Source organism: Streptomyces sp. NPDC002787 (assembly GCF_053592095.1).
Genome location: NZ_JBSFVC010000030.1, coordinates 1 through 43,045 on the forward strand (window position 1 = coordinate 1; position 43,045 = coordinate 43,045).

General features: G+C 72.0%; 39 protein-coding genes and 1 pseudogene. 26 read left to right on the forward strand and 14 right to left on the reverse strand.

The features are described 5' to 3' along the window. Positions 1-146 precede the first annotated feature (146 nt). Positions 147-1,070 (forward strand): DUF2510 domain-containing protein, encoded by a 924-nt coding sequence (locus tag ACWD26_RS34150; protein ID WP_451275887.1) that lies wholly within the window; start codon positions 147-149, stop codon positions 1,068-1,070. 69 nt (positions 1,071-1,139) lie between these two features. Here the strand turns inward: ACWD26_RS34150 and ACWD26_RS34155 are convergent, their stop codons facing one another. Next, positions 1,140-2,342: an amino acid deaminase/aldolase gene (locus ACWD26_RS34155; protein ID WP_451275889.1), complete on the reverse strand. Its 1,203-nt coding sequence runs from the start codon at positions 2,340-2,342 to the stop codon at positions 1,140-1,142. A 969-nt stretch (positions 2,343-3,311) separates the two neighbouring features. Between ACWD26_RS34155 and ACWD26_RS34160 the strand changes: the two genes are divergently transcribed. After that, positions 3,312-4,946, forward strand: a complete 1,635-nt coding sequence (locus ACWD26_RS34160) for a hypothetical protein (RefSeq protein WP_451275891.1) — start codon at positions 3,312-3,314, stop codon at positions 4,944-4,946. Continuing rightward, the gene (gene mycP, locus ACWD26_RS34165) at positions 4,943-6,220 is read left to right on the forward strand and encodes a type VII secretion-associated serine protease mycosin (RefSeq protein WP_451275893.1); all 1,278 of its coding nucleotides are present in this window, start codon (positions 4,943-4,945) and stop codon (positions 6,218-6,220) included. Before ACWD26_RS34160 ends, mycP begins: the two co-directional genes overlap by 4 nt. A 14-nt stretch (positions 6,221-6,234) precedes the next feature. Here mycP and ACWD26_RS34170 read toward each other — a convergent pair whose 3' ends face one another. After that, the gene (locus ACWD26_RS34170) at positions 6,235-7,287 is read right to left on the reverse strand and encodes a serine hydrolase (RefSeq protein ID WP_451275895.1); all 1,053 of its coding nucleotides are present in this window, start codon (positions 7,285-7,287) and stop codon (positions 6,235-6,237) included. Positions 7,288-7,436: 149 nt separating this feature from the next. Here ACWD26_RS34170 and ACWD26_RS34175 point away from each other — a divergent pair, with 149 nt between their 5' ends. Next, positions 7,437-8,168, forward strand: coding sequence for an SseB family protein (locus ACWD26_RS34175; RefSeq protein ID WP_451275897.1), 732 nt, complete (start codon positions 7,437-7,439; stop codon positions 8,166-8,168). A 25-nt stretch (positions 8,169-8,193) separates the two neighbouring features. On the opposite strand, the gene ACWD26_RS34180 is transcribed toward ACWD26_RS34175, so the two are convergent. Beyond that, complete coding sequence (locus ACWD26_RS34180; RefSeq protein WP_020114430.1) at positions 8,194-8,550, reverse strand: DUF1844 domain-containing protein; 357 nt, start codon at positions 8,548-8,550, stop codon at positions 8,194-8,196. Between the two features lie 331 nt (positions 8,551-8,881). Between ACWD26_RS34180 and infC the strand changes: the two genes are divergently transcribed. The 10 genes from infC to ACWD26_RS34230 all read left to right on the forward strand — a co-directional run bounded on the left by infC (position 8,882) and on the right by ACWD26_RS34230 (position 19,828). Continuing rightward, positions 8,882-9,604 (forward strand): translation initiation factor IF-3, encoded by a 723-nt coding sequence (infC, locus tag ACWD26_RS34185; protein ID WP_451275899.1) that lies wholly within the window; start codon positions 8,882-8,884, stop codon positions 9,602-9,604. Between the two features lie 130 nt (positions 9,605-9,734). After that, positions 9,735-9,929, forward strand: coding sequence for a 50S ribosomal protein L35 (rpmI, locus tag ACWD26_RS34190; protein ID WP_003977225.1), 195 nt, complete (start codon positions 9,735-9,737; stop codon positions 9,927-9,929). Between the two features lie 115 nt (positions 9,930-10,044). Next, positions 10,045-10,428, forward strand: a complete 384-nt coding sequence (gene rplT, locus ACWD26_RS34195; protein ID WP_033531708.1) for a 50S ribosomal protein L20 — start codon at positions 10,045-10,047, stop codon at positions 10,426-10,428. A gap of 277 nt (positions 10,429-10,705) precedes the next feature. Further along, positions 10,706-11,560, forward strand: a complete 855-nt coding sequence (locus tag ACWD26_RS34200) for a TrmH family RNA methyltransferase (protein WP_451275901.1) — start codon at positions 10,706-10,708, stop codon at positions 11,558-11,560. Positions 11,561-11,613: 53 nt separating this feature from the next. Beyond that, positions 11,614-12,750, forward strand: coding sequence for an ATP-binding protein (locus ACWD26_RS34205; protein WP_451275903.1), 1,137 nt, complete (start codon positions 11,614-11,616; stop codon positions 12,748-12,750). 128 nt (positions 12,751-12,878) lie between these two features. Next, positions 12,879-14,000 carry a phenylalanine--tRNA ligase subunit alpha gene (gene pheS, locus ACWD26_RS34210; RefSeq protein ID WP_451275905.1) on the forward strand — a complete coding sequence of 374 codons (1,122 nt, stop codon included), beginning with the start codon at positions 12,879-12,881 and terminating at the stop codon, positions 13,998-14,000. Next, positions 14,000-16,513: a phenylalanine--tRNA ligase subunit beta gene (gene pheT, locus ACWD26_RS34215; RefSeq protein WP_451275907.1), complete on the forward strand. Its 2,514-nt coding sequence runs from the start codon at positions 14,000-14,002 to the stop codon at positions 16,511-16,513. The genes pheS and pheT overlap by 1 nt, the downstream gene beginning before the upstream one ends. A gap of 349 nt (positions 16,514-16,862) precedes the next feature. Next, positions 16,863-17,780, forward strand: a complete 918-nt coding sequence (locus ACWD26_RS34220; protein WP_451275909.1) for a PP2C family protein-serine/threonine phosphatase — start codon at positions 16,863-16,865, stop codon at positions 17,778-17,780. A 64-nt stretch (positions 17,781-17,844) separates the two neighbouring features. Beyond that, entirely contained in the window at positions 17,845-19,185 is a 1,341-nt protein-coding gene (locus tag ACWD26_RS34225; protein WP_451275911.1) for a transcriptional regulator, read from the forward strand. A 97-nt stretch (positions 19,186-19,282) separates the two neighbouring features. Then, the gene (locus ACWD26_RS34230; RefSeq protein WP_451275912.1) at positions 19,283-19,828 is read left to right on the forward strand and encodes an NUDIX domain-containing protein; all 546 of its coding nucleotides are present in this window, start codon (positions 19,283-19,285) and stop codon (positions 19,826-19,828) included. Between the two features lie 26 nt (positions 19,829-19,854). Here ACWD26_RS34230 and ACWD26_RS34235 read toward each other — a convergent pair whose 3' ends face one another. Together ACWD26_RS34235 and ACWD26_RS34240 are read right to left on the reverse strand one after the other, a co-directional pair. Beyond that, positions 19,855-20,112, reverse strand: a complete 258-nt coding sequence (locus ACWD26_RS34235; RefSeq protein ID WP_451275914.1) for a hypothetical protein — start codon at positions 20,110-20,112, stop codon at positions 19,855-19,857. 190 nt (positions 20,113-20,302) lie between these two features. Continuing rightward, positions 20,303-21,178: a 3-hydroxybutyryl-CoA dehydrogenase gene (locus tag ACWD26_RS34240; protein WP_451275916.1), complete on the reverse strand. Its 876-nt coding sequence runs from the start codon at positions 21,176-21,178 to the stop codon at positions 20,303-20,305. A gap of 176 nt (positions 21,179-21,354) precedes the next feature. On the opposite strand from ACWD26_RS34240, the gene ACWD26_RS34245 reads away from it, so the two are divergent. Then, entirely contained in the window at positions 21,355-22,614 is a 1,260-nt protein-coding gene (locus tag ACWD26_RS34245) for a glycoside hydrolase family 10 protein (protein ID WP_451275917.1), read from the forward strand. A 28-nt stretch (positions 22,615-22,642) separates the two neighbouring features. Here the strand turns inward: ACWD26_RS34245 and ACWD26_RS34250 are convergent, their stop codons facing one another. Together ACWD26_RS34250 and ACWD26_RS34255 are read right to left on the reverse strand one after the other, a co-directional pair. Further along, entirely contained in the window at positions 22,643-22,840 is a 198-nt protein-coding gene (locus ACWD26_RS34250) for a DUF1918 domain-containing protein (RefSeq protein ID WP_391001928.1), read from the reverse strand. A 92-nt stretch (positions 22,841-22,932) separates the two neighbouring features. Next, positions 22,933-24,009, reverse strand: a complete 1,077-nt coding sequence (locus ACWD26_RS34255; RefSeq protein WP_451275920.1) for a DMT family transporter — start codon at positions 24,007-24,009, stop codon at positions 22,933-22,935. Here ACWD26_RS34255 and ACWD26_RS34260 point away from each other — a divergent pair. The 3 genes from ACWD26_RS34260 to ACWD26_RS34270 all read left to right on the forward strand — a co-directional run bounded on the left by ACWD26_RS34260 (position 24,008) and on the right by ACWD26_RS34270 (position 26,614). Beyond that, positions 24,008-25,504 (forward strand): aminotransferase-like domain-containing protein, encoded by a 1,497-nt coding sequence (locus ACWD26_RS34260; protein ID WP_451275922.1) that lies wholly within the window; start codon positions 24,008-24,010, stop codon positions 25,502-25,504. The genes ACWD26_RS34255 and ACWD26_RS34260 overlap by 2 nt on opposite strands. Then, the gene (locus ACWD26_RS34265) at positions 25,501-25,965 is read left to right on the forward strand and encodes a GNAT family N-acetyltransferase (protein WP_451275923.1); all 465 of its coding nucleotides are present in this window, start codon (positions 25,501-25,503) and stop codon (positions 25,963-25,965) included. The genes ACWD26_RS34260 and ACWD26_RS34265 overlap by 4 nt, the downstream gene beginning before the upstream one ends. A gap of 73 nt (positions 25,966-26,038) precedes the next feature. Further along, entirely contained in the window at positions 26,039-26,614 is a 576-nt protein-coding gene (locus tag ACWD26_RS34270; RefSeq protein WP_451275925.1) for a histidine phosphatase family protein, read from the forward strand. 15 nt (positions 26,615-26,629) lie between these two features. On the opposite strand, the gene ACWD26_RS34275 is transcribed toward ACWD26_RS34270, so the two are convergent. Beyond that, entirely contained in the window at positions 26,630-27,079 is a 450-nt protein-coding gene (locus tag ACWD26_RS34275) for a DUF6314 family protein (RefSeq protein ID WP_451275927.1), read from the reverse strand. Positions 27,080-27,223: 144 nt separating this feature from the next. Between ACWD26_RS34275 and ACWD26_RS34280 the strand changes: the two genes are divergently transcribed. Beyond that, positions 27,224-29,707: an alpha-L-arabinofuranosidase C-terminal domain-containing protein gene (locus tag ACWD26_RS34280; protein ID WP_451275929.1), complete on the forward strand. Its 2,484-nt coding sequence runs from the start codon at positions 27,224-27,226 to the stop codon at positions 29,705-29,707. 107 nt (positions 29,708-29,814) lie between these two features. Here the strand turns inward: ACWD26_RS34280 and ACWD26_RS34285 are convergent, their stop codons facing one another. After that, on the reverse strand, positions 29,815-30,558 hold the full coding sequence (locus tag ACWD26_RS34285; RefSeq protein ID WP_451275931.1) for a LysR family transcriptional regulator substrate-binding protein: 744 nt from the start codon (positions 30,556-30,558) through the stop codon (positions 29,815-29,817). 127 nt (positions 30,559-30,685) lie between these two features. On the opposite strand from ACWD26_RS34285, the gene ACWD26_RS34290 reads away from it, so the two are divergent. Then, positions 30,686-31,090 carry a DUF5997 family protein gene (locus ACWD26_RS34290; protein ID WP_451275933.1) on the forward strand — a complete coding sequence of 135 codons (405 nt, stop codon included), beginning with the start codon at positions 30,686-30,688 and terminating at the stop codon, positions 31,088-31,090. A gap of 92 nt (positions 31,091-31,182) precedes the next feature. Then, positions 31,183-32,751 (forward strand): hypothetical protein, encoded by a 1,569-nt coding sequence (locus tag ACWD26_RS34295; RefSeq protein WP_451275934.1) that lies wholly within the window; start codon positions 31,183-31,185, stop codon positions 32,749-32,751. A 288-nt stretch (positions 32,752-33,039) separates the two neighbouring features. Here the strand turns inward: ACWD26_RS34295 and ACWD26_RS34300 are convergent. Continuing rightward, positions 33,040-33,258: pseudogene (locus tag ACWD26_RS34300) on the reverse strand (sigma factor); the annotation flags it as partial. 223 nt (positions 33,259-33,481) lie between these two features. Between ACWD26_RS34300 and argC the strand changes: the two are divergent. Genes argC through ACWD26_RS34325 form a run of 5 tightly spaced genes read left to right on the forward strand, consistent with a single transcriptional unit; the run spans position 33,482 to position 38,342 of the window. Beyond that, complete coding sequence (argC, locus tag ACWD26_RS34305) at positions 33,482-34,510, forward strand: N-acetyl-gamma-glutamyl-phosphate reductase (RefSeq protein WP_451275936.1); 1,029 nt, start codon at positions 33,482-33,484, stop codon at positions 34,508-34,510. Continuing rightward, positions 34,507-35,661: a bifunctional glutamate N-acetyltransferase/amino-acid acetyltransferase ArgJ gene (argJ, locus tag ACWD26_RS34310; RefSeq protein WP_451275937.1), complete on the forward strand. Its 1,155-nt coding sequence runs from the start codon at positions 34,507-34,509 to the stop codon at positions 35,659-35,661. Before argC ends, argJ begins: the two co-directional genes overlap by 4 nt. Then, on the forward strand, positions 35,658-36,569 hold the full coding sequence (gene argB, locus ACWD26_RS34315; protein ID WP_451275939.1) for an acetylglutamate kinase: 912 nt from the start codon (positions 35,658-35,660) through the stop codon (positions 36,567-36,569). The genes argJ and argB overlap by 4 nt, the downstream gene beginning before the upstream one ends. After that, the gene (locus ACWD26_RS34320) at positions 36,566-37,792 is read left to right on the forward strand and encodes an acetylornithine transaminase (protein WP_451275940.1); all 1,227 of its coding nucleotides are present in this window, start codon (positions 36,566-36,568) and stop codon (positions 37,790-37,792) included. Before argB ends, ACWD26_RS34320 begins: the two co-directional genes overlap by 4 nt. 7 nt (positions 37,793-37,799) lie before the next feature. Further along, positions 37,800-38,342: an arginine repressor gene (locus tag ACWD26_RS34325; protein WP_184896243.1), complete on the forward strand. Its 543-nt coding sequence runs from the start codon at positions 37,800-37,802 to the stop codon at positions 38,340-38,342. A 310-nt stretch (positions 38,343-38,652) separates the two neighbouring features. On the opposite strand, the gene ACWD26_RS34330 is transcribed toward ACWD26_RS34325, so the two are convergent. From ACWD26_RS34330 to ACWD26_RS34345, 4 genes are all read right to left on the reverse strand, one after another. Further along, the gene (locus ACWD26_RS34330; protein WP_451275942.1) at positions 38,653-39,447 is read right to left on the reverse strand and encodes an FAD:protein FMN transferase; all 795 of its coding nucleotides are present in this window, start codon (positions 39,445-39,447) and stop codon (positions 38,653-38,655) included. 4 nt (positions 39,448-39,451) lie between these two features. Next, positions 39,452-40,531 carry an FMN-binding protein gene (locus ACWD26_RS34335; protein ID WP_451275944.1) on the reverse strand — a complete coding sequence of 360 codons (1,080 nt, stop codon included), beginning with the start codon at positions 40,529-40,531 and terminating at the stop codon, positions 39,452-39,454. Positions 40,532-40,654: 123 nt separating this feature from the next. Next, the gene (locus ACWD26_RS34340) at positions 40,655-41,992 is read right to left on the reverse strand and encodes a ferredoxin reductase family protein (RefSeq protein WP_451276056.1); all 1,338 of its coding nucleotides are present in this window, start codon (positions 41,990-41,992) and stop codon (positions 40,655-40,657) included. A 169-nt stretch (positions 41,993-42,161) separates the two neighbouring features. Then, positions 42,162-42,749, reverse strand: a complete 588-nt coding sequence (locus tag ACWD26_RS34345) for a pyridoxamine 5'-phosphate oxidase family protein (protein WP_451275946.1) — start codon at positions 42,747-42,749, stop codon at positions 42,162-42,164. Between the last annotated feature and the right edge of the window lie 296 nt (positions 42,750-43,045).

Here is a 43,045-nt window from a genome sequence, read left to right on the forward strand (position 1 = left end):
CCTGGCTCGACTTCTACAACACTGGCCGCCGACACACTGCGCTCGGCGGCCAGCCACCGATCAGTCGACTGTCACCAACGTCATGACCGAGTACACATCTAGGACAACCCGAACACCCACCCGGTCGGTGTGATTAAAGTGCCGGGATGAGCAGTTCGCCGCCGCCCGGCTGGTACCGCGACCCGTCCTTCCCGCTCACCGAACGCTGGTGGGACGGGACCGCGTGGACCGATCACCGGCGCCAGCCGGAGCAGCCCGTGCCGCCGGTGCTCCAGCCCCAGCCGCCCACCGGCAAGGGCCCCGGGCGCACCAAGGTCATAGCCCTGGCCGCCGTCGGCGCCGTCCTGGTCGCCGGGGCCGTCACGGGCGGCGTCGTCGTGCTCGCCAAGGACGGCGACGGTGGGCGGGCGACGCGGACCGCCACGACGTCCCCGACCTCGGACGCGGATGGGAAGGGCAGTCCGTCGCCCACGCGGCCCGCCACCGCGTCCCCCACCGGCGACCCGACCGTCGTCCTGGACGACCTCAACGGCATCACCTTCCCGGTCATCGACGGCTGGGAGGACGGCGACGGATCCTACGAGGAGGACGCCGTCCTGGTCACGGACGGCACGTACGACTGCCCCGGCGACGGAGGCGTGTGCCGCGGCGGCACCGTCCTCTCGCGGACCGTCACGGGCAGCGAGGAGACCTCCCCGAAGATCCTCGCCGAGAACGACATCGAGGACGCGGCGAACGACGCGTACGACCGCGACGTGCTGGACCGGCAGCCGTACAACGGCATCACCGGCCACGAGGTCGTCGGCTCCGGTTCGGTCGCCGTCGCGGGCCGCGCCGGGTACTACGTGCGCTGGCGGGTGACGACCGGCGCCGGACCCGGCGGTTACGTCCAGTCCCTGGTCTTCCCCTCCAGCCGAGGCTCCGAGGCGCCGGTCCTCGTCCGCTTCGCCGTCGACGCGGGCGACGAAGGCCCGCCGCTCGGCGACATCGACAAGATCGTCAAGGGCATCCGGTCGGTGGGCGACGCCGACACCGGTGGCGGAGTGGGCAGCAGCCTCGGCCCGTCCTGAGCCCGGACCCGCTCCGGGACCACAGGAACGTACGGCCCTCGCGCCTACAGGAACGTACGGCCCTCACGTCTACAAGAACGTATGGCCCTCGCCGCGGTACGTCGGCACGGTCGCCGTCACCTCGTCGCCCTCCACCAGGTGCAGCACGTCGAACCGCTCGCACAGCTCGCCCGCCTTGGCGTGCCGGAACCACACCTTGTCGCCGAGCAGCAGATCGTCCGCGGGCGCGCCGAGCAGCGGGGTCTGCACCTCGCCGGGGCCCTCCTGCGGGTCGTACCTCAACCCCTCGGGCAGATACGGCACGGGCAGCCGGTCGCGGCCGGGCGCGCCGGAGGCCGGGTAGCCGCCGCCCAGGACGGTGACGACCCCGACACCGGGGCGCCGTACGACGGGCATGGCGAACAGCGCGGCCGGACGCCCGCTGAACGACGTGTAGTTGTCGAAGAGCCGAGGCACGTACAGGCCGGACCCGGCGCCGATCTCCGTGACCGCGTCCTCCGCCGCCGTGTGCTGCACACTGCCCGTGCCGCCGCCGTTGACGAACTCCAGGTCCGGCGCCACCCGCCGGACGGCGCGCACGACCTCGGCCCGCCGCGCGGCCAGTTCCTTCTTCGCGGTGGCCTGCATCAGCCGCACGGCACGCGAACGGAAGGGCCTCCCGGCCACCGAGTCGCCGACACCGGCGATATGCCCCTCGTACGCCATGATCCCGACCAGCTTGAACCCGGGACGCTCGGCGACGGCGCGGGCCATCTCGGCGACCTGCGCGGGGGAGTGCAGGGGGGAGCGCAGGGCTCCGACGCGCACCCGGCCGCCCAGCAGCTTCAGCGAGGTGTCCAACTCCAGGCAGACACGCACCACTTCGGTGCCGCCCCGCCGGGAGTTGTCGATCAGCTGGAGCTGGGCGGGGTCGTCGACCATGACGGTCACGGCCGCGGCGAGCTTGGGGTCGCCCGCGAGCTCGGCGAAGGCCTCGCGGTCGGCCGACGGGTAGGCGAGGAGGATGTCCTCGAACCCGGAACGGGCCAGCCACAGGGACTCGGCGAGGGTGAACGACATGATGCCCTGGAAGCCCTCACGGGCCAGGACCCTCTCCAGCAGCGCCCGGCAGCGAACGGACTTGCTCGCGACGCGGATCGGCTTGCCGCCGGCCCTGCGGTGGAGGTCGTCGGCGTTCGCGTCGAAGGCGTCGAGGTCGACGATCGCCACAGGTGCGTCGAGATGAGCTGTGGCCCGGTCGTACCGGGCCCGGTCGGCGGCGCGCGCAGTCATGAACGAAGCCTGCCAGACATGATTACCGCAGGGTAGGGGGACGTTCCGGGCTAAAGCCACGGTCCCGCGGACTGATTCCCGTACGACGGGGGCCAACCCGTAGAGTTGCGCGCACGCAGGGACGACCTCGACGGGGATGCCGATCCACTGCCACGGGTATGGCTTGCCCGTGGTGGGGCGGGCCGTCGGCGGGCGACTCCCACCGCATGCGTGACGGCCGCTCCCCACGGGCGGTCGTACGCCCGGACGACCTCCGGGCCTGCACGGGTACGAGGAAACGGGGGGTGCATGAGCACCGAAGCGCGTCGCGCCTCCATCCCCCCACGCCCACCGTCCCCACCCCGCCCGCCGATACCCCCGGGCCAGGGCCCCTCTCCCACGACACGGGACGCCATGACATCGGGCGACCCCACGCAGCCGCCGCCTGACCCCGCGCCGGATCGGTCGGCGTGGGGCGCGCCGGGCCCGCTTCCCCCGCACGGCTCCGCGTCGGCGGGCGGCACCTCGGCTGTCCCGCCGCCCCGCCCGGACCGCGCGCCGTCGCCCGGCGGGCCTACCCCCGGGCCTACCCCCGGGGAGGGGACGGCCGTCGGGGGCGGGCCGACCGTGCCACGCCCTCCACAACGACCGCCGGTGACAGGTGTGCCGGCACGCCCGAGCACTCCGCCTCGTCCGTCCACGGCGCCCTCGTCGACGCCTGGCCCGCACCGGGACGTACGACACCCGGGTCCGGCGGACGCGCCCAACACCGCGGCCGGCGGGCGGAGTTCCGGCGGCGAGGGTGAATCCCTGCCCTCCCGTCCGCACGGTTCCGGCCCGGCGGCCGGTCAGAGCGGCGTCCCCCGCGGCTCCCGACAGCCGGCCGGACAGAGCCCCGCACACGGCTCCGGTCAGACGACCGGCCGTCACCCCGCCCGTGCGGCGGGTCAGGCGGCGGAGCGGAGCGCGGCGGGTGGCTCCGGCCAGACGATGAACGGCCGCACTCCCGCCCGTGGTTCGGGACAGCCGGGCGAGCAGAGCACCGCGCGCGGCTCCGCCGCGAGCGGTGGGTCCGCGCGCCGCGCCGAGCATCCGCGCTTCTCCGACTTCCGGCGGACCGCGAGCCAGAACGGCGGCGCCGCCACCCCGCCACCCCCTGCGGCCTCCGCCCGTTTCCCGGACGCCCCGCCGGCGGCTTCGGCACGCGTCCCGGACGCCCCGCCGGCCTCCCGCCTCCCGGACGAGGCCCCGCCCCCGGCCTCGGCACGCTTCCCCGACACCCCGCCCTCCGTGCCTGCGGCCGGGCGGCGGCCGGGTACCGCACAGACCTCGGGCGCCCGGGCCGACGACGAGCCGACCCCGCCCCTCGGCGACCGGTCGTCCCGCCCTTCGGGCCGTTCCGCCGACGGCATGTCGCCTGGCTCGCCCGGCCGTTCCGCCGACGGCGTGTCACCTCGTTCCTTCGGGTCCGCCGTCGACGGCACGGCACCTCGCTCCTCGGGCCCCTCCTCCTCAGGCGACCGCTCGCACCGGCCCTCCGACTCCGCCTCCCCCCGCTCGGCCGGCCGGCCCCCGACGTCGGCGCCCCGTGACGGCGTACCGGCTCGCGGTGCCGCCGTGCCACCCCCGGCGTCGCCCCTGCGCAGGCCCCTGCCCGAAGAGGTGGGCCCGCTGTCGACCCCCCGGCCGCGGCCCCTCACGCCCGAGCGCCCCGGCGGCTGGCAGCCGCCGTCGGGTTCTTCCCGGCGGTCCGCCGAAGCGCTCGACGCCGCGATCGGCGCGTCCGTCGGACGGCCCTTCGTGACGTTCGCCGATCCGGACACCTCGCCGTGGACGCCGCCCGAGTCGTACGACGGGCGGCGCAAGCCACGGCCCTCCAAGGCCCGCGCGGCCGCCGTTGCCGCGTGCGTGGTGCTCGGCGTCGGGCTCATCGGCGGCGCGGCGGCCGGCAGTTGGCTCAGCGGGGACTCCGGGACGGACGGCACCCGCGACACCTTCGCGGCGGCCGGGGAGCTGTGGCACGGCGTACCCGTGGACCAGCTGTTCCCGCCCACCCTCCAGGGCGACGGTGCGGGCCCCGGCGGCACCGACCGCACCTGGACCCGCATCGCCGTCGCACCCGACAGCGGCTGCGCGGACGCCTTCGACCCGCTGCTGCGCAAGGCCCTCGCTCCCGTCGGCTGTCTGCGGCTGCTGCGCGCCACCTACACCGACGCGACCCGCAGCAACGTCACCACCGTCGGCCTGCTGTTCACCAAGGCAGACGCCGCCGCGATGACCACCCTCAGGACCCGCTTCACGAAGGACGGCCTCGACCGCCGTACCGATCTGATGCCCCGCCCGTACGCCGCCGAGGACACCGTCGCCGCCGGCTTCGGCGACGCCCAGCGGGCCTCCTGGACGATCTCCGTCCTCACCGACGTCCCCGTCGTCGTCTACGCCGTCTCCGGCTTCGCCGACGGCCGCACCGTCACCGAACCGCAGTCCGCCGCGGACGCCATGAAGTCCGGCGCCACCACTCCCCCCGCCCAGTCCGGCCTCGGCCACGAGGCGAAGGGCCTCGCCGACCGCATCGAACGCGGCCTGCGCAGAACCGCCGCGTCCGCCACGGAGCAGCCTTCATGAAAGCCGAGAAACCCAGGACCGGGGCGCAAGCCACGACCGCCGGCCATGCCGGGACCGCGGCCGTCGCGAAAGGCGGCCGGCGGGGCACTCGCTGCCGCCGCCCGCTGCGCCTCGGCCTCCTCAGCGTCCCCCTCGCCGCCTCCCTGGCGTTGCTGCCGTCCACCGCCGCGCATGCCGACGGCATCCGGGACCAGCAGTGGGCGTTGGGCGCGATGCGCACGCAGGAGGCGTGGCGTACGACGAAGGGGGCCGGGATCACCGTCGCGGTGCTGGACACCGGCGTCGACGACGAGCACCCGGACCTGGCGGGGAACGTCCTGCCGACGAAGGACATGGTCGGCTTCGGGGCATCGCGCGGGGACCGGTCCTGGGCCCGGCACGGCACCGCCATGGCCGGCATCATCGCCGGGCACGGCCACGGCGTGAACAACTCCGAGGGCGTCCTCGGCATCGCCCCCGAGGCGAAGATCCTCCCCGTCCGCGTCATCCTCGAGGACGGCGACTCCGCCCGCTCCAAGGCCCGCAGCACCCGCGGCAACGCCCTCGCCGAAGGCATCCGCTGGGCCGCCGACCAGGGCGTCGACGTCATCAACCTCTCCCTCGGCGACGACTCCAAGTCCGCCCACCCGGAACCCTCCGAGGACGCCGCCGTGCAGTACGCCCTGAAGAAGGGCTCGATCGTCGTCGCCTCGGCCGGCAACGGCGGCGCGAAGGGCGACCACATCTCGTACCCGGCGGCCTACCCGGGCGTGATCGCGGTGACCGCCGTCGACGAGGACGGCAACCGCGCCCCCTTCTCGACCCGCCGCTGGTACGCCACCGTCAGCGCCCCCGGCGTCGACGTCGTCATCGCCGACCCGGACCGCAAGTACTACGAGGGCTGGGGCACCAGCGCCGCCGCGGCCTTCGTCTCCGGTGCCGCCGCCCTCATCAGGGCCGCCCACCCGGGTCTGACCCCCGCCCAGGTCAAACGCCTCCTGGAGGACACCGCCAGCGACGTCCCCGTCGGCGGCCGCGACGACGCCCGGGGCTTCGGCTTCGTCGACCCGGCCGCCGCCATCGAGGCGGGCGGCAAGCTCGTGCCCGACGACCTGGAGTCGGCGTCGTACGGCCGCGAGTACTTCGGCTCCGGCCCCGACCCGGTGGTGGAGGAGGACCCGGCCTCCGGCTGGACAGCCCCGGCCGCAAGCGGCCTCGGCGCGATCCTGTTGGTCACGGCCGTGGCGATCTGGCGCGGACGGGGCCGCGGCCGACCGGACGAGTACGTCATCTGAACCCGACGGTCGCCCTACGACGCCGTGTCCGCGCTCGCCGTGACCGAGGGCTCCACCACGTCGGCGGAGCCCTCGGTGCCCCCGAACACCGCGACCGCCGCCTTCGCCGCCGCCTCGACCAGCGCAATCCCCTTCGCCTTCGTCGTGTTGCCGTGGGACACCACCGCGACCAGGTACTCCCGCCCGTCCACCGTGACCCGGCCGACGCTGTTGATGTCCCACAGCCCGGTGGCGGTACGCGGCAGCCACCCGTTCTTCAGGGCGAAACCCGATGCCGAGGAGCCCGAGGCAGCCGCCGAGACACCCCAGTCCTGGCCCTCCGCGATCCGCCCCATCAACTCCTGGACGTAGGCCCGCGAGGCCTCGCTCAGCTCGGACGAGTCGTCGTCCCCGAACACCTGCTGGAGCAGCGCGAGCTGATCGGCCGCCGTGGTCTGCGTCAGGCCCCAGTAGAGGCCGTCGCCGCCCTCGGTGTCCGTCAGCCCGAACCGCTCGTTCGCCGCGTCGAGACCCTCCGCATGCCCGATGGCCTTCCACAGAGCCGTCGCGGAGGCGTTGTCACTCTCGCGGATCATCGCGGAGGCGTACGTCCGCTCCTGCGCGGTGAGCCGCCGGTCCGCGTCCTGCGCCTGGAGCAGCAGCGCCGCCAGGATGTCCGTCTTCACGATGCTCGCGGTGTCGAACCGCGCGTCCCCGTAGCCGGCCGAGTTCCCGGACGCCATGTCCAGCACGGCCACGGACACGGCGGCCCCGTCCTCCACGGTCACGTCCGCCAGAGCCGCCGCGAGCAGCCCGTCGTGGTCCACCTCGGGCGCCGCCACAGGTTCCACGGAAGCCTCCTCAGCGACCACGTCCGCGCCCGGCGCGGTGGAAGCGGCGGCCGAGGGCGATACCGACGAATGCGCCGACGACGATACGGCGGCACTCCCGCCGTCCTGCGCCCGGGCCCTCATGTACACCGTCCCGGCGGCCGTGCCACCCACCAGGACCAGGGCGGCCAGCGCGACGTGGAAGAGCGCACGGCGCCCGGACGGCCGGGCGCGGCGACGGGCTCTGCGTGAGGACATGCGGCGATGGTTCTGTGCCGCGCTGTGCGCTGGGTTAGGCGATTGTTAGATGCTTGTCAGGGCCGGCTGAGAAAACCGTGAGTGATATGACCATCACGTTTCCGGCCCGGCAAAGGCCCAGGAGACTTCCCCCGATAGGGTCGACGACCGTGGCGAACAAGAACATTCCCGACCCCGGCTTCTCCGACGACGACGGCTCCGCCGACCCCCGGCTGAGCGCCGCGCTCGCCGCCTGGGCCGAGGACCGGACCGCCGTGGGCCCCGTCCTCGAAGCACTCAGGGGCGCCCGGCTGCTCGTCCCCGTCGTGGCCGTCCTCGGCGAGGTCGAGGTGGACGAGAACGGGCTGCGCCGCGAGAAGACCAGCGACATGGCCGTCCCCACCCTCAAGGCCGGTGGCCGCACCGCCCTGCCGGCCTTCACCTCCACCGACTCACTCGCCCGCTGGGACCCCGCCGCCCGCCCCGTCGCCGTACCCCTGCACCAGGCCCTGCAGGCCGCCGCGCACGAGAAGGCCGACACGATCGTCCTCGACCTCGCCGGTCCCGTCCCCTACGAGCTGACCGGCCGCGCCCTGCTCGCGCTCGCCGAGGGGCGCGCCACCACCGACCCGCTCGCCGACCCCGCCGTCGTCGACGCCGTACGCTCCGCCGTCGCCGCCGAGCCGGCCGTGCTCCGCGCCCATCTCGGCCCCGGCCAGGCCGACGGCACCCTCGCCCTCGTCCTCGACCCGGCCGCCGTGCCGGCCGAGGCCGCGCAGTCGGTCGCCACCCGCCTCGCCGCCGACGAGACACTGAGGGCCCGCCTGGTACGCGGCCTCGACCTGGCACTGCTGCCGGCCGGGGCGACGCCACCGGGCGAGCCCTTGTACGTACGCCGATGAAAGCGGGATCCGCGGAGTCGGCGGCCTAGCCGTAGACCGGGCCCGTGTACTTCTCGCCCGGGCCCTGGCCCGGCTCGTCGGGGACGACCGACGCCTCGCGGAACGCCAGCTGCAGCGACTTCAGACCGTCGCGCAGCGGCGCCGCGTGGAAGGAGCTGATCTCGGTCGCGGACGCGTCCAGCAGACCGGCGAGGGCGGTGACCAGCTTGCGGGCCTCGTCCAGGTCCTTGTACTTGTCGCCCTCCTCGGTCAGACCGAGCTTCACCGCGGCGGCGCTCATCAGGTTGACGGCGACCGTCACGATCACCTCGACCGCGGGGACCTCGGCGATGTCACGGGTCATCGAGTCGAAGTCGGGGTTCTCAGGAGGGGTCTCACTCATGCCCCACACGATAGGCCCCGGCGCGAACGCCCCGACCTGCGGGAGCCCGCACGCCCCGATTGGCACCCCAGGTTTGAACCCGCTATGGTTAGGTCTACGACCGGCTGGACACCTGTGTGCCCGGCCCGCAAGTGGAGGCTCCGAACTCCCACCTGACCGTCCCCCGGGATGGCAGGTCATCCGGTCAGACGGCCCCCACCGTTCCGTACGGACGGTGGAGTCGTCCGATATTGCGCCCCGCGGCACACCCGCGGCGGTGCTCCGGCAGTACATGGAGCCCCGCCTGTGTCCCGTCCGGGGCATTTTTCATGGCTCCCGATGGTTGGTCCTGATGTCAACCAGACATAACGCGGCGGTCCGCCAGACCGTCGTGTGGTGCTACCGAGGAGGATCCATCAGCGCCGAGCCCCGCATCAACGACCGGATTCGCGTTCCCGAGGTGCGACTTGTCGGTCCCAGCGGCGAGCAGGTCGGGATTGTTCCGCTTGCCAAGGCCCTGGAGCTTGCGCAGGAGTACGACCTCGACCTGGTCGAGGTGGCCGCGAACGCACGTCCGCCGGTCTGCAAGCTCATGGACTACGGGAAGTTCAAGTACGAGTCGGCCATGAAGGCCCGTGAGGCGCGCAAGAACCAGGCGCACACGGTCATCAAGGAGATGAAGCTCCGGCCGAAGATCGACCCGCACGACTATGACACCAAGAAGGGTCACGTCGTCCGGTTCCTCAAGCAGGGCGACAAGGTCAAGATCACGATCATGTTCCGTGGTCGCGAGCAGTCCCGGCCCGAGCTGGGCTACCGACTGCTGCAGCGTCTCGCGGAGGACGTCCAGGAGCTCGGGTTCGTCGAGTCGAACCCGAAGCAGGACGGCCGAAACATGATCATGGTTCTCGGTCCGCACAAGAAGAAGACCGAGGCGATGGCCGAGGCCCGTCAGGCGCAGGAAGCCCGGAAGGCGGAAGCGAAGGCCAACCCCGGCAAGTCGCAGAACGCCGCCGACGCCGACGCCGACCACGTCGACGCCGAGGCGCCGGCCGGGGAGCCTGCCGAGGCGTAAGTCCCCGGACGCGAGTCCGGGGGAAGCCCTGGACGCGAGTCCTGGGTGTCAACCGATAGAAATGACGTTCCGTCGTGCCCGGTTTCGCGACCGGGCACCGGAGCGCCACTGACGAGGAGAGAACGGCGCTATGCCGAAGAACAAGTCGCACAGCGGTGCCAGCAAGCGCTTCAAGATCACCGGCTCCGGCAAGGTGCTCCGTGAGCGCGCCGGCAAGCGCCACCTGCTCGAGCACAAGTCGTCCCGCGTGACGCGTCGCCTCACCGGCAACGCCGAGATGGCCCCGGGCGACGCCGCGAAGATCAAGAAGCTTCTCGGCAAGTGACGCGACGGCGCCTGATCATTCGTTGATCTCCTCGCGCGCCGTACGTCTGGACCGGGACCCAATCGATTTCGGGCCGTGTGGCGACAACCACGGCCCCGCTACAAGGAGTTAAAAAGTGGCACGCGTCAAGCGGGCAGTCAACGCCCACAAGAAGCGCCGGGCGATCCTCGAGCAGGCCTCCGGCTACCGCGGTCAGCGTTCGCGCCTGTACCGCAAGGCCAAGGAGCAGGTCACCCACTCGCTGGTCTACAACTACAACGACCGCAAGAAGCGCAAGGGTGACTTCCGTCAGCTGTGGATCCAGCGCATCAACGCCGCTGCCCGCGCCAACGGCATCACGTACAACCGCTTCATCCAGGGTCTGAAGGCCGCGAACATCGAGGTCGACCGCAAGATCCTCGCCGAGCTGGCCGTCAACGACGCCACCGCGTTCGCCGCGCTGGTCGAGGTCGCCCAGAAGGCGCTGCCGGCGGACGTCAACGCGCCGAAGGCTGCGTGACGCTCGCGCTGGCCTGAGCCGTGTGATGTGACCCGGGTCCGCAGGTGTACGCCGCCTGCGGGGCCGGGTTTTTTTGGGTGCGTTGTCGGGTGCGGGTGTGTGGGGGACTGGTCGCGCAGTTCCCCGCGCCCCTGAAAAAGCAGGGGCTGCGACCCGTGCTTTTTCCGCCCGAAAGGGCCGTAGGCCCTTAAGGGCCGCGGGGAACTGCGCGAGAAGCCCCACCCACCCGCACTCGCCTACGCACCGAACCCCCGAGCTCTCCGATCAAAGGTGACCCATGCCCACCCCTGAGTTGATCTCCCCCCGCTCCGCCCGCGTCTCCGCGGCCCGGCGGCTGGGGAAGCGGAACTTCCGGGGGAAGGACCGCCTCTTCCTGGCGGAGGGGCCGCAGGCCGTGCGGGAGGCGGCCGGGCATCAGGTGGACGGCACACCCACCCTCGTCGAACTGTTCGCCACGGTCGACGCCGCGGAGCGGTACGCCGACATCGTGGGAGAGGCCCGCGCCGCAGGAGCACGCGTGCACCTCGCCGACGAGACCGTCATCGCCGACATCTCCACGACCGTCACCCCGCAGGGACTCGTCGGGATCTGCCGGTTCCTGGACACCCCGTTCGAGGCGATCCTCGCCGCGCGGCCCAGGCTCGTCGCCGTCCTCGCCCACGTCCGCGATCCCGGCAACGCTGGCACCGTGCTGCGGTGCGCCGACGCCGCCGGCGCCGAGGCCGTCGTACTCACCGACGCGTCTGTGGACCTCTACAACCCCAAGGCCGTGCGTGCCTCGGTCGGGTCGCTGTTCCATCTGCCGGTGGCCGTCGGGGTGCCCGTCGAGGAGGCCGTCGCGGGGCTCAAGGGCACCGGCGTACGCGTCCTCGCCGCCGACGGGGCGGGGGCGGACGACCTCGACGCCGAGCTGGACAAGGGGACGATGGGCGGGCCCACGGCCTGGGTGTTCGGGAACGAGGCGTGGGGGCTGCCCGAGGAGACGCGAGGGCTGGCCGACGCCGTGGTCCGGGTGCCCATCCACGGAAAGGCGGAAAGCCTGAACCTGGCGACCGCCGCCGCCGTATGTCTCTACGCGTCCGCCCGTGCACAGCGCGCCTTCGGAGGGTGCCGCACCGTCACTCCCAGCTAGTAGGGTGACGGGCTCGGGGGCCCACTGCACAACGCGAGAGGTGGGGTACGGGGATGAGGGTCGGCACGAGCAGCGCAGTGGGGGCACGGGACGTGCGTGCCACACCCGCGGCCCGGCACGGTGATCTCGCCGAGCTCGGCATCGACCCCGACGACCTCCCCGACGGACTGGTCGTGGCCGACGAGAACGGCCGCGTGGTCTGCTTCAACGCCGCAGCCGCCCGGATCACCGCCACCCCCGCCGCCGAGGCCCTCGGCCGCCCCCTCGAATGGGCCCTGCCATTAGAAGACCTGGAAGGCCGCCGCTGGTGGCAGCTGACCGACCCGTACGGGGGGCTCGCCATCCGGGTCGGACAGCCCGAGCGGAACCTGCTCCTGCCCGGAGCACGCGAGATCCTCGTGTCGGCGCGCTACATCCGTACGGAGCCCACGGGGCCCGTCCGCCGCGTCGTCGTCTCGCTCCGGGACACCGAGGCCCGGCGCCGCACCGAGCGCAGCCACGCCGAACTGATCGCCACGGTCGCCCATGAACTGCGCTCGCCGCTGACCTCGGTCAAGGGGTTCACCGCGACACTGCTGGCCAAGTGGGAGCGGTTCACGGACGACCAGAAGAAGCTGATGCTGGAAACCGTGGACGCCGACGCCAACCGCGTCACCCGGCTCATCGCCGAACTGCTGGACATCTCACGGATCGACTCCGGGCGGCTCGAAGTGCGACGCCAGCCCGTCGACATAGGCGCGGCCGTCGGACGGCACATCCAGGCGTACGTCGCCGCGGGACAGCCCGCCGACCGGTTCCTGCTGCGGATCGAGCAGCCGCTGCCCGACCTGTGGGCCGACCCGGACAAGATCGACCAGGTGCTGAGCAACCTGCTGGAAAATGCGGTGCGGCACGGCGAGGGAACCGTCACGATTGACGTCACGCCCACGGCGTCCCCCCGGGAAGGGGAGGACACCGGTACGTCGGTCACGGTGAGCGACGAGGGCAGTGGCATCCCGGAGGAGTCCATGAACCGCGTCTTCACCCGCTTCTGGCGGGGCAGCAAGCGCGGCGGCACCGGCCTCGGGCTGTACATCGTCAAGGGCATCGTCGAAGCCCACGGCGGCACCATCACGGTCGGACGCGCCCCCGGCGGCGGCGCCGAGTTCCGATTTACGTTGCCCGTGGCGGCGCCGGCGTATCTGGCCTGAGCACCACGGGCGCGTTCGTACAACCTCCACCCCGTTAGACTCGGCCTTTGGCACCTTTGTGTCCTGCATACGGCTCTGAGCGCCGGTCACGGGGACCTTCAGCCAGCCAATCGGAAGCACGGGAAGAGATGTCGGCACCGAATAAGTCGTACGACCCTGTAGAGGTCGAGGCCTTGAAACCGGAAGAGATCGAGCGCATGCGGGACGAGGCGCTCGCCGCCTTCGCCGCCGCGGACTCCCTCGACGCGCTCCAGGAGGCCAAGGTCGCCCACACCGGGGGCACCTCCCCGCTGGCCCTCGCCAACCGCGAGATCGGCGCCCTGCCCCCGCACGCCAAGGCCGCCGCCGGCAAGCTCGTCGGCCAGGCCCGGGGCGCGGTGAACAAGGGCCTCGCCGCCCGCCAGAGCGAACTGGAGGCCGAGCGCGACGCCCGGGTGCTGGTCGAGGAGGCCGTGGACGTCACGCTGCCCTACGACCGCGTACCCGCCGGCGCCCGCCACCCGCTCACCACCCTGTCCGAGCGCATCGAGGACATCTTCGTGGCCATGGGCTACGAGGTCGCCGAGGGCCCGCAGGTCGAGGCCGAGTGGTTCAACTTCGACGCCCTCAACATCGGCCCGGACCACCCGGCCCGGGGCGAGGCCGACACCTTCTTCGTACAGGGCCCCGAGGGCGGCATCGAGTCCGGCGTCGTGCTGCGCACCCACACCTCGCCCGTGCAGATCCGCTCCCTGCTCGACCGTGAGCTGCCGGTGTACGTGATCTGCCCCGGTGTCGTGTACCGCACCGACGAGCTGGACGCCACACACACCCCGGTCTTCCGCCAGGTCGAGCTGCTGGCCGTCGACGAGGGCCTCACCATGGCCGACCTCAAGGGGACCATGGACCACATGGTCCAGGCGCTGTTCGGCGAGGGCGTGAAGACCCGGCTGCGGCCGAACTTCTTCCCGTTCACCGAGCCGTCCGCCGAGATGGACATGGTCTGCTACGTCTGCCGGGGCGAGTCCGTCGGCAACCCCGACCGCCCCTGCCGCACCTGCTCCAGCGAGGGCTGGATCGAGCTCGGCGGCTGCGGCATGGTCAACCCCAAGGTCCTCACCGCCTGCGGTGTCGACCCCGAGAAGTACAGCGGATTCGCCTTCGGGTTCGGCATCGAGCGGATGCTGATGTTCCGCCACAACGTCGAAGACATGCGAGACATGGTCGAGGGTGACGTCCGGTTCACCCGGCCGTTCGGGATGGAGATCTGATGCGGGTCCCGCTTTCTTGGCTGCGGGAGTACGTCGACCTGCCGGCCACCGAGACCGGCCGTGACGTCCAGGCCAAGCTCATTTCGGCCGGCCTGGAGGTCGAGACGGTCGAGCAGCTCGGCGACGGCCTCAAGGGCCCCCTCGTCGTCGGCCAGGTGCTGACCATCGAGGAGCTGACGGAGTTCAAGAAGCCGATCCGCTTCTGCACCGTCGACGTCGGCACCGCCAACGGCACGGGCGAGCCCCAGGAGATCGTCTGCGGCGCCCGTAACTTCGCGGTCGGCGACAAGGTCGTGGTCGTCCTCCCCGGCGCCGAACTGCCCGGCGGCTTCGCCATCTCCGCCCGCAAGACGTACGGCAAGACCTCCCACGGCATGATCTGCTCCAGCGACGAGCTGGGCATGGGCGACGACGGCACCAAGGGCATCATCGTGCTGCCGCCGGAGACCGAGGTCGGCAAGGACGCGATCGAGCTGCTCGAACTGGTCGACGAGGTCCTCGACATCGCCGTCACCGCCAACCGCGGCGACTGCCTGTCGATCCGCGGCGTCGCCCGCGAGACCGCCATCGCCTACGGCCTGCCGCTGCGCGACCCCGCCCTCCTCGACGTGCCCGGCCCGAACGCCTTCGGCCACCCCGTCCAGGTCTCGGACCCCCTCGGCTGCGACCGCTTCACCGCCCGCACCGTCACCGGGCTCGACCCCGAGGCGCGCTCCCCGATCTGGCTCAAGCGCCGGCTGCAGAAGGTCGGCATGCGCCCGATCTCGCTCGCCGTCGACATCACCAACTACGTGATGATGGAGCTGGGCCAGCCGCTGCACGCCTACGACCGTTCCCTCGTCCAGGGCACCATCGGCGTACGCCGGGCCGAGGAGGGCGAGAAGATCGTCACCCTCGACGGCACCACGCGCACCCTGCACGCCGAGGACCTGGTGATCACCGACGAGCGCGGCCCCATCGGCCTCGCCGGTGTCATGGGCGGCGCCAACACCGAGATCGCCGATCACGACGATGTGGAGAACGCCTCCGTCGACGTCGTCATCGAGGCGGCCCACTTCGACCAGGTCGCCATCGCGCGCACGGCCCGCCGGCACAAGCTGTCGTCGGAGGCGTCCCGTCGCTTCGAGCGCGGCGTCGACCCGATGGCCGCGGCGGCCGCCGCCCAGCGCACCGTCGACCTGCTCGTGCTCCTCGCGGGCGGCACCGCCGACGCGGGCGTCACCGAGGTGACCACCCCGTCGGCGCCGCACACCATCACCATGTCGGCGAACCACCCGGACAGGGTCGCGGGCGTCGTGTACGGCCGCGAGATCGTCGTACGCCGCCTCCAGGAGGTGGGCTGCGACGTCTACGGCCAGGACGAGCTGCTCGTCACCGTGCCGTCCTGGCGGCCCGACCTCACCGAGGTCAACGACCTCGCCGAAGAGGTCATCCGTCTGGAGGGCTACGAGAACCTGCCCTCCACGCTTCCCAAGCCCCCCTCGGGCCGCGGCCTCACCCACCGGCAGCGGCTGCACCGCCGGGTCGGGCGGGTGCTGGCCGGCGCCGGATACGTCGAGGCGCCCAACTACCCGTTCATCGGCGAGCAGGTCTTCGACCAGCTCGGCCTGGACGCCGGCGACCCGGCCCGCCGCGTCGTCAGGCTCACCAACCCGCTGAACGACGAGGAGCCCGCGCTCCGCACGTCGCTGCTGCCGGGCCTGCTGGGCGCGCTGCGGCGCAACGACGGCCGTGGCTCGCACGACCTGGCCCTGTTCGAGACCGGCCTGGTCTTCCTCCCGCGCGAGGAGCAGCGCGTCGCCGTCGCGCTGCCGGTCGACCGCCGGCCCACCGACGAGGAGATCGCGACGCTGAACGCCGCGCTGCCCGAGCAGCCGCGCCACGTCGCCGTCGTCCTCGCCGGGGCTCGCGAGCAGGCCGGCTGGTGGGGCAAGGGCCGCCCGGCCGACTGGGCCGACTCCGTCGAGGCGGGGCGCGCGGTCGCACGCGAGGCCGGGGCCGAACTGGTCGTCCGCAAGGGGCAGTACGGGCCGTGGCACCCGGGCCGGTGCGCCGAGTTCGTGGTCGTCGACGGCGACACCGAGCGGGTCGTCGGGCACGCCGGTGAGCTGCACCCGCGGGTGCTCAAGGCGCTGGGCCTGCCGGCCCGTACCGCCGCCATGGAGATCGACCTGGACGCGCTGGAGCGGGTGGGGGACAGCACCCCGCTGGCGCCGAGCATCTCCTCGTTCCCCGTCGCCACGCAGGATGTCGCGCTCGTGGTCGACACGTTCGTGCCGCATGCCGAGGTGGAGGCGGCGCTGCGTGAGGGCGCGGGTGAACTGCTGGAGGGGATCCGGCTGTTCGACGTGTACGAGAACGCGGAGCAGCTGGGTGACGGGCGGAAGTCCTTGGCCTACGCGCTGCGGTTCCGGGCGGCGGATCGGACGCTGACCGTGGATGAGGCTTCGGCGGCTCGGGACGCGGCGGTCGCCCTCGCGGGCGAGCGTGTGGGGGCCGTGCTTCGTAGTTAGGGCGCCCAAGGGGCGGGGAGCTGCGGGTTTTCGGCGGCTGCGGGGTGTCCGTGGCTGGTCGCGCGGCTCCCCGCGCCCCTTGTGGGGGCGAGTCCCCGCACCCCCGTCAGGCCCCCTGGCAGTCACCTCACTCGTTCGGGTGGCATTCTCGGGCGATCTCCCCGATCTGGGCATGCGGTCGACAGAATCGGACCGGCCTCTCGGGGCCGTACGCGCTGTCCGGGCCTGATGGGGGGCCAACGGCATGATTCGAATCAGGGCTGGGCTTCGTCGTCGGACATGGTCCCGGGGGCGCAGATTCTCCGACCGGCGGTCCGTCCGTCTCGGTGCCCGCATTGCCGGCGGTGCCGTGTTCCTCGCGGCCGGCACCGGGCTGATGCTGCACGTCAGGAAGGTGATGCTGCGGGAAGTGCGGCAGGCGCGCGAGGTCGCCGGCGCCGCGCGGAGCGTGCTGCTGCGGCCGCTGCCCGCACGGATCGACGGGCTGGCCACCGCCGCCGCGCAGCTCTCCGCCGACCGGGGCGCGAGCGTCGGCGGCGACCTGTACGAGGTGATCGCCACCGAGCACGGCGTACGGGTGGTCATGGGCGACGTACGCGGCCACGGCCTCGCCGCCGTCGGCACCGTCGCCGCCGTCCTCGGCAGCTTCCGCGAGGCCGTCCACGACGAGGCCGAGCTCGCCGGAGTCCTCGCCCGCCTCGACCGGGCCCTGGCCCGCCACCTCCGCGACCGCGACCGCGCCCTCGCCGAGGACACCGAGGACTTCGTCACCGTCCTCCTCCTGGAGATCGCCCCCGACGGCGCACTCCACGCCCTGAACTGTGGCCATCCCTGGCCCTACCTGCTCAGCGTCGGCCGGGCGTCACCGGTCAGCATCGCCGACCCGCTGCCCCCGCTCGGGCTCTTCCCGCTGCCCGCCGAGCTCCCGGTCACCGCCTGTGGCCAACTCCTCCCGGGCGAGGCCCTGTTCCTGCACACGGACGGGGTGGAGGACGCGAGGGACGGGCAGGGGCGCTTCTTCCCGCTGGCGGGCGCGCTGGCGGAAGCCGTGAACGGCCGCCCGATCTCCCCGCAGTCCGTCCTGCGAGCGGTGTTCACCCAGCTCATCCGCCACGCGGGAGGACGGCCCAAGGACGACATCGCGATACTGATACTGCGCAACGACCGGTTGATCAGCCGGGGCCGTGTCCTCGAGGGCGCGGGGAACCGCGTGACAAGCCACAACGCACCCGCAGCCGACAATCCGCCTGTCGCTCCCACGCCGTAGTCGCCCCCGTCCCCCCGGCAGGGTACGCTGCGATTCGCCGGCACCGAGCCACCGGAGGGCCTCCATGCAGCCCAACACCCTGCTCGACGCGATCCTCGACGAGGCCGGAATCTCCCACGCCGGTCTCGCCGCGCACGTCAACCAGGCGGGGCGGGCCCGGGGCCTGGCGCTGCGGTACGAACACACCGCCGTGGCACGGTGGTTGAAGGGGCAGCGACCGCGCGGCCAGGTGCCCGACCTGATATGCGAGGTGCTCGCCGGACGGCTGCACCGCACGGTCACCCTCGACGACATCGGGCTCGGTGTCCCCGGTGAGCCGACCTCCCAGCACGGTGCCGGACTCTCCGGTTTCGTGGAGCGCGCCACCGCCCTGTGGCGCTCCGACGAACAGCAGCGCCCGCATGTCCTCGGTGCCCCCGCCGTCACCGGGACGCCCGCCGTGATGCCCGTGTGGGAGTGGGAGAACCCGCCGGAGGACGTCGACGTCTCGCGCGGTGGCCGGCATCGCGTCAGCATGGCCGACATCGACATGCTGCGTGCGGCCCGCACCCACTACGAGCAGATGTACCGGAAGGCCGGGGGAGTCGCCACACGGACCCGGGTCGTCGGGTTCCTCAACGCCGAGGCCGCGCCCCTGCTGCGCGGCAGCTACACCGACGCCACCGGCCGCCAACTGCACCGCGCCACCGGGGGGTTGGTGGCGATCGCCGGGATCTGCGCGTACGACTCAGACGCCCATGGACTGGCACAACGGTACTTCCACCAGGCGCTGCGGCTGGCGAAGGCCAGCGGGGACCGGGGGCTGGGCGCGTATGTGATCGCGTTGCTGGTCAACCAGTCGCTGTTCATGAAGGAGTACCGGTCGGCCGTCGCCTTCGCCGAGGCGGCGCTGCGCACCGCCGGCAAGCACATCACCCCGGCGCTCGCCTCCGACCTGTACGCGATGCAGGCCAAGGCGTACGCGCACCTGGGCGACGGCACCAGCGCGCTGTCCTGCATCCGGCGGGCCGAGCAGGCCGCCGAGCGTATCCGTCGCGGTCACGAACCCGATGAGACCGGCTATGTCCAACCCGGCCTGGTCAACGTACAGGTGGCGGAGGCGTTGCTCAGCCTCGGCGACCTGACGGCCGCGGCGGAGCACGCGACGGCCGCCGTCGACACCCCGGCGCACGACCGGGGACGGGTGCACCGGCTCGCGATGCTCAGCCAGATCGAGCTGCGGCAGGGCAACGCGGACAAGGCGGTGGCCACCGCCGTGGAAATGACCGAGCGGGCGCGCGGGATGGAGTCCATGCGCCTGCGTGACAGACTGCGGGCGGTACGCGAACACCTCGTGCGCAACGGCTGCGCGGGCACCGCCGAAGCCGCCGAACTCATCGACGGAGCACTGCGCGTACCGCTCTGAGGCCGTCCACGGGCGCGGCCGTGCCCCCGCTGTGCGCCTGCTGTCACCAAGCTCCTGCTGCGATATTGCCACTTACTCGGCGGAAGGTGGCAGAACCATGCAGTGGACGAAACAGAGCGAACAAATTGTGTATGCGAACCGCTGGTTCAGCGTCAATCTCGCAGATGTCGCTTTGCCGGACGGGCAGCACCTCGATCACTTCCTGATACGGCTGCGGCCTGTCGCCGTGGCCACCGTGGTCAACGAGGCGAACGAGGTGCTGCTGCTGTGGCGGCACCGCTTCATCACCGACAGCTGGGGGTGGGAGCTCGCGGCGGGCGTCGTCGAGGACGGCGAAGGCATCGCCGCGGCGGCCGCCCGTGAACTGGAGGAGGAGACCGGATGGCGGCCGGGACCCCTGCGCCACCTGATGAGCGTCGAGCCCTCCAACGGGCTCACCGACGCCCGGCACCACATCTACTGGGCCGACGAGGGCGCGTATGTCGGTCACCCCGTGGACGACTTCGAGTCGGACCGCAGAGAATGGGTTCCCCTCAAGCTCGTTCCCGACATGGTCGCCCGCGGCGAGGTCCCGGCCGCCAACATGGCGGCCGCACTGCTCCTGCTGCACCACTTGCGGCTCGGGCAGGACGCCAAGGGCTGAACCCCCGTCGCGCCCCGCCCGGAGAGCTAGTGGCCCAGTGCCTGCCAGACGGCCACCACCAGGGCGCCCAGCGCGGTGAGGACCGCGACCGCGGGGAGCGGCCAGCGGGCGTGTTCCAGGGCGACGACCCGCGCGCTCAGATCGTCCAGCTCCTTCGCGGTCTGCTCGGCGCGGTGGCTCAGCAGGGTGTGCCCGCCTTCGACGCGCGCGTGCGCCACGTCCAGACGGCGGCGTAACTCTGCGAGTTCGCCGTGGAGCACGGGATGCTCGGGGTCGATGGCCACGAGTCCGCTCCTTTCTGTAGTCGTCCCATCCCTTGCATGCGCACGGCAAGTCAACTCGCCTGGTGGGCAGGTGGGGAGAGTGTGCGAACGGCATATGCGAGTCCGCCGCGCACACGGTGTGTGAATACGACGGGCCCGGCACCGTTCCCGGTGCCGGGCCCGTACGGGAAGGACGACTCACCGTCCGTAATCAGACGTACGAGTAGAACCCCGAATTCGTCTTCCGGCCGAGCCGGCCCGCGTCGACCATGCGCTGGAGCAGCGGGGGAGCGGCGTACAGCGGCTCCTTGTACTCCTCGTACATCGAATTGGCGATGGAGACGATGGTGTCCAGGCCGATCAGGTCGGAGAGCTTCAGCGGACCCATCGGGTGGGCGCAGCCCAGCTCCATGCCGTTGTCGATGTCCTCGCGGCCGGCGATGCCCGACTCGAACATGCGGATCGCGGAGAGCAGATACGGCACCAGCAGCGCGTTGACGACGAAGCCGGAGCGGTCCTGGGCGCGCACCGTGTGCTTGCCGAGCACCTTCTCGGCGAAGAGCTGCGCCCGGCTGAGGGTGCCCTCGGAGGTGGTGAGCGCCGGGATCAGCTCGACGAGCTGCTGCACCGGGGCCGGGTTGAAGAAGTGGATGCCGATGACATGGTCGGGCCGGGAGGTGGCGACCGCGAGCTTCACCAGCGGGATGGAGGAGGTGTTGGAGGCGAGGATCGCGTCCGGGCGGGTCACCACCTGGTCGAGCACCTGGAAGATCTCGGTCTTCACCTGCTCGTTCTCCACGACCGCCTCGATCACGAGATCCCGGTCGGCGAACTCGCCGAGGTCGGTGGTGAAGCTCAGGCGCTCCTGGGTGGCGTCCCGCTCGGCCTCGCTGATCTTGCCGCGCTCGGCCGCCCTGGACAGGGAGTTGAACAGCCGGGTACGGCCGATCTCCAGGGCTTCGCCGGTGGTCTCGGCGACCTTCACGTCCAGTCCGGCGCGGGCACACACCTCGGCGATGCCCGCTCCCATCTGGCCGCAGCCCACGACTCCGACGCGTGCGATGTCTCCCGCCGGGATGTGCGTCACATCGTCCCTTTCACTGGTCTACGTGCCTGGCACACACCCTGGTGCGGGTCTGCGCCACACCTGCACGTTACCCGCGACGGCTACTGCGCAGTATCCCGGGTGTCCCGTGCGAGTCTGGTGCGCGAACGGTCCGCGACGGCGCGGACGGGAGAGAAGCGGTACGCGGAGGTACGGGAATGCATCGCAAGCCACGGATGTCACGACGGGCGTTCTGGGCGACCGCGGTGTCGACACTCGTGGCGGCCGGCGGGGTGGCGGCCGGCACCGCCATCGCCGGCGGGGACCCGAGCCGCCGGCGCAGGGCGGACGAGGGCGAGCTGCGCGGCATGTGGCTGGCCACCGTGCTCAACCGGGACTGGCCCTCCGAGCCCGGCCTGACCGTCGCCGAGCAGCGCGCCGAGCTCAGCACCCATCTCGACACCGCCGTGGACCGGCGCCTCAACGCGGTGATCTTCCAGGTCCGCCCCACCGCCGACGCCTTCTGGTCCTCCCCGCACGAACCCTGGTCCGAGTACCTCACCGGCACCCAGGGCAAGGACCCCGGCTGGGACCCGCTGGGCACGGTGGTCCAGGAGGCGCACGCCCGCGGTCTCGAACTGCACGCCTGGTTCAACCCCTACCGGATCGCCAACCACACCGACCCGAGCCGTCTCGTCGCCTCGCACCCCGCCCGCCGCAACCCCGACTGGGTCGTCCCCTACGGCAGCAAGCTCTACTACAACCCGGGCATCCCCGCCGTCCGCGCCTTCGTCCAGAAGGCCATGCTCGACGCCGTGGCGAAGTACCCGGTCGACGCCGTGCACTTCGACGACTACTTCTACCCCTATCCGGTCGCGGGCCAGGTCTTCGACGACGACGCGGCGTACGACCGGTACGGCGGGGGCTTCCCGAACCGGGCGGCCTGGCGGCGCGACAACATCGACAAACTGGTGCGCGAGATGGCCACGCAGATCAAGAGCGTCCGCCCCGGCACCCAGTTCGGGATCAGCCCCTTCGGGGTCTGGCGCAACGCCGAGATCGACGAGCGGGGCTCCGACACCAAGGCCGGTGTGCAGACGTACGACGACCTGCACGCGGACACCCGGAAGTGGGTCCAGGAGAACTGGATCGACTACATCGTGCCGCAGCTCTACTGGAACATCGGCTTCGCGGCCGCCGACTACGCCAAGCTGCTGCCCTGGTGGGCGCGGACCGCCCGGGACAGCGGCACCCGGCTGTACATCGGGGAGGCCCTGTACAAGGCGGGCGCCCCGGCGCAGCCCGCGGCCTGGCAGGACCCGGCCGAGCTGTCGGCGCACCTCACCCTGGCCCGTGACGTCCCGGAGGCGCGCGGGCATGTGTTCTTCTCGGCCAGGGACATCCAGGTCGACAAGATCGGCGCGATGGCACGCGTGGTGGCCGACCACTACCAGCGGCCGGCGCAGCCACCGCGCTGACGGTGCCGGGCCGACGACCCTGGGGGCGTTACTTCGGGTCGCCGGGGTGACGGACGACCGTGTCGGGCCCCGGGGCCATCAGTGCCTCGTGCCCGTCGTCGTTGAACCTGACCCGGTAGGGCGGGTTCCCGTTCTGGCCGAGAACCTCCAGGACCTCCGCGGTCCGGTCGTGGTGACCGACGGTCCTGCCGTGCACCAGCAGGGTGTCGCCTACATCTGCCTGCATCGGGGGGCCTCCTCGTCTCGCACGGGAGTGGCGGTCCGTGACCGCAGTCTATTGCGGGCGGCGCCGGGGGGAACCGGTGTGCCTACGGGCTCTCAGGCGGATGTGCGCTGGGTGACCGCGATGCAGACCAGTACGGCGGCGGCCGTCAGGGGCGCGGCCGGGGTGAGCTGCTCGCCGAGGAGCAGCACCGACCACACCAGTGTGAGCAGGGGCTGCGCCAGCTGCAACTGGCTGGCCTTCGGTATGCCGATCGCGGCCATGCCCCGGTACCAGACGACCAGCCCCAGGAACTGCGATCCGGCCGCCACCCACAGCAGCCCGGCCACGCTGTGCGCGGTCAGCTGGACCGGCTCGTACGACAGGGCCAGCAGCGCGCCCGGCACGCTCAGCGGCAGACACAGCACCAGGGCCCAGCCGATGACCTGCCATCCGGGCATCACCCCGGCCAGCCGGCCGCCCTCGGTGTAGCCGGCCGCGCAGACCACCAGGGCGCCGAAGAGATAGAGGTCGGCCGTGGTGAGGGCGCCGCCGCTCTGCGTCACGGTGAATCCGAGGACCGCGGCGGCGCCGGCGACGGCGGCCGCCCAGAAGGTGCGCGAGGGACGGGTGCCCATGCGCAGCGCCGAGAACAGGGCGGTGGTCAGCGGAAGCAGACCGACCACCACGGCGGCGTGCGCGGTGGTCGAGGTCCGCAGGGCGAGCGTGGTGAGCAGGGGGAAGCCGACGACCACTCCGGCGGCGACCACGGCGAGGCCCGCCCAGTGCCGACGGCTGGGAAGGGGAACCCGAAGGGCCAGCAGACAGCCGCCCGCGACGACGGCGGCCAGGGCCATGCGCACGGCGACGAGGGACCAGGGGCCGAAGCCCTCCAGGCCCCAGGCGGTGGCGGGGAAGGTGAGGGAGAAGGCGGTGACACCCAGAGCCGCCTGGAGCGTGCCGCCGGCTCGCGGACGACGGCGGGGCTCGGGCTCGGACGCGGCCGGTCCGGCTCCGGCGGAGGTGTGGGTCCCGGCGGTGGCGGAGGTGTGGGTCCCGGCGGTGGCGGAGGTGTGGGTCCCGGCGGTGGCGGAGGTGTGGGTCCCGGCGGTGGCCGGTCGTGGGCCGCCGCCTTCTCGGCCGCCGCCCACCGCTACTGAACTGCCGACGATAGCGCTACTCTCTGCTCTCATGCATGAGCGTAGCAGTGGTGCGGAACTGGCGGAACAGCTGCGGAGGGAGCTGGACCGCTACTCACCCGGTGGAAAGCTGCCGTCTAGCCGGGCGCTCGTCGAGCGATTCCGGGTCAGCCCCGTCACGGTCTCGCGAGCCCTGGCGCAACTGGCCGCCGAGGGCCTCGTGGTGACCCGGCCGGGGGCGGGGGCCTTCCGGGCGAGCCCGCGCGAGAGCGGGACGGCACCCGTCGGGGACACCTCCTGGCAGGAGGTCGCCCTCAGCGCCGACGGCGGCGCGGAGCCCTCGCCCCGCACGGTGGACGCCTCGGGCGTACTGGTCTCGCTCGCCACCCCGCCGCCCGGCGTGATCGAGTTCAACAGCGGCTATCTGCACCCGTCGCTCCAGCCGGAGCAGGCGATGGGCGCGGCCCTGTCCCGGGCGGGGCGGCGGCCCGGGGTGTGGGCGCGGCCACCGGTCGAGGGCGTGCCGGAGCTGCGCGAGTGGTTCGCCCGGAGCATCGGCGGGTCGATCACCCCGGCCGACGTGATCGTCGCGGCGGGCGGCCAGTCCGCCCTGACCACCGCCCTGCGGGCCCTCGCGCCGCCCGGAGCGCCCGTGCTGGTCGAGTCGCCCACCTATCCGGGCATGCTGGCCATCGCGCGGGCGTCCGGGCTGCGGCCCGTTCCGGTGCCGGTCGACGCGGACGGGGTCAGACCCGCCCTGCTCGCCGACGCGTTCAAGGCGTCCGGCGCCCGGGTCCTCGTCTGCCAGCCGCTCTTCCAGAACCCCACCGGCGCCGTACTGTCGGCCGACCGCCGGGGCGAGGTGCTGCGGATCGCCCGCGAGGCCGGCGCCTTCGTCATCGAGGACGACTTCGTACGGCGACTCGTGCACGAGGACGCCGGACCGCTGCCCGGGCCACTGGCGGCCGACGACCCCGACGGTGTGGTCGTGCACGTCTCCTCGCTCACCAAGGCCACCTCACCGAGCTTCCGGGTCGGTGCCCTGGCCGCCCGGGGGCCGGTCCTGGAACGGCTGCGCGCCATCCAGGTCGTCGACACCTTCTTCGTGCCACGCCCCCTCCAGGAGGCCGCCCTCGAACTCGTCGGCTCCCCCGCCTGGCCCCGCCATCTCCGAGCCGTCTCGAGGGAGTTGAAGAACCGCAGGGACGCGCTCACGTCCGAGCTGCGCCTGCGCCTGCCCGAACTCGCCCTGCCCCACATCCCCTCCGGCGGCTACCACCTGTGGCTGCGCCTCCCCGACGCCACCGGGGGCACCGCCCAGGCTTTCGGCTCCGGGGGAGAGTCCGCCCTGGTCGCCGCCGCCCTGCGCGCGGGCGTCGCGGTCACCCCCGGCCGCCCATACTTCAGTGCCGAACCCCCGGCCGGACACCTGCGGTTGAGTTTCGCGGGAGTCGCCGGGGTGGGGGAGATCGTGGAGGGGGTACGGAGGCTGGGGCATGCGACAAACGGTTCGACAGCGGGCTCCTGGGCTGCGAACGTCCAGCCATGAGCGATGAGTTGAACCCCGGCCTCCCCGAGGGCTACGAAATCTCCGACGACCCCGACCGCATCGACGTGGAACGGGTCCACCACTGGCTGTCCACTGACGCGTACTGGGCCATCGGCCGACCCCGCGAGAAGCATGAACGCGCGATGCGCGAGTCGCTCAACTTCGGGGTGTACGAGGTGGGTTCGGGGCGGCAGGTCGCGTACGCGCGGGTGGTGACCGACCTGGCGATGTTCGCCTGGCTCTGCGATGTGTACGTGGACCGGACGGCGCGCGGGAAGAACCTCGGCACCGCCCTGGTCACGGCCGTGCGGGAGCACCTGCGGCCGTACGGGCTGCGGCGCGTCCTGCTCGCGACGCACGACGCGCACGGGGTCTACGCCAAGCTCGGATTCGAGCCGCTCGCCAAGCCGGACGAGTGGATGGCGCTCCATTTCGAGAGCGGTGAGCGACCGTCCCGGTGAGGGCCGGGGGACCCCGCGTAACTCCTGAGTAACGCCTCTTGACCAGCGGAGTCTCCCGCTCCACGATCGCCGCATGCATCTTCGGGTCACGTTCGTCGCCGCCGCGCGCTGCTCCTCGCTGCTCGCGGAGCGTTTCGAGGACGACCGGCCGCTGGACCAGGCCGGCTGGGACGAAGTGCAGCGCGCCGCCCATGAGCTGGTGGCGTTGGCGGCGGCCGAGCTGCGCTACTGCTCGCCGACGCCCCGCAGCCGGGCCACCGGCGACGCCCTCGGCTACGCGCCGCTGGCCCAGCCCGCCCTGCGGGACTGCGACATGGGCCGCTGGCGCGGCTTCACACTCGGCGAGGCCATGGCCCGGGAACCCTCGGCCGTGGACGCCTGGCTCGCCGACCCGCACTCCACCCCGCACGGTGGCGAGTCACTGCTCGCCTTCATCTCCCGCATAGGCGACTGGCTCGACACCCGCCCGGCGGGCGAGGGCGGCCGTATCGTCGCCGTCGCCGAGCCGTCCGTGCTGCGCGCCGCGCTCGTCTACGCGCTGAAGGCCCCGCCGTCGTCGTACTGGAACATGGACGTCCGCCCCCTGTCGACGGTCACGGTTGCCGGGCGTGCGGGCCGCTGGAACCTGCGGTTGGGCGCCGCCCAGTAGGGCGGGAGCTCGGCCCTACGGCGTGTGCTCGCGTGTGTAGTCGGTGATCAGGAGCTGGTCCTTCGCGGGACCGCCGACGCGCCAGGTCGTACGCCAGCGGTCCACGTCGTACACCTCGAACTCGCCCCGGTAGAGGTCCGCGACACAGGGGTGGTCCGTCCGCCAGTGGCCGGTGGTCAGGTCGAGGTCGTGGAAGGGGCGGCCGTCGGCGAAGCGGACGTCCGCCGCGCCGGGCGCGGGGCCCGGCAGGAAGCGCAGGGTGCGTTCGGCGGGGCGGGGGACGCCCTGCCAGAGGAAAGTTCCGGCCTCCCGGTGGAGGAGACCGCCCTCGTCCAGCGGGCTGAAAACGGTCACCCCGGTGAACTCTCCCTCCGCCCCGCTCGCCAGATCCCGCACGGACCGCAGGACCCGCCACCTCCCGGAGAGATGGGCCAGGAGGTCGGGAACTGGCAGGAAATCGCTCATCCGTCCTTCACTTCCGACACTTTCGGTGCTGTACGACCCGTTGACGCTGTCTCGGTCGCCTCCCTATCTTGCCGTTCGAAGTGCTGATCATTGTCTGATATTTCGAACAACTCCATGACCCCCACCCCGAGCCGCGGAGTATCCATGTCACGCAGCACCCGCACCCGTTGGAGACTCGGCCTCACGGCCACCGCCTTCCTGGTGGCGGCCGCCTCGGTCCCGGCGCCTGCGCACGCCGAGGACGTCACGGACTACGCCATCACCGTCGACCCGGCCGCGAAGGGCGCGAAGATCGACGACACGATGTACGGCGTCTTCTTCGAGGACATCAACCGGGCCGCGGACGGCGGCCTCTACGCCGAACTCGTGCAGAACCGGTCCTTCGAGTACTCCACCGCCGACAACCGCGCCTACACCCCCCTCACCTCCTGGACCGTCGACGGGACCGCGCAGGTCGTCAACGACGCCGGCCGGCTCAACGAGCGCAACCGCAACTACCTCTCCCTGGAGGCCGGTTCGGCCGTCACCAACGCCGGCTACAACACCGGTGTCCACGTCGAGGAGGGCAAGAAGTACGACTTCTCGGTGTGGGCGCGCGCCGAGAGCCGTACGACGCTGACCGTCACTCTCCAGGACGCCGACGGCACCCTGGCCGAGGCCCGTCAGGTGGCGGTCCGGGGCGGCTGGGCCAAGTACAGGGTCGTCTTCAAGGCGACGCGGACCAGCTCCGACGGCCGTCTGACCGTCGCCTCCGCCGATGCCGTGGCCCTCGACGAGGTGTCCCTCTTCCCACGGGACACCTACAAGGGCCGCGAGAACGGCCTGCGCAAGGACCTCGCCGAGAAGGTCGCCGCCCTGAAGCCGGGCTTCGTGCGCTTCCCCGGCGGCTGCCTGGTCAACACCGGCTCCATGCAGGACTACAGCGAGGCCTCCAACTGGGAGCGCAAGCGCTCGTACCAGTGGAAGGACACCATCGGCCCCGTCGAGCAGCGCGCCACCAACGCCAACTTCTGGGGCTACAACCAGAGTTACGGCCTCGGCTACTACGAGTACTTCCAGTTCTCCGAGGACGTCGGCGCGATGCCGCTGCCCGTGGTGCCCGCCCTCGTCACCGGCTGCGGCCAGAACAGGGCCACCGACGACGAGGCCCTGCTCCAGCGCCACATCCAGGACACCCTCGACCTCATCGAGTTCGCCAACGGGCCCGTGACCAGCAAGTGGGGCAAGAAGCGGGCGCAGATGGGCCACCCGAAGCCCTTCCACCTCACCCACCTCGGCGTCGGCAACGAGGAGAACCTGCCCGACGAGTTCTTCGCCCGCTTCCAGAAGTTCCGGGCCGCCATCGAGGCGAAGTACCCCGACATCACGGTGATCTCGAACTCCGGCCCCGACGACACGGGCACCACCTTCGACACCGCCTGGAAGCTGAACCGCGAGGCGAACGTCGACATGGTCGACGAGCACTACTACAACAACCCCCAGTGGTTCCTGCAGAACAACGACCGCTACGACTCCTACGACCGGAAGGGCCCGAAGGTCTTCCTCGGCGAGTACGCCTCCCAGGGCAACGCCTTCAAGAACGCCCTGTCCGAGGCCGCGTTCATGACCGGGCTGGAGCGCAACGCCGACATCGTGAAGCTGGCCTCCTACGCACCGCTCCTCGCCAACGAGGACTATGTGCAGTGGAGCCCCGACATGATCTGGTTCAACAACCACGCGTCCTGGGGCTCGGCCAACTACGAGGTGCAGAAGCTCTTCATGAACAACGTCGGGGACCGTGTCGTGCCCTCGACGGCCACCGGCACGCCGGCGCTCTCCGGCCCGATCTCGGGTGCCGTGGGCCTGTCGACGTGGGCGACGACAGCGGCGTACGACGATGTGCGGGTGACCGCCGCGGACGGCACGAGCCTGCTCAGCGACGACTTCGGCGGTGACGCGTCGAAGTGGACCCACACCGGGGGCGGCAGCTGGTCCGTCCAGGACGGGCAGTACGTGCAGACCGATGTGGCCGCCGAGAACACCATGGTGTCGGCCGGCGACACCTCCTGGCACGACTACGACCTGAAGGTGAAGGCCACCAAGAAGGCCGGCAAGGAGGGCTTCCTCGTCGCCTTCGGCGTCAAGGACACCGGCACCTACTACTGGTGGAACCTCGGTGGCTGGAACAACACCACCAGCGCGGTCGAGCAGGCCGTCGACGGCGGCAAGGGGACGCTGATCTCCAAGCCGGGGACCATCGAGACGGGCCGTACCTACGACATCGAGGTCAAGGTGCGGGGGCGGCAGGTGACCCTGCTGCTCGACGGCCAGGAATGGGGCCGCTTCACCGACGACAAGCCGGCCGAGCCGTTCCGGCAGGTGGTGACGCGTGACGCGAAGACGGGTGACCTCATCGTGAAGGTCGTCAACGCGCAGTCCTCGGCGGCGCGTGCGGCCATCGACCTCGGGGGTGCGAAGGTCCGCTCCAAGGCGCGCGTGACGACGCTGACGGCTGCGCCGGACGCGGTGAACACGCAGACGGCCACACCGGTGGCGCCGGTGAGGTCCACGTTCACCGGGGTGGCCGAGGAGTTCAGCTACACGTTCCCGGCGAACTCCGTGACGTTCCTGCGGATCAAGAAGCGGTGAGGTGAGGGGCGGCCCGGGTTCGCGTACCGGGCGCGGGTTCGTGGGGGCTGGTCGCGCAGTTCCCGTCGCCCCTGGACGGGCCTCCGGCCCCGTCCGGGGGCGACCCCTCAGGAGCGGCGGCGGGGCTTTCCGGGCTTGCCGCCGCTCTTGGCGTTCCTGCCGGTTCGGGGGGTGCGGGCGGTCGGCTTGCCCGTGGCGGCGCGCTTGGGCTTCGGCTGGCGCTTCTCCTCGGGGGCCTTCGCCCGGCCCCGGGTGCTGTTGACCGTGCGGCCCCGGACGATGCCGATGAAGTCCTCGACCATGTCCGTGGTCGCGTCCTGCGGCCAGGACAGGGCGACGCGGGACTCGGGGGCGTCCGTCACCGGGCGGTAGGTGAGGTCCTTGCGGTGGTGCAGGCGGGCGAGGGACTGCGGGACCACGAGCAGCCCGATCCCGGCGGCCACCAGTTCGATCGCGTCGGCCGTGGTGGCGGGCCGCTCGAACGCGGGCTCCCCCGGCGGACGTTCCCAGTCGAGGGTGTCGTCGAGGGGGTGCAGCACGACCTCGTCCGCCAGGTCCTCGGTGGTCACCTCGTCGACCGCCGCGACGACATGGTCCTTCGGGACCACGACCACCGTGGTCTCGGTGTAGAGCGGGATCGCGCTGAGGTCGGTGTCGTCCACCGGAAGCCGTACGAAACCGGCGTCGGCGTCGCCTCCGCGCAGCACGCCGAACGCCTCGGCGGCGGACACCTGGAGGAGGGTCATGGGGATGTCGGGCAACCGCTCGTTCCAGATCCGCACCCACTTGGTGGGCGTCACTCCCGGGACGTACGCGAGCCGGAACGAAGGGGATGCTTCCGAGCCAGTCACATGACCAGGCTAACGGGCGGGGGCGGGGCCCGGAGCCGGGGAGCCTTCGAGCCCGGTGGCGGCGCCGGATACGGCTCCGGGTATCGGTGTGGTCGGCGGTCGCGCACACGGTCGATACCCTTGACCCATGACGTCGCACCAGACCGCCCAGACCATGAAGCCCGCCACCGCGGCGAAGAAGCTGGGTGTGTACCTCCAGGCCACCCCCGCCGAGTTCCAGGAGGGCGTCGTCTCGCGCGCCGAGCTGAACGCGCTCCAGGCCAACCCCCCGGCCTGGCTGGAGGAACTGCGCCGCAACGGCCCGCACCCGCGCCCCGTCGTCGCCGAGAAGCTCGGCGTCTCCATCGCGGGGCTCGCGCGTGGGGGAGTCACCGAGCCCCTCACCACCGAGCAGATCGAGGCCCTGAAGCAGGAGAGCCCCGAATGGCTGCGGAAGGAGCGCGCCACCCAGGCGGAGGTCCGCAAGGAAGGCGCCCGGATCAAGAAGCGCAACGCGGAGCGCGCGGCCCAGTCGGACGACCGGCGTTCCTGAACCGGTTCCCGTGCCGGCGGCGGTCGGGGCGTACGGAGTGCCCCGCCCCCTGCCGAAAAACCACGAGCCGTCGGGGTGGGAGCGCGGGCAGGATGCCCTTTGTGCATCATCTCCTGTGCGGGCTCGCCGCCAATCCGGCGTTGCCGTCCGAGCTGGTCGACCGGCTGATCGCGGTCGCGGACGACGACGTCGCCCATGACCTCGCCGGCCATGCGGATCTCAGCCGCGCGCAGGCGGTCGCGCTGGTCTCGCGGGTCGCGGGGAGTGGTGTGCGGCTGGCGTACGAGGGTCGTCTGACCGCCGCCGACGTCGATCCGGTGGCGCAGCCGTACGTCGCCCTCGCCCTGCTCGACGAGGGCGCGGGCAGCCCGGAGTGGGCCCGCCTCCTCGCGGCGGACCCGGTCGTCGAGCACCGGGAGAAGCTGGCCGCCTGCCCCGGCCTGCCGGCGGATGTGGTGGAGACCCTCGCCGCGGACCCGGACGTACGGGTGGTGGCGGAACTCGCCCTGTGGGCGGGGCCGGACGTGGCCGCCCGGCTCGCGGGGCATCCGCACGCCGAGGTCCGCCGTGCGGTGGCGGCCAACGAGGCGACGCCGCCCGACGTACTGGCGGCCCTCGTCGCCGGCGAGGGGCTGCCGCCCGCCGGGCGCTGTCTTGTCTGCGACCGCGAGGAGCCGCCGTTCACGCACGGCCCGGACTGCGCGCGGCGCGACTGCGATCTGCGACCGGGCGCCTCCTGCGACGGCTCCCACGAGTCCACCGCCCACGACATGCTGCGGGCGGCGCTGGCGAACCCGGCCACACCGGCCGAAGCCGTCGCGGGCTTCGCCGACCACCCGTCGACGCTGCTGCGCTGGGCGCTCGCCGCCCACCCCGGCCTGCCCCCGGAGGTCTGCGTGCGGCTCGCCGCGGACCCCACGCCCGGAATCCGCGCCGACCTCGCCGGGAACCCCGCGGTCGACGACTGCCTGATGCGCGCGCTGGCCGACGACGGCGACCCCGGCGTGCGGCGCGGGCTGGCGCACAACCCGCGTGTGCCCCTGGACGTGCTCGCCCACCTGGCCGCCACCACCAGGATCGGCGGCACCCTCCTGCCGCGGATCGCCTCCGCCACGGCCGCCGAGGTCGAGGAGCTGGCGCGGTCGCCGTACGCGGCCGTGCGCATGCTCCTGGCCCAACGGCGTGATCTGCCGGCCGGGATCCGCGACGCGCTGGCCGACGACGCCGACGCGAAGGTGGTCAAGTCGATCGCTCCGCACGCCGGTCTCTCCGAGGCCCAGCTGCGGGCGATGGTCGAACGGCACGGAGTCCAGGTCATGGCGGGGGCGGCGGCCAACCCGGATGCGACTGAGGCGTTCCTGGAGCGCGTGGCCCGGCATCAGCCGCCCGTACGGAAGGCCCTGCGCGAGATCGGCCGGCACCCCCACGCGACGGCGACGGCGCTGCTGGTCTGCCTGAAGGACGAACGCGCGAGACCCCTCGCCGCCGGTCACCCGGCACTCCCGCCGCAGGTGGTCGCGGACCTGCTCACCGACACCGACGGGTGGGTGGCGGAAGCCGCGGCCGCCAATCCGTCGCTCCCGGTCACCGTGATGCGGGAGCTGATGCCAGACCTGATGCGGGAGACGACGCGGGAGCCGACGCGGGATCTCCCGCCCTAGCCTCTCGACCCTCGGGCGCGGCCAGCGCTCCCGTTGGGCCGTATCCGGAAGCGCCCCGATGCGCCGCAGGAAACTCTGCTCGATCTGGTCCGCCAGCGGTCGCGCGTCCGGTCGTCCGAACCCGCCGGCCAGTTCCGTCGTGGTCAGGCCCCGCGTCAGTTCCAGCAGGGCCAGCGGGTTGCCGCGGGTCTCGGCGACGATCCGGTGCCGGATGCGGGCGTCCAGCCGCCCGGGGACCGCCGAGTCCAGAAGCGCACGGACGTCGTCGTCGCGCACCTGTGTCCGGTCCGTGCCCTGCCAGCGGACCCACACGTCCTGGACGACGTCCTCGGCGTCGGCGGCCCGGCCCAGCGTCTGGTAGGCGATCCCGAAGAGCAGGGAACGGACGCTCTCGAAGTCCGCCGCCGCCTCGGGCCAGGAGCGAACGGCGGCCGTCGTCGCGTTCCCCGTCCCCCGTACCCTCGACGGACTCGGCTCCGACACGACGTCGATGTTGGAGATGTGCATGACGATCTTCCCGGGTCCTGATGGTCTGGACCCGCCGGGCCCGGCTCATCGTGCGCCGGGGCCCGGCTCAGTGACCCAGCCACCGTCGGCCGGGGCGGGTGGCGGGCGCACCTGTGGAAACCCGGGTGTACCCCCGGGTGCGGTGCCCACGGACGGCCCCCTGCACTGGATTGCATAAACGTGCATGGAAACGTATAGTCATGCCATCCAGGAGGAGGGTTCCATGACGGTACGTGTGGCGGTGGCCGGAGCGAGTGGTTATGCGGGCGGCGAAGTGCTGCGCCTGCTGCTCGCCCACCCCGAGGTCGAGATCGGTGCACTGACCGGCAACTCCAACGCGGGCCAGCGCCTGGGCGGGCTGCAGCCGCATCTGCTGCCGCTGGCCGACCGGGTGCTCCAGGAGACGACCACCGAGGTCCTCACCGGGCACGACGTGGTCTTCCTCGCGCTGCCCCACGGGCAGTCCGCCGCCGTGGCCGAGCAGCTCGGCCCGGAGGTGCTCGTGGTCGACATGGGCGCCGACTTCCGGCTGAAGGACGCGGCCGCCTGGGAGAAGTTCTACGGCTCGCCCCACGCCGGGACCTGGCCCTACGGCCTCCCCGAACTACCGGGTGCCCGCGCCGCGCTGGAGGGGTCCAAGCGCATCGCGGTACCCGGTTGCTACCCCACGGCCGTGACACTGGCCCTGTTCCCGGCGTACGCGGCCGGCCTCGCCGAGAACGAGGCCGTGATCGTCGCTGCCTCCGGCACCTCCGGCGCGGGCAAGGCCCCCAAGTCGCACCTGCTGGGCAGCGAGGTCATGGGCTCGATGACCCCCTACGGCGTCGGCGGCGGCCACCGGCACACGCCCGAGGTCATGCAGAACCTCGGCGGCGTCGCCCGTGAGCCGGTCACCGTGTCCTTCACGCCGACCCTCGCGCCCATGCCCCGCGGCATCCTCGCCACCTGCAGCGCGAAGGCGAAGCCGGGCGTCACCGCCGACTCCGTCCGCGCCGCGTACGAGAAGGCCTTCGCCGACGAGCCGTTCGTGCACCTCCTCCCGGAGGGGCAGTGGCCCGCCACGGCGTCCGTCTACGGTTCCAACGCCGTTCAGGTGCAGGTCGCGTACGACGAGGCCGCGGGCCGGATCATCGCGGTCAGCGCCATCGACAACCTCACCAAGGGCACGGCAGGTGGCGCCGTCCAGAGCATGAACATCGCCCTCGGGTTCCACGAGAACACCGGGCTTTCGACGATCGGAGTCGCACCGTGAGCGTGACGGCAGCACAGGGATTCACGGCGGCGGGGATCGCCGCCGGGATCAAGGAGAACGGCAACCCGGACCTGGCCCTCGTGGTCAACAACGGGCCCCGCCTCGCCGCCGCGGGCGTCTTCACCTCCAACCGTGTGAAGGCCGCGCCGGTCCTCTGGTCCGAGCAGGTGCTGAAGGGCGGCCAGGTATCCGCCGTCATCCTCAACTCCGGTGGCGCCAACGCCTGTACGGGCCCCAAGGGCTTCCAGGACACGCACGCGACCGCCGAGAAGGTCGCGGACGTCCTGGAAGGCCACAACGCGGGCGAGGTCGCCGTCGCCTCCACGGGCCTCATCGGCGTGCTCCTGCCGATGGACAAGCTGCTCCCGGGTGTCGAGACGGCCGCCGCCCAGCTCTCCGAGCACGGCGGCGAGAAGGCCGCCATCGCCATCAAGACCACCGACACCGTCCACAAGACGTCCGTCGTGACGAAGGACGGCTGGACCGTCGGCGGCATGGCCAAGGGCGCGGGCATGCTCGCCCCCGGCCTCGCCACCATGCTCGTCGTGCTCACCACCGACGCCGACCTCGACAGCGAGACCCTGGACAAGGCCCTCCGGGCGGCCACCAGGGTCACCTTCGACCGGGTCGACTCCGACGGCTGCATGTCCACCAACGACACCGTGCTGCTGCTGGCCTCCGGCGCCGCCGAAGTCACCCCGGAGTACGCGGAGTTCGCCGAAGCCGTGCGCCAGGTCTGCGACGACCTCGGACAGCAGCTCATCCGGGACGCCGAGGGCGCCAGCAAGGACATCAAGGTCGAGGTCGTGAACGCGGCCACCGAGGACGACGCCGTGGAGGTGGGCCGCTCCATCGCCCGCAACAACCTCCTCAAGTGCGCCATCCACGGTGAGGACCCCAACTGGGGACGGGTGTTGTCAGCGATCGGCACCACACGGGCCGCCTTCGAGGCCGACCGGCTCAACGTCGCCATCAACGGTGTCTGGGTCTGCAAGAACGGCGGCGTGGGCGAGGACCGCGACAAGGTCGACATGCGCTACCGCGAGGTGCACATCGTCGCCGACCTCGCCGCCGGGTCCGAGACGGCCACGATCTGGACCAACGACCTCACCGCCGACTACGTCCACGAGAACAGCGCGTATTCGTCATGAGCAGCACGCGGAAGCACACCGCCCTCCCCAAGGCCCAGATCCTCATCGAAGCGCTGCCCTGGCTGACCCGTCACAACGGCAAGACGATCGTCATCAAGTTCGGCGGCAACGCCATGGTGAACGAGGAGTTGAAGTCCGCCTTCGCCCAGGACGTCGTCTTCCTGCGGCACGCCGGCCTCAACGTCGTCGTCGTGCACGGCGGCGGCCCGCAGATCAGCGCCGCCCTCGACCGGCACGGCATCGTCAGCGAGTTCAAGGCCGGCCTGCGCGTCACCACCGAGGACGCCATGGACGTCGTCCGCATGGTGCTCGCCGGACAGGTGCAGCGCGAGCTGGTCGGGCTGCTCAACCAGCACGGGCCGCTCGCCGTCGGGCTGACCGGCGAGGACGCGCACACCATCACCGCCACCAAGCACCAGCCCGAGATCGACGGCGAGTTGGTCGACATCGGGCGGGTGGGCGAGATCACCGCGATCGACACGGGCGCGATCGAGGCACTGCTCGCCGACGGCCGTATCCCGGTCGTCTCGTCGATCGCCCGTAGCCAGGACGACGGACATGTCTACAACGTCAATGCTGATACGGCGGCTGCGGCACTCGCTGCTGCTCTTGACGCCGAAACCCTCATGGTCCTCACGGACGTCGAGGGCCTCTACGAGGACTGGCCCCACTCCGACGAGGTGATCAGCCGCCTCACCGCTTCCCAACTGGAGCAGCTGCTGCCGGAGTTGTCCTCCGGCATGGTGCCGAAGATGGAGGGCTGCCTGCACGCCGTACGCAACGGCGTGGGCAACGCCCGCGTCATCGACGGCCGGGTCCAGCACTCGATCCTGCTGGAGATCTTCACCGACGAGGGCATCGGCACGATGGTCGTGCCGGATGCGGAGCAAGAGGGGGATGCCGAATGACCGAGACCTCGAAGAACGCGGAGCTCACCCAGCGCTGGCAGGGCTCGCTCATGAACAACTACGGCACCCCGGGGCTCTCCCTCGTCCGCGGTGCGGGCACCAAGGTGTGGGACGCCGACGGCAAGGAGTACGTCGACTACGTCGGCGGTATCGCGGTCAACGCGCTCGGCCACGCCCACCCGGCGATCGTCGAGGCCGTCAGCACCCAGATCGCCTCCCTCGGCCATGTCTCCAACTTGTTCGTCGCCGAGCCGCCGGTCGCGCTCGCCGAACGGCTCCTCGAGCACTTCGGCCGCGACGGCAAGGTCTTCTTCTGCAACTCGGGCGCCGAGGCCAACGAGGGCGCGTTCAAGATCGGCCGGCTCACCGGGCGGACCCACATGGTCGCCACCGAGGGCGGCTTCCACGGCCGGACCATGGGCGCACTCGCCCTCACCGGCCAGCCCGGCAAGCAGACCGGCTTCCACCCGCTGCCCGGCGACGTCACCCACGTCCCGTACGGCGACGCGCAGGCCCTCGCCGCCGTCGTCACCGAGGAGACGGCCCTCGTCATCATCGAGCCCGTCCAGGGCGAGAACGGGGTCGTGGTCCCGCCGGCCGGCTATCTGAAGGCCGCGCGGGCCATCACGGCCGCCACCGGCGCGCTGCTCGTCCTCGACGAGGTGCAGACCGGCGTCGGCCGGACCGGGCACTGGTTCGAGTACCAGGCGCACGAGGGCGTCCTGCCGGACGTCGTCACGCTCGCCAAGGGCCTCGGCGGCGGACTGCCGCTCGGCGCGACCGTCGCCTTCGGCCGGGCGGCGGAGCTGCTCCGGCCCGGCCAGCACGGCACCACGTTCGGCGGCAACCCGGTCGCCTGCGCCGCCGGGCTCGCCGTCCTGGAGACCATCCGGGCCGAGGGCCTGCTGGAGAACGTCAAGCGGCAGAGCGAGAAGCTGCGCAACGGAATCGAGTCCCTCGGCCACCCGATGATCGACCATGTCCGTGGCGCGGGACTCCTCCTGGGTATCGTGCTCACCGAGCCCCTCGCGCCCCTGGCGCAACAGGCCGCTCAGGACGCCGGTTTCCTGGTGAACGCGCCCGCCCCCGATGTCGTACGGCTGATGCCCGCGCTCAACATCGGTGACGCGGAGGTGGACGCCCTCCTCCAGGCGCTGCCGGGCATCCTCGACGCGGCGCGAGCGGCGCACGAAGCCAGTGGGGACGGACGAGCCGGAGAATGAGACGACGATGAGCCAGGCGCAGGAGCACGACCAGGCGGGGCCGGCGGTACCGCAGACCCGCACCGCACGCCACCGGCGGATCGTGGACATCCTCAACCGGCAACCGGTGCGGTCACAGAGCCAGTTGGCGAAGCTGTTGTCCGACGACGGGCTGAGCGTCACGCAGGCGACGCTCAGCCGGGACCTGGACGAGCTCAACGCGGTGAAGATCCGCAACACCGACGGCGACCTCATCTACGCGGTGCCGAGCGAGGGGGGTTTCCGTACCCCTCGGGCTCCGTTGGGGGAGTCGGCGAAGGAGGAGCGGATGCGGCGGCTCTCCGCGGAGCTGCTGATCTCCGCGGAGGCTTCCGCGAACCTGGTCGTTCTGCGGACGCCCCCGGGGGCGGCACAGTTCCTGGCGTCGGCCATCGATCAGGCGGAGCTGCACGACATTCTGGGGACCATCGCGGGGGACGACACGTTGCTGTTGATCAGCCGGGACCCCGTGGGCGGCCAGGCCTTGGCCGACCACTTGCTGCGGCTGGCCCAGAACGGCAACGGCCACTGAAGGGGGCGTTGCGCGGGGGCGGCGACGGGGAGGGGCGGGGCCGTTGTGTGCCGGGTGCGGGTCCGTCGTGGCCGGTCGCGCAGTTCCCCGCGCCCCTGGAAGACGGGCTGCGCCCGCTTTCCCCGGAAAGCGGGCGCAGCCCGTCTTTCAAGCTGCTGTCGTAGCTGCGGGCAGTCGTGCCGCTGGGGCGATGGGGGCACCTCCCGCTCGGGCGAAGCCGAGAGTGGGGGAGGGTGGGCGCAGGCGGCACCCTGCCAGTGCCGGTAAGCGCCCCCCTCACCCCCAGCACGCAGCCCAGCTCAGCCGCCGCTCAGCCCAGTCGCGCCGCCAACCCACCCGTGCAGCGGACCTCGTCCCCCGCCGTGATCAGCAGGGCCTCGGCGTCGTCCAGGGACTCCAGCCACGCCAGGCCCTCCCGCGAGCCCATCGCGAACGCGGCCGTGGCCCAGCAGTCCGCCCAGGTGAGGCTGGGGGCCACCACCGTCACCGAGACCAGGTCGGTCACGGCGGACTTGCCCGTGCGGGGGTCGACGATATGGGCACCCCGCTCCGCCGTACCGGACGTGGCGACCGCCAGGCGATCCGCACCGGCGGCGGTGACGACCGCGGCCAGCCCCCCGGGCCGGAGGGGATCCGCGACGCCCACGCGCCAAGGGCGGTCCGGCCCGGGCACACCGCACAGCTGCACATCACCGCCCCCGTTCACGCTCACCCCGGCCGCCCCGGCCTCGACGAGACGCATCGCGGCCCGCTCGGTGGCCCACCCCTTCACCAGGCCGGTGGGGTCGAAGCGGCCCTCGTACGTCGAGCTGAACCAGCCGTCGCTCACCCGCTCGGCCTCGGCGCACAGTTGGAGCACCTCGGCGACCTCGGGATCGCACTCCTCGATCGTCGCCTCTCCCCGGGCGAGCCGGGAGATCTGGCTGTGCTCGCGGTAGGTGCTGAACACCTCGTCCACGGCGTGCAGCCCGGCCACCGCCTCTTCGAGCGCGGCCTTGACCGCCCTGGGCTCGCCTCCTCGGATGTCGAACGAGAAGACGGTGCCCATGACCTCCTCGACGTGCCGCAGCGGGGCGGGCGCGGCGGCTCCGGCGGGTTCGGCCACCGGATCAGCCGGCCTGGTCCAGCGCGGACTGGAGGGACTGCTGGTAACCGCCGCTGGTGTACGTGGCGCCCGAGACAGCATCGATGTCAGCGCTCCCTGCCGCGATGGCGTTCTGGTTGAGCTTGGGTATGGCGGTGCCGCTGATCTGGGTCGAGCGGCCACCGCTGGGCTGCTGCAGCGCCTCGGCGTCGGTGATCTTGCCGCCGCTGACCGTGATCCGGACCTGCACCGGGCCGTAGTCGGTCTGGACGGCCGAGCCCGTGAGCACCTGCGTGCCCGTCGACTGCCCGGCCCCGGAGTCCTCGGCGCCGCCGCCCGTGTCCTGCGAACCGCCCGCCTCGACCTCGGTGCCGGAACCCTGCGCGTTGCCCGCCTGGTCCAGGGCGGACTGGAGGGACTCCTTGTAACCGGCGCTGGTGTACGTGGCTCCCGACACGGCGTCGATCTCGGCGCTGCCGGCCGCCACGGCCGCCTGGTTGAGCTTGGGCACCGAGTCACTGGTGATCTGGGTGCTGCGCCCGCCGCTCGGCGCCTGCACGGCCTCGGCGTTGGTGATCTTGCCGCCGCTGACCGTGATCCGGACCTGCACCGGGCCGTAGTCGGTCTGGACGGCCGAGCCCGTGAGCACCTGGGCGCCCGAGTCCTGCGCGTTGCCCGCCTGGTCCAGGGCGGACTGGAGGGACTCCTTGTAACCGGCGCTGGTGTAGGTGGCCCCGGACACGGCGTCGATCTCGGCGCTGCCCGCGGCCACGGCCGCCTGGTTGAGCTTCGGGATGGCGTCGGAGCTGATCTGGGTGGAGCGGCCGCCGCTCGGCTGCTGGACCGCCTCGGCGTTGCTGACCTTGCCGCCGTTGACGGTGATCCGGACCTGGACCGGGCCGTAGTCGGTCTGGACGGCGGTACCGGTGAGGGTCTGCGCACCGGCCGCCACCCCGCCCTGTGCCGAGGGAGCGCCCCCCGCGGCTCCGGCCTGTACCGATCCCGCCGGGTCCGAGGCCGGCTTCAGCGACAGCAGCAGCACGATGCCGGACACGGTGGCGGCGGTGGCGAGCAGGGTCCGCCGGATGGGGTGGCTCTTCTTCATCGCTCCTTCAGCTCCTGAAGTGTGAAGTCTCGTGGGCGCGCTCGGGCGGGCCCATGGTCGAAAGCCCCGTGAAGGAGCCCATGGCAGGGGTGGGGTGGGACCGGTGGTGGCCGGTCCCGTCGCTCACATCTCGAACGACTCGTGGTGGATACGGCGGGTCGGGACGCCCGCGCCGCGCAGCGCCTCGTACACGCCCTGGGAGAAGCCGGGCGGCCCGCACATGAAGACGTCGTGGCGTTCGATGTCGGGGATCTTGCGGCGCAGGGAGTCCGCCGAGATGTCCGGGCGCTCGCCCTCCGGACTGTTCACCGCGTACATCAGCCGCGCCCCGCGCTCCTCCGCGATCTGCGCCAGCTCGTCCCACAGGGCCAGGTCCTGGGTGCTGTTGGCCCGGTAGAGGAGGGTCAGGTCACCGGCCGCGCCGGGCAGTGTCTCGAACAGGGCCCGCATCGGTGTGATGCCCACCCCGCCGGCCACCAGCAACACCTTGCCCCGGCTGCGCTTGCCGGCCGTCAGCGCGCCGTACGGGCCCTCGGCCCACACCCGGGTGCCGGGCTCCAGGTCGCGCAGGGCCGAGCTGTGGTCACCGATCGCCTTGACCGTGATCCGCAGCATGTTGGGGCGGGGCGCCGCCGACAGCGAGTACGGGTGCGAGCTGAACCGCATGCCGGGGGCGAGGAACCGCCAGCGGAAGAACTGCCCGGCCTCCGCGCCCATCCGGTGCAGCTTGCGCCCGCTCATCAGCACGGAGACGATCCCGGGCGACTCCTCGATGACCGCCTCGACCCGCAGCCGGTGCCGCATGTTGAGCCGGATCGGCGTGATGATCCGGTACCAGAGGACCAGCGCGGTCACCGAGCCGTACAGCGCGTACCAGCCGGTCTTCGCGGCGGGCGTGACGGCGAACTCGTTGCCGGTGGAGATCTGGTGCCAGAACGTCAGGAACGTCGCCGCGTACGTCAGCAGGTGCGTGTGGTACCAGAGGTCGTACGGGATCCGCTTGCGCACCGGGCCGATGGACATCAGCCCGATGAGCACCAGCAGACCGGTGCCGATGGCGGCCTTGCCCATGTCCGGCAGCTGGTTGATCGAGTTGATCGTCTGCTGGAGGATCGCGGTGTGGGTGAGGCCGGCCTGGAGGGCGTACCCGTACATCGTGAGGACGACGTGCGCGACGACCAGGCAGAGCGTGTAGCGGCCGGTCATCGCGTGCCAGCGGGCCACCCGGTCGGAGCCGACCCGGCGCTCCAGCGCGGGCACCCGGGCCATCTGGAGCACCACCAGGGCCATCATGTACCCGCCGAGCAGACCGGTGATCCGGCCGGCGTTGACCATCTTGCTGCCCTGGTCCGCGATGGACGGGGTGTTGTCCCACCACAGCCACACCACCGCGGCCACGCCCGCAAAGAAAATGATCAGCAGCGGGACGGCGGGGGAGCGGCGAGGTCGGATGCGGCGCATCGTCTGGCGGCGCGCGGCGCGACCTCCGGCGATCGTGGACACGGTTCCTCCGTGGTGGGCTGGACCCTTGGCCCACACGTACGTGCAGGGAGTGCCGTGTGTTCAACCGCGTGAACAACTGCCTTGCGGAACGACCGGTACCGGATGACGGCCGCTGGGTCCCGCGCCGTCAGGCGTGGGAGGGCGGCAGGGGCAGGGGCAGCCCGGGAAGACCGTCCAGGCTCGTCGCGATGTGCTCCTTGGAGCTGAAGTACGCGCTGAGCGAGTCGTCGTCCTCGCGCGCGAAGCGCCGGCCGTGCAGGTCGCGGTCCTCCTCGTACGCCATGAAGGGCACGGAGTAGCCGCAGCTGTCCCGGACGCGTTCGGCGCGGACCACGATGATCGCGCGCAGGCCGTGCGGGGTGGGGTCGATGTCGGGGAAGCGGGCGAGGAGTTCCGCGAAGCGCGCGTCGTCGCGGAAGACGGCCTCACCCGTACCGTGCACCCGCACGATGTTGGGCGGGCCCTGGAAGGCGCACCACATGAGGGTGATCCGGCCGTTCTCGCGCAGATGCGCGATCGTCTCCGCGTTGGACCCGGCGAAGTCCAGGTAGGCGACGGTCAGTTCGTCGAGGATCACGAACGAGCCCCGGAGGCCCTTGGGGGAGAGGTTGACCGTGCCGTCGGCGGACAGGGGTGCCGTCGCGGTGAAGAAGAGGGGCTGGGCCTCGATGAAGGTACGCAGGCGGCCGTCGATGCGCTCGTAAGTCTTTCCCATGTCTAACGATTATCGACGGAAACGCTTCGCCTGTCTAAGGAATTCGTCGAGAAGCGTGGAGGGGCACGAAAACCGGGTGGATCACCATCGCTGGGATCCACCCGGAATCAAGGTCTGCCACGGCCGCCCCGGCCGGCGCGCGCCGACCGGGGCGGCCGTGGCTCACACGGAGCGCGGGAGGCCGCTCGGCGCCGGCGCGAGCCGGCCGGGAGCTATGCCGACTACTGGTTGAGCTGGCAGGGGGCGAGCGCCTCCAGGCCTTCGGGCTTGGCGGCGGCGCGGCCGATGGCGGTCTC

What these genes read in the sequence shown, in the direction of transcription:
- ACWD26_RS34150 (WP_451275887.1), top strand. Translation starts at nt 147, where the DNA reads ATGAGCAGTTCGCCGCCGCCCGGCTGGTACCGCGACCCGTCCTTCCCG.
- ACWD26_RS34155 (WP_451275889.1), bottom strand. Translation starts at nt 2,342, where the DNA reads ATGACTGCGCGCGCCGCCGACCGGGCCCGGTACGACCGGGCCACAGCT.
- ACWD26_RS34160 (WP_451275891.1), top strand. Translation starts at nt 3,312, where the DNA reads ATGAACGGCCGCACTCCCGCCCGTGGTTCGGGACAGCCGGGCGAGCAG.
- mycP (WP_451275893.1), top strand. Translation starts at nt 4,943, where the DNA reads ATGAAAGCCGAGAAACCCAGGACCGGGGCGCAAGCCACGACCGCCGGC.
- ACWD26_RS34170 (WP_451275895.1), bottom strand. Translation starts at nt 7,287, where the DNA reads ATGTCCTCACGCAGAGCCCGTCGCCGCGCCCGGCCGTCCGGGCGCCGT.
- ACWD26_RS34180 (WP_020114430.1), bottom strand. Translation starts at nt 8,550, where the DNA reads ATGAGTGAGACCCCTCCTGAGAACCCCGACTTCGACTCGATGACCCGT.
- infC (WP_451275899.1), top strand. Translation starts at nt 8,882, where the DNA reads ATGTCAACCAGACATAACGCGGCGGTCCGCCAGACCGTCGTGTGGTGC.
- rpmI (WP_003977225.1), top strand. Translation starts at nt 9,735, where the DNA reads ATGCCGAAGAACAAGTCGCACAGCGGTGCCAGCAAGCGCTTCAAGATC.
- ACWD26_RS34200 (WP_451275901.1), top strand. Translation starts at nt 10,706, where the DNA reads ATGCCCACCCCTGAGTTGATCTCCCCCCGCTCCGCCCGCGTCTCCGCG.
- ACWD26_RS34205 (WP_451275903.1), top strand. Translation starts at nt 11,614, where the DNA reads ATGAGGGTCGGCACGAGCAGCGCAGTGGGGGCACGGGACGTGCGTGCC.
- pheS (WP_451275905.1), top strand. Translation starts at nt 12,879, where the DNA reads ATGTCGGCACCGAATAAGTCGTACGACCCTGTAGAGGTCGAGGCCTTG.
- pheT (WP_451275907.1), top strand. Translation starts at nt 14,000, where the DNA reads ATGCGGGTCCCGCTTTCTTGGCTGCGGGAGTACGTCGACCTGCCGGCC.
- ACWD26_RS34225 (WP_451275911.1), top strand. Translation starts at nt 17,845, where the DNA reads ATGCAGCCCAACACCCTGCTCGACGCGATCCTCGACGAGGCCGGAATC.
- ACWD26_RS34230 (WP_451275912.1), top strand. Translation starts at nt 19,283, where the DNA reads ATGCAGTGGACGAAACAGAGCGAACAAATTGTGTATGCGAACCGCTGG.
- ACWD26_RS34245 (WP_451275917.1), top strand. Translation starts at nt 21,355, where the DNA reads ATGCATCGCAAGCCACGGATGTCACGACGGGCGTTCTGGGCGACCGCG.
- ACWD26_RS34250 (WP_391001928.1), bottom strand. Translation starts at nt 22,840, where the DNA reads ATGCAGGCAGATGTAGGCGACACCCTGCTGGTGCACGGCAGGACCGTC.
- ACWD26_RS34260 (WP_451275922.1), top strand. Translation starts at nt 24,008, where the DNA reads ATGCATGAGCGTAGCAGTGGTGCGGAACTGGCGGAACAGCTGCGGAGG.
- ACWD26_RS34255 (WP_451275920.1), bottom strand. Translation starts at nt 24,009, where the DNA reads ATGAGAGCAGAGAGTAGCGCTATCGTCGGCAGTTCAGTAGCGGTGGGC.
- ACWD26_RS34265 (WP_451275923.1), top strand. Translation starts at nt 25,501, where the DNA reads ATGAGCGATGAGTTGAACCCCGGCCTCCCCGAGGGCTACGAAATCTCC.
- ACWD26_RS34270 (WP_451275925.1), top strand. Translation starts at nt 26,039, where the DNA reads ATGCATCTTCGGGTCACGTTCGTCGCCGCCGCGCGCTGCTCCTCGCTG.
- ACWD26_RS34275 (WP_451275927.1), bottom strand. Translation starts at nt 27,079, where the DNA reads ATGAGCGATTTCCTGCCAGTTCCCGACCTCCTGGCCCATCTCTCCGGG.
- ACWD26_RS34280 (WP_451275929.1), top strand. Translation starts at nt 27,224, where the DNA reads ATGTCACGCAGCACCCGCACCCGTTGGAGACTCGGCCTCACGGCCACC.
- ACWD26_RS34290 (WP_451275933.1), top strand. Translation starts at nt 30,686, where the DNA reads ATGACGTCGCACCAGACCGCCCAGACCATGAAGCCCGCCACCGCGGCG.
- ACWD26_RS34295 (WP_451275934.1), top strand. Translation starts at nt 31,183, where the DNA reads ATGCCCTTTGTGCATCATCTCCTGTGCGGGCTCGCCGCCAATCCGGCG.
- argC (WP_451275936.1), top strand. Translation starts at nt 33,482, where the DNA reads ATGACGGTACGTGTGGCGGTGGCCGGAGCGAGTGGTTATGCGGGCGGC.
- argB (WP_451275939.1), top strand. Translation starts at nt 35,658, where the DNA reads ATGAGCAGCACGCGGAAGCACACCGCCCTCCCCAAGGCCCAGATCCTC.
- ACWD26_RS34320 (WP_451275940.1), top strand. Translation starts at nt 36,566, where the DNA reads ATGACCGAGACCTCGAAGAACGCGGAGCTCACCCAGCGCTGGCAGGGC.
- ACWD26_RS34325 (WP_184896243.1), top strand. Translation starts at nt 37,800, where the DNA reads ATGAGCCAGGCGCAGGAGCACGACCAGGCGGGGCCGGCGGTACCGCAG.
- ACWD26_RS34335 (WP_451275944.1), bottom strand. Translation starts at nt 40,531, where the DNA reads ATGAAGAAGAGCCACCCCATCCGGCGGACCCTGCTCGCCACCGCCGCC.
- ACWD26_RS34340 (WP_451276056.1), bottom strand. Translation starts at nt 41,992, where the DNA reads ATGCGCCGCATCCGACCTCGCCGCTCCCCCGCCGTCCCGCTGCTGATC.
- ACWD26_RS34345 (WP_451275946.1), bottom strand. Translation starts at nt 42,749, where the DNA reads ATGGGAAAGACTTACGAGCGCATCGACGGCCGCCTGCGTACCTTCATC.